The organism is Lactobacillus sp. (assembly GCF_051873315.1).
GTDB lineage: Bacteria > Bacillota > Bacilli > Lactobacillales > Lactobacillaceae > Lactobacillus.
This window is the reverse complement of record NZ_JBJEES010000137.1, coordinates 1-46,145: the sequence shown is the minus strand read 5'-3', so window position 1 is coordinate 46,145 and position 46,145 is coordinate 1. Positions and strand designations below refer to the sequence as shown.

General features: G+C 51.9%; 41 protein-coding genes and 1 riboswitch. Of the genes, 30 read left to right on the top strand and 11 right to left on the bottom strand.

The window, feature by feature from the left end; translation table 11 throughout:
* Both ACI32D_RS08420 and ACI32D_RS08415 read left to right on the top strand, forming a co-directional pair.
* On the top strand, positions 1 to 899 hold an 899-nt coding region (locus ACI32D_RS08420; protein ID WP_439776132.1), incomplete at its 5' end, for a C40 family peptidase.
* 367 nt (positions 900 to 1,266) lie between these two features.
* The gene (locus ACI32D_RS08415; protein WP_439776131.1) at positions 1,267 to 4,092 is read left to right on the top strand and encodes an EAL domain-containing protein; all 2,826 of its coding nucleotides are present in this window, start codon (positions 1,267 to 1,269) and stop codon (positions 4,090 to 4,092) included.
* Positions 4,093 to 4,168: 76 nt separating this feature from the next.
* Here ACI32D_RS08415 and ACI32D_RS08410 read toward each other — a convergent pair whose 3' ends face one another.
* From ACI32D_RS08410 to ACI32D_RS08395, 4 genes are all read right to left on the bottom strand, one after another.
* Positions 4,169 to 4,648: a hypothetical protein gene (locus tag ACI32D_RS08410; protein ID WP_439776130.1), complete on the bottom strand. Its 480-nt coding sequence runs from the start codon at positions 4,646 to 4,648 to the stop codon at positions 4,169 to 4,171.
* Between the two features lie 368 nt (positions 4,649 to 5,016).
* The gene (locus ACI32D_RS08405) at positions 5,017 to 5,778 is read right to left on the bottom strand and encodes an amino acid ABC transporter ATP-binding protein (RefSeq protein ID WP_439776129.1); all 762 of its coding nucleotides are present in this window, start codon (positions 5,776 to 5,778) and stop codon (positions 5,017 to 5,019) included.
* A gap of 3 nt (positions 5,779 to 5,781) precedes the next feature.
* The gene (locus ACI32D_RS08400; RefSeq protein ID WP_439776128.1) at positions 5,782 to 7,365 is read right to left on the bottom strand and encodes an ABC transporter substrate-binding protein/permease; all 1,584 of its coding nucleotides are present in this window, start codon (positions 7,363 to 7,365) and stop codon (positions 5,782 to 5,784) included.
* Positions 7,366 to 7,484: 119 nt separating this feature from the next.
* Positions 7,485 to 7,660, bottom strand: a riboswitch (Lysine riboswitch).
* 99 nt (positions 7,661 to 7,759) lie between these two features.
* A complete protein-coding gene (locus ACI32D_RS08395) occupies positions 7,760 to 8,386 on the bottom strand; it encodes a DNA-3-methyladenine glycosylase (RefSeq protein ID WP_439776127.1) in 627 nt (208 codons plus the stop codon).
* A gap of 82 nt (positions 8,387 to 8,468) precedes the next feature.
* On the opposite strand from ACI32D_RS08395, the gene ACI32D_RS08390 reads away from it, so the two are divergent.
* Positions 8,469 to 8,840, top strand: coding sequence for a DUF488 domain-containing protein (locus tag ACI32D_RS08390; RefSeq protein WP_439776126.1), 372 nt, complete (start codon positions 8,469 to 8,471; stop codon positions 8,838 to 8,840).
* Here the strand turns inward: ACI32D_RS08390 and ACI32D_RS08385 are convergent.
* Positions 8,827 to 9,525 (bottom strand): NAD-dependent protein deacylase, encoded by a 699-nt coding sequence (locus ACI32D_RS08385; RefSeq protein ID WP_439776125.1) that lies wholly within the window; start codon positions 9,523 to 9,525, stop codon positions 8,827 to 8,829. The genes ACI32D_RS08390 and ACI32D_RS08385 overlap by 14 nt on opposite strands.
* Positions 9,526 to 9,641: 116 nt before the next feature.
* Here ACI32D_RS08385 and ACI32D_RS08380 point away from each other — a divergent pair, with 116 nt between their 5' ends.
* Complete coding sequence (locus tag ACI32D_RS08380; protein WP_439776124.1) at positions 9,642 to 10,124, top strand: hypothetical protein; 483 nt, start codon at positions 9,642 to 9,644, stop codon at positions 10,122 to 10,124.
* Between the two features lie 76 nt (positions 10,125 to 10,200).
* Here the strand turns inward: ACI32D_RS08380 and cls are convergent, their stop codons facing one another.
* Both cls and ACI32D_RS08370 read right to left on the bottom strand, forming a co-directional pair.
* Positions 10,201 to 11,664 carry a cardiolipin synthase gene (gene cls / locus ACI32D_RS08375; RefSeq protein WP_439776123.1) on the bottom strand — a complete coding sequence of 488 codons (1,464 nt, stop codon included), beginning with the start codon at positions 11,662 to 11,664 and terminating at the stop codon, positions 10,201 to 10,203.
* A 2-nt stretch (positions 11,665 to 11,666) separates the two neighbouring features.
* Positions 11,667 to 12,611 (bottom strand): alpha/beta hydrolase, encoded by a 945-nt coding sequence (locus ACI32D_RS08370; protein ID WP_439776122.1) that lies wholly within the window; start codon positions 12,609 to 12,611, stop codon positions 11,667 to 11,669.
* 71 nt (positions 12,612 to 12,682) lie between these two features.
* On the opposite strand from ACI32D_RS08370, the gene ACI32D_RS08365 reads away from it, so the two are divergent.
* Positions 12,683 to 13,456, top strand: coding sequence for a ribonuclease H family protein (locus ACI32D_RS08365; RefSeq protein WP_439776121.1), 774 nt, complete (start codon positions 12,683 to 12,685; stop codon positions 13,454 to 13,456).
* Between the two features lie 87 nt (positions 13,457 to 13,543).
* Here the strand turns inward: ACI32D_RS08365 and ACI32D_RS08360 are convergent, their stop codons facing one another.
* Positions 13,544 to 14,500 (bottom strand): DUF1002 domain-containing protein, encoded by a 957-nt coding sequence (locus ACI32D_RS08360; RefSeq protein ID WP_439776120.1) that lies wholly within the window; start codon positions 14,498 to 14,500, stop codon positions 13,544 to 13,546.
* Between the two features lie 205 nt (positions 14,501 to 14,705).
* Here ACI32D_RS08360 and ACI32D_RS08355 point away from each other — a divergent pair, with 205 nt between their 5' ends.
* From ACI32D_RS08355 to ACI32D_RS08335, 5 genes are all read left to right on the top strand, one after another.
* On the top strand, positions 14,706 to 15,506 hold the full coding sequence (locus ACI32D_RS08355) for a glycosyltransferase family 2 protein (protein ID WP_439776162.1): 801 nt from the start codon (positions 14,706 to 14,708) through the stop codon (positions 15,504 to 15,506).
* Positions 15,490 to 16,149, top strand: coding sequence for an alpha/beta fold hydrolase (locus ACI32D_RS08350; RefSeq protein WP_439776119.1), 660 nt, complete (start codon positions 15,490 to 15,492; stop codon positions 16,147 to 16,149). Before ACI32D_RS08355 ends, ACI32D_RS08350 begins: the two co-directional genes overlap by 17 nt.
* Positions 16,150 to 16,242: 93 nt before the next feature.
* Positions 16,243 to 17,244 (top strand): ribose-phosphate diphosphokinase, encoded by a 1,002-nt coding sequence (locus tag ACI32D_RS08345; protein ID WP_439776118.1) that lies wholly within the window; start codon positions 16,243 to 16,245, stop codon positions 17,242 to 17,244.
* Between the two features lie 203 nt (positions 17,245 to 17,447).
* Entirely contained in the window at positions 17,448 to 18,128 is a 681-nt protein-coding gene (locus ACI32D_RS08340) for a TetR/AcrR family transcriptional regulator (RefSeq protein WP_439776117.1), read from the top strand.
* A 10-nt stretch (positions 18,129 to 18,138) separates the two neighbouring features.
* Entirely contained in the window at positions 18,139 to 18,972 is an 834-nt protein-coding gene (locus ACI32D_RS08335) for a hypothetical protein (protein WP_439776116.1), read from the top strand.
* A gap of 51 nt (positions 18,973 to 19,023) precedes the next feature.
* Here ACI32D_RS08335 and ACI32D_RS08330 read toward each other — a convergent pair whose 3' ends face one another.
* Positions 19,024 to 19,674: a Crp/Fnr family transcriptional regulator gene (locus ACI32D_RS08330; RefSeq protein ID WP_439776115.1), complete on the bottom strand. Its 651-nt coding sequence runs from the start codon at positions 19,672 to 19,674 to the stop codon at positions 19,024 to 19,026.
* Between the two features lie 37 nt (positions 19,675 to 19,711).
* Positions 19,712 to 21,046: a CAP domain-containing protein gene (locus tag ACI32D_RS08325; RefSeq protein WP_439776114.1), complete on the bottom strand. Its 1,335-nt coding sequence runs from the start codon at positions 21,044 to 21,046 to the stop codon at positions 19,712 to 19,714.
* Between the two features lie 148 nt (positions 21,047 to 21,194).
* Between ACI32D_RS08325 and ACI32D_RS08320 the strand changes: the two genes are divergently transcribed.
* The 15 genes from ACI32D_RS08320 to ACI32D_RS08250 all read left to right on the top strand — a co-directional run bounded on the left by ACI32D_RS08320 (position 21,195) and on the right by ACI32D_RS08250 (position 39,964).
* Positions 21,195 to 22,283 (top strand): D-alanine--D-alanine ligase family protein, encoded by a 1,089-nt coding sequence (locus tag ACI32D_RS08320; protein ID WP_439776113.1) that lies wholly within the window; start codon positions 21,195 to 21,197, stop codon positions 22,281 to 22,283.
* Between the two features lie 48 nt (positions 22,284 to 22,331).
* Complete coding sequence (locus ACI32D_RS08315) at positions 22,332 to 22,961, top strand: MerR family transcriptional regulator (RefSeq protein ID WP_439776112.1); 630 nt, start codon at positions 22,332 to 22,334, stop codon at positions 22,959 to 22,961.
* Positions 22,962 to 23,081: 120 nt separating this feature from the next.
* Positions 23,082 to 24,188, top strand: a complete 1,107-nt coding sequence (locus tag ACI32D_RS08310; RefSeq protein ID WP_439776111.1) for a YibE/F family protein — start codon at positions 23,082 to 23,084, stop codon at positions 24,186 to 24,188.
* On the top strand, positions 24,188 to 24,982 hold the full coding sequence (locus ACI32D_RS08305) for a YibE/F family protein (protein WP_439776110.1): 795 nt from the start codon (positions 24,188 to 24,190) through the stop codon (positions 24,980 to 24,982). Before ACI32D_RS08310 ends, ACI32D_RS08305 begins: the two co-directional genes overlap by 1 nt.
* Positions 24,948 to 25,814, top strand: a complete 867-nt coding sequence (locus ACI32D_RS08300; RefSeq protein WP_439776109.1) for an alpha/beta hydrolase — start codon at positions 24,948 to 24,950, stop codon at positions 25,812 to 25,814. Before ACI32D_RS08305 ends, ACI32D_RS08300 begins: the two co-directional genes overlap by 35 nt.
* A gap of 151 nt (positions 25,815 to 25,965) precedes the next feature.
* Positions 25,966 to 27,582 carry a glycoside hydrolase family 13 protein gene (locus ACI32D_RS08295; protein WP_439776108.1) on the top strand — a complete coding sequence of 539 codons (1,617 nt, stop codon included), beginning with the start codon at positions 25,966 to 25,968 and terminating at the stop codon, positions 27,580 to 27,582.
* A gap of 151 nt (positions 27,583 to 27,733) precedes the next feature.
* Positions 27,734 to 28,693 carry a LacI family DNA-binding transcriptional regulator gene (locus tag ACI32D_RS08290; RefSeq protein ID WP_439776107.1) on the top strand — a complete coding sequence of 320 codons (960 nt, stop codon included), beginning with the start codon at positions 27,734 to 27,736 and terminating at the stop codon, positions 28,691 to 28,693.
* Positions 28,694 to 28,811: 118 nt separating this feature from the next.
* Positions 28,812 to 30,467 carry an alpha-glucosidase gene (locus ACI32D_RS08285; protein WP_439776106.1) on the top strand — a complete coding sequence of 552 codons (1,656 nt, stop codon included), beginning with the start codon at positions 28,812 to 28,814 and terminating at the stop codon, positions 30,465 to 30,467.
* A gap of 59 nt (positions 30,468 to 30,526) precedes the next feature.
* Positions 30,527 to 32,230, top strand: a complete 1,704-nt coding sequence (locus ACI32D_RS08280; protein WP_439776105.1) for a glycoside hydrolase family 13 protein — start codon at positions 30,527 to 30,529, stop codon at positions 32,228 to 32,230.
* Positions 32,231 to 32,323: 93 nt separating this feature from the next.
* Positions 32,324 to 34,600, top strand: coding sequence for a glycoside hydrolase family 65 protein (locus tag ACI32D_RS08275; RefSeq protein ID WP_439776104.1), 2,277 nt, complete (start codon positions 32,324 to 32,326; stop codon positions 34,598 to 34,600).
* Positions 34,585 to 35,250, top strand: coding sequence for a beta-phosphoglucomutase (pgmB, locus tag ACI32D_RS08270; RefSeq protein ID WP_439776103.1), 666 nt, complete (start codon positions 34,585 to 34,587; stop codon positions 35,248 to 35,250). Before ACI32D_RS08275 ends, pgmB begins: the two co-directional genes overlap by 16 nt.
* Before the next feature lie 10 nt (positions 35,251 to 35,260).
* Positions 35,261 to 36,367: an ABC transporter ATP-binding protein gene (locus ACI32D_RS08265; protein WP_439776102.1), complete on the top strand. Its 1,107-nt coding sequence runs from the start codon at positions 35,261 to 35,263 to the stop codon at positions 36,365 to 36,367.
* Between the two features lie 107 nt (positions 36,368 to 36,474).
* Positions 36,475 to 37,692, top strand: coding sequence for an extracellular solute-binding protein (locus tag ACI32D_RS08260; RefSeq protein ID WP_439776101.1), 1,218 nt, complete (start codon positions 36,475 to 36,477; stop codon positions 37,690 to 37,692).
* Between the two features lie 53 nt (positions 37,693 to 37,745).
* The gene (locus ACI32D_RS08255; protein WP_439776100.1) at positions 37,746 to 39,104 is read left to right on the top strand and encodes a carbohydrate ABC transporter permease; all 1,359 of its coding nucleotides are present in this window, start codon (positions 37,746 to 37,748) and stop codon (positions 39,102 to 39,104) included.
* Between the two features lie 2 nt (positions 39,105 to 39,106).
* Positions 39,107 to 39,964 carry a sugar ABC transporter permease gene (locus ACI32D_RS08250; protein ID WP_439776099.1) on the top strand — a complete coding sequence of 286 codons (858 nt, stop codon included), beginning with the start codon at positions 39,107 to 39,109 and terminating at the stop codon, positions 39,962 to 39,964.
* Between the two features lie 151 nt (positions 39,965 to 40,115).
* Here ACI32D_RS08250 and ACI32D_RS08245 read toward each other — a convergent pair whose 3' ends face one another.
* Positions 40,116 to 43,121 (bottom strand): TIM-barrel domain-containing protein, encoded by a 3,006-nt coding sequence (locus ACI32D_RS08245; protein ID WP_439776098.1) that lies wholly within the window; start codon positions 43,119 to 43,121, stop codon positions 40,116 to 40,118.
* 305 nt (positions 43,122 to 43,426) lie between these two features.
* Between ACI32D_RS08245 and ACI32D_RS08240 the strand changes: the two genes are divergently transcribed.
* The 5 genes from ACI32D_RS08240 to ACI32D_RS08220 all read left to right on the top strand — a co-directional run.
* Positions 43,427 to 43,825, top strand: coding sequence for a choline-binding protein (locus ACI32D_RS08240; protein WP_439776097.1), 399 nt, complete (start codon positions 43,427 to 43,429; stop codon positions 43,823 to 43,825).
* Positions 43,826 to 43,834: 9 nt separating this feature from the next.
* Complete coding sequence (locus ACI32D_RS08235) at positions 43,835 to 44,650, top strand: hypothetical protein (protein WP_439776096.1); 816 nt, start codon at positions 43,835 to 43,837, stop codon at positions 44,648 to 44,650.
* Positions 44,650 to 45,180, top strand: a complete 531-nt coding sequence (locus ACI32D_RS08230) for a hypothetical protein (protein WP_439776095.1) — start codon at positions 44,650 to 44,652, stop codon at positions 45,178 to 45,180. The genes ACI32D_RS08235 and ACI32D_RS08230 overlap by 1 nt, the downstream gene beginning before the upstream one ends.
* Positions 45,181 to 45,213: 33 nt before the next feature.
* Positions 45,214 to 45,819, top strand: a complete 606-nt coding sequence (locus tag ACI32D_RS08225; RefSeq protein ID WP_439776094.1) for an ATP-binding cassette domain-containing protein — start codon at positions 45,214 to 45,216, stop codon at positions 45,817 to 45,819.
* On the top strand, positions 45,809 to 46,145 hold a 337-nt coding region (locus tag ACI32D_RS08220), incomplete at its 3' end, for a hypothetical protein (RefSeq protein ID WP_439776093.1). The genes ACI32D_RS08225 and ACI32D_RS08220, both read left to right, overlap by 11 nt.

The following is a 46,145-nucleotide window of genomic DNA, read 5'->3' as shown; positions in this document are numbered from 1 at the left end:
CTGCAACTACCCACACGGTTGTAAAGGGCGACACTTTGTGGAGCCTGGCTAAGAAGTACGGCGTTTCCGTGAGTGCCTTGATGAAGGCCAACAACTTATCAAGCAGCACCATCTTGATCGGCCAAAGCTTGAATTTGCGGGCCGGCATGACTACTTACGGGGTGGGCGGCGTAACTACTGGCTCAAGCTCAACTGCTGCAAGCACTAATACTGCATCAACCAGCACGACTGCTTCCAGCCAGGCGCCAAAGGCCAAGAAGACTACTACTAAGACGAAGAGCACCACTACTAACACCAGCACTAGTGCCAAGGCTCAAAGCCAGTCAACTGCTTCTAACACCAGTGCGGCCACCACGACCAACACTAATACTGCAGCAAGCACTGCTTCAAGTACCACTTCAAGCACTAACACGGCAGCAACTACCAACACCGCGTCAAGCACTAACACGACGGCTTCAAATACCAATACTGCAGCAAGCAGCAGTCAAGCAGTCAGCCAGGCACCAACTGGTTCAACTTCTAGCTCAACTTCAACCGCATCAGCCAGTGCCAGCGCGATTACTTCATACGCTTTGACTTTCCTGGGCGTGCCTTACGTTTGGGGCGGGACCACGCCAAGTGGCTTTGACTGCTCTGGCTTGGTACAATACGTTTACAGCCACTTCGGCATCAACCTGGGCCGGACTACTTACACCCAGCAATACGCCGGCACCAAGATCAGCGTAGCCAGCGCCCAAGCTGGCGACCTCTACTTCTGGGGTTCATACGGTTCAGCCTACCACGTAGCCATCGCCTTGGGCGGCGGCCAATACGTCATGGCTCCAGCCCCTGGCCAAAACGTGATGGTCGGCAGCGTGTCCTCCTACACGCCAAGCTTTGCCGTTCGCGTTTTAGGCTAAAATACTCATCGATAGCAAACAGTTCTCAAGCAGCGTCAGCCAGCCGGCTGGCGTTGTTTTGTTTTCTGGGCCACAAGCAAGGGTGTACTATTTTATTTATAATTGTCAGCTTTTTAATTTTGCTTTTATTATAATATCTACTGAAACTTTTGAATAAAAGCCGCTATAACGGGATTTAGACAGATAATAAAATAATTGTTCGGAAAACGCTGTTAAAATTACTTTTATAACTAGATAGCGTTGCAGCTATAATTTAATAAGCTATCAGCTCAAAAAACTTTTTTTCAAGCAAATATGGGCTATAATCTAAAGGTAAAAAGGACAAATTAAGGTAGGCAACTTTTAGATTAAAGGGGATCGCGGGAAAATGACAAATACGGCTCTGCTTTACGCGCTGGGGGAATTCTTCTGCATGGCAATCATGCTGATCTTGACCGGCGCTTTAAAGCCAATTACGAACTATGGCAAAAGAGAAAAGTGGCTGGCGGTATCGCTGGTCAGTGAAACCCTTTATTTTTTAGGCGACGCCCTGGACAAGCTGCAAACGGGCGGGGTTCTGCCAGCCAGCCAGGCAGGTCTGCTTTTTACCGGGACGTATAAGCTGTGGATGCTGGACTTCGTCAGTCTGGCAGTCTTTTTCTACATCGATCAATGTGGGGAATTCAGCCTGGCCGACAGCCGGTCCAAGCGGATGCTGGTCTGCTCAGTTGCCCTGCTTAATGGGATCTTTGAACTGTTCGTTCTCTTGATCAACCCTGGCTGGCTCTTAACGGCCCAGCTTCAGCCAACCCTCCTTTACAACCTCCTGCTTTTGCTGGTTCCCCTCCTGTATTCTTTGGCCGCGATTGGTCTGGCCATCAATGGGATCCGGCAGAGCCCTTCCAAAAATATCCGGCAATTTTACCTGACCACGGCCAGCTGGCCGATGCTCCTGGTCATCTTCGGTGGCCTGGACATCTACGTTGATACCTTTCCATTTTACGCCTACGTGGCCACGGCTTGCCTCTTGTTCTTGGCGGTTTACCAGTTTAGAACTCTGGTTGACACCGTGTCTTTGGGCAGCTTGAGCAACATCAAGGGCCGGGAAAAGCTGAGAACCCACCTAAGAAGCATTCAAAGACGGGGAAGCAGCCGTGAATACTACCTGCTTTTAATCGATATGAACGGCCTCAGGTCGATCAATGACATCTATGGCCGGTCAGAAGGCGACCGGGTCTTGTTTGTGGTCAGCCAGGCGGTTGAGCAGCTGGCTGAGAAGATGCACGGCTTCAGCTGCCACTATGGCGGGGATGAATTTTTAGCCGTGGTGAAGCTGGCTGATGACGCCGCGGTCAAAAGCTTTTTTGACGACATGCAGGAAGAGGTCAAGCATCTGTCTGATGTGCATGGCCTGTCTGTTTCGCCCCAGCTGGTGACTTCTGCTGTCCGCTTGGACATGGCTGACGGGGATCTGGCGGCGCAATTGCGGATCGCGGAAGAAAAGGTCTACCACCAAAAGCGGGACCTGGATGGGGAAATCCGGGAAAACAACTTCTTCGTCGACAAGGTGACTGGCCTGCCTAACACCAACTACTTCCACAGTTTTGCCTGCTCCTATCTTAAGTCTTGCCTGGAAAAAGGGGACACACCTGCTGTTGTTTTGATCAACGTCAGCAACATGCAGGCCTACAACAACCGTTATGGCTTTGAGAAGGGCGACCAGCTTCTCTTGCAGATTGCCCAAATTCTGCAGAAGTTTTTTAAGGATGGAGTATTGGTCCGCTTCGCGGAAGACAACTTCCTCTTGGCCACGGACGCGCCCGACCTGGTAAAGAGCCTGGAAGAGGCGGCAGATGAGGTTAACAAGGAGACAGACGCCAGCATCCGGGCCGGGGTCTACCACTATAAAGACGTCAGCGAGGGTTTGATGACGGCGGTCGACAAGGCCAAGCGGGCTTTGCGCTACCTCAACAACAACCGGGCTGTTGTCTGCCAGGTCTACAACAGGGAAGTCCGGGAAGAATTTGAAAGACGGGGCTATGTCCTGGAGAACTTCCAAAAAGCCTTGGACGAGGGCTGGATCCGGCCTTACTTCCAGCTGGAGAGCCGCAGCTTGACCGGGCGGATCTGCGGGGCAGAAGCCCTGGCCCGCTGGGTTGACCCCAAGTACGGGGTTTTGGGACCGAATTTCTTTATTGAGGTTCTGGAAGAGGCCCACCTGGTGCACAAGCTGGACTTATCCATCATCCGCCAAGTCTGCGCTATGCTGGCCAGAAGAAGAGAGGAAAAGAAGCCTTTGGTGCCGATCTCGGTCAACCTCTCCCGGGTGGACTTCCAGGTCTGCGACATTTTTGCCGAGATTGAAAAAATCCGCCAGCAATTTAAGCTGCCATCCAGTCTGCTGAAAATCGAAATCCTGGAATCGACCGTGACCAGCAAACCGCAGGAATTGCGGCAGGCTATCGCTAATTTTCATAAGAGCGGTTATGAGGTCTGGATGGACGACTTCGGCAGCGGCTATTCCAACTTCAATAATTTGGATGAATATGATTTTGACCTTTTGAAGATCGATATGGTCTTTTTGCGGGACTTTAACAGCCGGTCCAAGGTCAAGACCTTGCTGGCCATTGTGGTTGACATGGCTAAAAAGCTGGGGATGCACACCCTTTGTGAAGGGGTGGAAACCCAGGAGCAGTCGGATTTCTTGCGGGAAATTGGCTGCGAGCGCCAGCAGGGCTACTTGTTCTCCAAGCCGATTCCGGAAGAAGAATTTTTGGCAAAGCTGGAGGCCGGCCAACTGGAGGATCCTTGCAGCAACCACTACTATGACCAGATCAGCCAGGTTAATGTGCTGTTTGACCCGATGATTGATCAGACCGGCCAGTCAGCTGTCGGCATCAAGTTGCCGATCTGCATCCTGGAGCGCGGCACTGACCAGAAGGTGCGGGCCAGCTTCATGAATGAGAGCTGCCGGCGGGCCTTGGGCCGCTATGGTGAACCGTCTGAAGGCGCCATTGAGCAACTCAGTCAGGATTATCCATTCAAGCAGACGCTTTTGGAACTGATGGATGAGAGCCTTAAAGAAAAAGAGCAAGTAGGCCGCGTCTATAACTTCAAGGGCAAGCAGTACTTGTTGGAGGTCCGCTACCTGGCCCACGACCAAAAGAGTCAGCGCGACGCCTTCGTCTACACCTTTGAAGGCTTGGCCAAGTAAGATAGAAAGAAGATAAGCAAAAGGCTTCCGCGGTAAGCGGAAGCCTTTTCTTGTATTTGTGATTTAGTTGTTAGTGCTACGATGGGTATGATCCAGAATTATCTCCTCCACGATTAGTAAACTTTTCAGTTAAGGCAAAAGCGAAAATAACTATGATAAAAAGCATGAACAGGTCAACAATAATGGCCCATCCTGGATCACTGTCGTACTCTAGCATCATAGTCCATGATGAGGTTAAACCCAGACAACCCAGTTCATTAATGATCAGCTGCAAAAACCAGATAATCTTCTGCCAACCTTGTTTTATCGTGTCTTGTTTGCACTCAAAGAACCAAGTCCAAAGAACGGCCACTGCAATCATTACCAGCAAAAGCAGGTAGACTAAAAAGAGCGGCCAAGAAATACTTTTGGCGACCCGGTCCATGAAGCCAAAAAAGCCATTGGCTGGTCCAGACAAGCGCCACTTAGCTGAATTATCTACAATCAACCGCAAAGGCCAAGTAGCAAAATACACGTTAACGATTAATTGCAGACCAAATACAATTTTTCTTTTCATCCTTTCCACCTCACAAAGTCCATCTTTCTCGTTAGTGTAATAGCACTACAGTGTTTTTAGTAATGAAGAAACGTGTACAAGAAACATATATCCCTATCATTCTTCAGCACTATCGCAGCAATACACTAGCACAACAAGAAAAGCTCATCATCTCACAAACCTTTCACATAGTTAATTATACTCTTAAAGTACTTTGATTTGGCATTGAAACATAAATTTAGCTATTTTTTCTTTGATTTTTATTTATTTGTTTAAAAAAGTTTTTTTTGAATTTTTTCGATGAACTTCGCAAGAATTTAAATCGCGTTATTTTCCGCAAACAGAAAAGCAGCCGTGAGGCTGCTTTTGTTTTGTGTTCGTTTAATCTATTAAATTTGCGGGCCACGGAAGTTGGCTAAGAACTTCTGGGTCTTTTCGCTTTGCGGATGGTTGAAGATTTCATCCGGGCTGCCTTGTTCAGCCACGTAACCATCGCTCATGAAGAGGACCTGGTCGGAAACTTCCTTGGCGAAGGCCATTTCGTGGGTAACCACGATCATGGTCAAACCGGTCTTGGCCAGCTTCTTCATGGTTTCCAAAACTTCTCCGACCATTTCCGGGTCAAGGGCACTAGTCGGTTCGTCGAAGAGGAGGATTTCCGGGTTCATGGAGATGGCTCTGGCAATCGCTACTCTCTGTTTCTGCCCACCAGACAATTGGCGGGGCTTAGCGTCGACGTAAGGGTCCATCCCAACGGTCTTCAGGTTCTCCAAGGCAATCTTCTTGGCTTCTTCCTTTGACCGCTTCAGAACCAGTTCCTGGCCGATCATGCAGTTTTGCAAGACGTTCTTGTTTTCAAAAAGCTCAAACTGCTGGAAAACCATGCCGACCTTGGACCGGTAGTGGGGGATGTTGAAGTTTTCATCCAGGATGTTTTGGTCATGGAAAAGAATTTTCCCGCCAGTTGGATCTTCCAGCAAGTTGATGCAGCGGAGCATGGTTGACTTACCGCCACCGGAAGGACCGATGACCGTCATAACCTCGCCCTTGTGGACTTCAAAGGAAATATCCTTCAAAACCTGGTGTTCACCGTAAGCCTTTTGCAGGTGCTGAACATTTAAAATAGTTTCATTGTCCTTGTAATCAGCCATCTTTTACTTGTCTCCTTCCTGCTTGCCGACTTGAACTTGGTTGGCCATCATATTGTAGTTTTCAGGACCTTCGATGTGCTTTTCAATCAAGTTGAAGATCCGGGTGATCGTAAAGGTCAAGAAGAGGTAGATGACCGAGATGACCAGGTAGGTTTGGAAGAACTGGAAGCTCTGGCTGGCAATCGTTGAACCAACGAAGAACAGTTCTGATACTGAAATGATGCTCAATACTGAAGTGTCCTTGATGTTGACGATAAATTCGTTGGTGATTGACGGCAGGCAGTTCCGGATGGCCTGCGGCAGGATGATGTTCCACATTCTCTGGTTGTGGGTCATCCCCAAAGCACTGGCGGCTTCAAACTGCCCCTTCGGCGTGGAGATGATCCCCCCGCGGATGACTTCGGCCAGGTAGGCCCCGGTGTTGATGGAGACGATGATCAAAGCGGCAACCGTTCTGTTCAAGTTGATGTGCCAGAACTGGGCAATCCCGTAGTAGATAACCGCGGCTTGAACCATCATTGGCGTACCGCGGAAGATTTCAACGTAGACTGACAAAAGCCACTTGCAGAAGGCTAAAAGGCCCTTCTTGAACTTGTTCTTTGGCTCTGGAATAGTCCGCACGATCCCGACCAATAAACCGATGAAGAAACCGGCAATGGTACCGATCAAGGAGATCAAGAGAGTCATCCCGATCCCTTCCAGGATCATCTGCCCGTAGTTCTTCAGCATGGAGACCAGCCAGTTTTCCTTCTTGGTGTTGGTCTGCGGCTGCTGCTGAACAGCTTCCTTCATCAGCTTGTTTCTTTCTGAAGTGGAAATGCCGGCCAAAACCTTGTTGACCTGGCTGAGCAGCTGGTCGTTGCCCTTCTTGACCCCGATGGAAACTTCAGCGTCAGAAGAGGAAACCTTGAAGCCCTTCATCTTGGACAGGTTGACCCCGGTGATGTTGGAGTCGACCATCTTGAAGGAGGTCAGTTCCGTGTCTTCAGCCACGTAACCGTCGATCGTACCTGCTTCCAGGGATTCCCGCATGGCGGCGAAGTCCTTGGAGGCTGGCTCACGCGTAGCGCCTGGCAGCTGCTTGATCAGGTCATAGTGCAGAGTCCCTTGCTGGGCGGTCAGCTTGGCCCCCTTGAAGTCAGTCAGGTACTTGGCCTTGGCGTACTTGCTCTGCTTGTTGACGATGACCACGAAGTTGGTGGTCCGGTATGGAGTGGTAAAGTTGATGGCCTTCCGTCTTTCAGCCGTCGGGCTCATCCCGGCAATGATCAAGTCGATCTTGCCACTGGTCAGGGCTGGCAAAAGCCCGTCCCACTGGGTCTTTTCCACGATGACCTTCTTGCCCAGCTTCTTGGCAATGATCTTGGCGATCTTGACGTCGTAACCATTGGCGTAGGAGCTGGTCCCGTCGATCTTGACCGCGCCGTTAGCGGACGTGGTCTGGGTCCAGTTGTATGGAGCGTAGTTGGCTTCCATCCCAATCTTCAAGGTGCCGCTGGCTTGCGCCGGCTGGCTCCAACTGACAGCTAAGACAAGCGTCAGGACCGCCGCCATTAAGGCGCTGATCCAGCTGCTGTGCTTTTTCATCTGAATAAACCTCCGATATGCTTTTTGCAAGTTATGAAATACAATAAAAAGCGGCAAAAAAGCCCCATTGCATGTACAATGAGGCTTGCTTTGTTTCTGTAAAATTCAGTATGAATACCAAAAATTATAGCGCTCCCTAGAAAACTAGGACAGTCTGCAGAATTTTCTCCTGCAGCCCAACCAACAGCGCGCACGACCACCCTGCTGATTTCGGCGATATCCCTTAGTGACAAGGCTCAGCACTGTCAGTGAGCTCCCCTTGCTTTTGTGAACGATCGCGACCTCTATTGTATTGGATAATTTTTTAACTACATTTAGGCTAAATTACTTTTAAGAAAAAGTCAAGAAAAAATTAGCTTTTTGAATTTTTGGCGATTGTCAGCGCTTTTCTTATTCACGCCCAGCCGTGATCTTCCGCCCAGTCCCGCTTCTTCATGCCAGAAACGTAGGGGTTGCCGGCCACGTAATAGCGAAGAGGCGCCTGGGCCCATTCCGGGTCAGCCTGGACGATCCCGATTCTAGGAGAAGCAATGATTTCTTTAGCCACTTTTTTCTCAGTCAAATCAATGGTGAAAGGACTGTCCGCCAAAGGGGCCAGGTCCCATTTTCTTGACTTGATACCCATGGCCTGCATTAATTTGGCTGGTCCGTTGGTCAAAAGGACCCCGTTTTTGCCGCCCCGGTTTTTGGTCATTTCGTCGATGCCCCAGACTGGCTCAATGGCCCGGATCAAGACTCCCTGGGGGTTGCCTTCCTCCTGGCAGGCCACGTCGAAAAAGACGTACTGTCGCTGGGAGTAAATATAGATGGTTCCGCCTGCCCGCCACAGGCCCTCGTTAGCCTGGCTTCTTCTTCCCCCAAAGGAGTGGGCGGCCCGGTCCTTTACCCCCAGGTAGGCTTCGGCTTCAACGATATAGCCGCCGATTTTTTCCCCGCCGGCTTGATAGTAAAAAGGGCGGCCGATCAAGTCCTGGCAGATTTCGCTGGTGGGCCGGCCGGTGAAAAAATTCCTGTAGTCCATTGCTTAATCAATCTTTCTAACTAAAATAAGAAATACAGTAAAAGCTGTAATAAAAAACATCTTTAAGAGAAAGCGTGCGCCTATGCCAACGATCAAAACTGTCCGTATCTATGCCAAAGAGCAGCCAGCCGGCTATCGGATCTTAGTCGACCGGCTCTGGCCTCGAGGGGTCAAAAAGGAAGTCGCCAATTTAGACGAGTGGGAGAAAGAGCTGGCTCCCAGCCGGGAACTGCGGAGCTGGTTCAAGCATGACCCGGACCGGTATCCGGACTTCCGTCAATATTACTTGGAAGAATTAGCGGACAATCCGGAATGGCCGGCTTTCGTGGAACATTTGCAAGAGCTCTTGCAAAAAGAAGATGTCCTCTTTTTGTACGGGGCTAAAGATGAAGAGCACAACCAGGCCATTGTCTTAAAAGAAGCAGCTGAAGCTGCTCTGGCTAAACTTCCTTAAAAACTTCCAAGGCGTCGCCGATCAGCTGCTTGATCCCTTGTGCCGGGATCTCAGTCAGGTTGACGGCCCAAATTTTGGCGTCTTTTGGCGCGTAGCCTAAGAGGCCGGCGAAGGGGTAGACGACGAAGCTGGTGCCGACGATCACGACCAGGTCACTTTGCCGCATTTCCAGGATGGACTGGTTGACATTGTCCGGGTTGATGCCTTCCCCGTAAAGGACGATGCCGGGCCGGATGATGCCGCCGCACTCGTGCTTGTAGCCCTTGGCGTATTCCTCATAGCTGACCTTTTGCTTGCACTTGGAGCAGTAGATGTCGTAGAGGTTGCCATGAAATTCGGTCACGTGCTGGTTGCCGGCCTGCCGGTCCAGGGTGTCGATGTTTTGGGTGATGAGGGCCCCTTTTTCATTGCAGATGGCCGCGATCTTTTGGTGGATCAGGTTCGGCTTGGCGTCCGGGAAGTACATGTTTTGCATGACGAAGTCGTAAAAAAGCTGGGGCCGGTCATAGAGGGTCTCCTCGCTCAAGATGACTTCCGGGGGCTCGCTGACCCCGTTGTAGATGCCAGTTTTGGACCGGTAGTCGGGGATGCCGGAGTGGGTTGACACGCCAGCCCCGGTCAAAAAGACGGGGTGCTTGGCCTTTTTCAAGTCTGCTTTAAATTCAGCAAGTTTTGCTTGGTCCATTTTTTTGCCTCTTTCTTAAGAAAAATCGGCTTAATGCCTTTTGATTCTATTATAAGCGCTTGATTTGCTATAATTAAGCTACTAGTTTCAGAAGATATTATATTTGAGGTGAATCCATGGACACGTTATTTTACTTGGTTGCCGACACCCTGCTGGCGGCCTATGCCGGCTACAGCTGGTACTGCCAGGCTTCGGTGATCATGCGGGCCCGCTGGCGGATGACGGCGGTGATCATGCCAATCCTGCTGGTCTGGCTGGGGGCCACCAGCTGGGGCTATTCGGACATGGGCACTCCTGGCTTTATCGTCTTCCTGGCCCTCTTTATTTTGACGGGGATTCTGGAAGCCACGTCTGGTTTGGCCGACAAGCGGGTCGTTTTGAGCGGCTACTTCCGCCGGACCTTGAAATACAGTGAAATCAGCCAGGTGATCCTGACCGCGGCGCCGCCGGAAGTAGGCGACCTGTCGATCGCGGCCCTGGAAACCAGCCGCCACCAGATCTACTACCTCCGCTTCAACAAGCAAGCCAGCGACGTGGTCTCTTTCTTGATGCAGCGCCTGGAACGCGGGGTAAATATTGACGTAAGAAAAATGGGCTAGTCAACTGACTAACCCGTTTTTATATGCTCTAAATTGTTCTTGTTTTATCTTCTCTTGTTTTCTTGTTTCTTATTTTTTACAGAATTGGTGATAAAAGGCGGGAGAAGTTCTGCAAGGCGTGCAGCCAGCGGGACTGCTTCTTGATTATTTCCGGCGTCAGAAGGGTCGACTGCTCCATGTCCTTTTCAAACTGGTCGGACATCTCCTTGTTGAAGGCCCGGTCATAAACGAAGACATTGTCTTCAAAATTGAGGTCATAAGACCGGTAGTCCTGGTTGACGCTGCCGACAGTCGCGTACTTGTCGTCGACGATGATGGTCTTGGCGTGCATGAAGCCGTTGTTGTAGGTATAGACCTTGACCCCGATCTTGACCAATTGGTTGGCGTACCACTGGGTTGCCCGGTAGATGAAGGGGTGGTCCGGCATGCAGGGGATCATGATCCTCAGATCAACCCCTGAGCTGGCCAGGATCTGCCAGGCGGCAATCATGGCTTCGTCTGGAATCAAGTAAGGGGTCTGGATCCAGACCCGCTTTCTGGCCAGCATCATCAAGCGGACCAGGCCGTTTCTCATGTATGGCTCGTCGTTGTCGGGGCCGTCAGAAACGACCTGGACGGCCATGTCGCCTTTAGAGATGTCATTTTCATCCAAATCGGGGAAGAGCTTCTCGTCAAAGCTGATCAGTTCTTCTTCCCGGACGGCGGAAGCGTTCCAGTCCATCACGAATCTTTCCTGCAAAAGCAGGGAGGCTGACCCGACCAGGCGGAGGTGGGTGTCCCGCCAGTAGCCGAATTTTTTCTTCCGGCCCAGGTACTGGTCGCCGACGTTGAAGCCCCCGGTCCAGGAGGTAACCCCGTCGATGACCACGATCTTCCGGTGGAGGTGGTAGTTGATCCGGTTCCGGGAAATCATGTTTCTTGAAGTAATGAAGGGTAAAACGTCCCCGCCGGCTTCAGTCAGCTGGTTGAACCAGCTCTTGGAGGCCCCGAATGACCCCCAGGCGTCGTAGAGAACCCGGACCTGGACCCCCTCTTGGGCTTTCTGGATCAAAAGCTTGAGGAATTCATTGCCGATGGCGTCGTTATAGATGGTGTAGTATTCAACGTTGATGCTGGACTTGGCTTGTCTGATGTCGGCAAAAAGGTCCCGGAACTTGGCATGCCCGTCAGTGTAAAGCTTAAGCTTGTTGTTTTTGGTGATGGGGGACTCTTGGTCCTTGTCCAGGTACTTGATCAAGATGTGGGCGCTGGGAGAGGTGTCATTTTGGTCAATTTTAGCCGGGGCCTCGGTGATCATTTTTTGCACGTTGGAGAGGCCGATGTGCTTTTGCCGGTTGATGGCAAAAAGGTTTTCCTGGGAAATCCCCCGGCCGACGAAGCCATAGATGATGAAGCCAACAACGGGCAGGATGATCAAGACGATCAGCCAGGCCCAAGAGGTAGCGACCGACCGTTTTCTGTGGAAGACGGTCCAGAGGGCCAGGATGGCGTTGGCGAAGAAGATGATGTGCCAAATATCGATCCAAGAGATGGCAGTCACTTTTAAATTCCTTTCTTGATTTTGTCTAAACCTAAAAAACGGTCCAGGATGCCAATGACGAAGGGCTCGTCATGCATCTGCGAGTGCTCGGCATTGTCGCCGCGGACCTCGACTTCCTGGTAGTAGACCGCGTCCGGGGCCAGGATATAGCGGATGCTTTTGGCGGAAACCACGGAGATGAAGCGGTCGGAATTGGTCGTGTCCAAGACGTTGCCGTAGATGTTCAAAACCCGGATGCTGGGGCTGAAGTCCCGCCGGTGGCGGAGCATATAGGAATAGTGCGGGGTCATCACGCTGGGTCGGCCATTTTCAGTCAAGCGGTTGACATTGGGGATGTCGCCTAAATACATGACTCCGTTGAAGGGGCCGGCGATCAAAGCGCAGCTGGCCAGGTGGGGGAAGTTTTTCCGCTTGGCATAGCGCATTTCCGTAGCGACCACGCAAGGCGAGCCCAAAGAATGGGCCACGGCGCTGTAGCGGGTAAAGCCGTATTTTTTGCTCAGAAAAGGCAGGATGAAGCTGAGGTAGTAGTTGATGGCCTGGTAGCCGGCAATCCGGTCCTTGAAGGCCAGCTGGATGATTGGCTGCTTGTCGCCAGTGTAGCAGCCAGTCAGCTTGATCCGGCCGGTCAAGTCAGCTTCTACTTTCAAGAAGCGGGAGTCGCCCTTTTGCTTGAGGGCATCTTCAACCATCACCTTGGTGGTGTAGTCCCCACCGCGGAAGCCGTGGACGTAGATGATCGGAACCTGGTTAGAGCCGCTTGCCCGGTTTTCAGCCAGGTCGCTGACCCGCTTGCCCCGCAGTTTCAGCAAGATCCGGCAAGGCGGAAAGGTCGCCAGGATGCCTAAGAAGAACATCATGGCCAGGGAATGGTCCCGGGGGTCGGGATTTTTGCCGCGCTTTTTTTCAGTTTCTTCAGCATACTTTTTGGAATTAAAAAAGAGCACAGTTGTCCCGCCTTTCTCTGATACAATTGCTTTGTAAACATCATACCATTTTAGCAGAAGAGAGGGAGCAGATGAAATTTTACGTTGTTAAAAAAGGCTACCGGCCAGGAATCTACCACAGTTGGCCGGAGGCAGAGGAACAGGTCAAGGGCTTTTCCGGGGCGGAATACAAGTCCTTCAGCAATATGATGGAGGCCCTGGACTACCTGCAGATGGACCCGGAAGATTCGCTCAAGGCCCTGCAGGGGGCTGAGGACGACCTGCAGGCCGCTATTTCCCGGGTCAGACAGGGCGGAAGGCAAAATAAACAAGTTGAAAATAAAAACAAAAAAGAATTTACGTCAACTTCTAAGTACGCCGCCCATATTTTTACCGACGGGGGCTGCCGGAACAACGGAACCCATAAGGGCGGGCACGTGCAGGCAGATGACAAGGCAGCCTGGGCTTATTTGATCGAATATGGCGGCCAGAAATTGTCCGCCAGCGGCGGCCGCTTTGGGGCCACCAACAACGAAATGGAAATGACTGCTTTTTTGGAAAGCTTGAAGAAGCTGGAAGAACTGGGCTTAAATAACCAGCCCCTCTTGTTCTCTTTAGACTCCCAGTATGTCATCAAGGCCGTCAGTGACACAGAGCAAGGTCCGGCCTGGATCAAGAGCTGGCAGCGACGGGGCTGGAAGAAGGCAGATGGGTCGGCAGTTGCCAACCGCGAGCTCTGGCAGGAAATCGCCAGCGAAATGGCCAAGTTTGCCCAGCCGGAATTCGAATGGGTCAAGGGGCACGCCAACAGTGCCGGCAACAACTTTGTCGACGGCCTGCTCAACAAGTATATGGACCAGATGTAAGGCAGAGACAGAAAAAGCCCGCGCTTGGCGCGGGCTTTTTGCATGAATATTTTAATTTTTAGATATTGTCCAATTTTTATTGCTTCATTACTTGCCAAAACTGGAGAAGAGGCTGGTAAAGAAGTTGACGATGGCGTCCCAGAGCTTCTGCAGGGCGTTGCGGTTTTCGCTGGTATTCAGTTTGGCGAAGATCCCCTTGGCGCTCTTCTGGATAGCGCTCATGGCCTGGCTGGCCTGCTGCTTGAAGGAAGAGGAGTTGAGGGCACCAGAGTCGCGGATTTCAACCAGGATGTTGACGATCTGCTGCTTCTGTTCGTTGGTGATCACGTTGGTCAGATTGTTGTTTTTGATCTGGTTGTTGACGATCGTAACGATCTGGTTCTTCGTGATGCTTGAGCCCTTTTGGGCCATTTCCTTCTTGGCCCCGGCCACGGCATTGTTGAGCTGGGCGTCGGAGTAGCCGTCCTTGCCCTTGTTTTCCTTGGTGATGCCGCTTAAGGTGTTCAATTCGTCCTGGGCCGCGGTGATCTGCTTCTGGTTCAGCTTCTCCCCGCTCTTGGCGTAGGCCTTGTAGATCCCAGCCAGGGCGCCGGAACCGTCGATCGGGGTCGCGGAAGTGACGTAGATGTTGGCGTCAGTGATCCCGGCCGTTACCGCCGCGTTTCTGTACTGGTTGGCGGTAATGGTAGTGATGTTGTTTTGCCCGTTGTAGTTGAGGATGCGGACGTTGATCCCGCTGCCGGAGCTGGTTTTTTCAATGGCAGCGCTGGACCAGACTCCTGAAGAGGAGGTAAAGGAGCTGCCGGACGGGTTCAGGTAGGTAACCAGGTCGCTGCCCGTTACCGTCAAGGTGTTGTAGCTGCTGGAGTCGCTGAGGGCGCCCTTTAAAACGTCCAGGGTGCCTTGCTTTTGGCTTTCAGTTAATGACGTCCCCAGGGTAATGACCGGGGTGGTGTCTTCGGCGGCAGAGACCCTGCCAGCCGCTAGGCCCAGGCCCAGGAAGAGGGCGCAGGCCGTAATGATTTTCTTGATTTTCATGTTCATTTTGCTAAGTCTCCTTGTTTTTTATTTTCATGCTCCGCCTATAATTATACTAGAGTTTGTTTTGGGGATATCTCTCTTAGCAAAAATTTAAGCAGACCCCCGGCCAGCGGCAGATTCGCGGCGAAGATGATATAATGTAAAGGATAGATTTGGAGAGGGGGATGCGGCTTTGCCAGCAAATGCCGACTTGAAGCTGACAGTCATCATGACTGTCTACAACCAAGAGAAATACCTGGCTCGGGCCTTGGACTATTTGCTTGAGCAGAAGAACCAGCAGTTCAAACTGCTGGTCATTGACGATGGCTCGACTGATTCGACGGCGGAAATCGCGGCTAGCTACCAGGACCGCTTCCAGTATTTTGACCTGGTCAGCAAGGCTAATGAAGGGGTAGCTGCCGCCCGGAACCTGGGCCTGGACATGGTCGACACGCCGTATTTTATTTTTCACGATGGAGACGACTGGGTTGAGCCGGACTACACTGACTACTTTATCAAGGCTTTTGACCGCCATCCAGACGATGACATGGTGACCTGCGGCTACTACGTCGATCAAGCAGGGGAGCCGTCCGTGCCGATTACTAAGCCAGTTGAAGGTGAATTGACCCGGCTTGAGGCTGTTTTAAAGGTCTTGGGCAGTGCCCACTCGCCGGTGAAGGGCTATACCTGGAACAAGTGCTACAAGACCCAGCTGGTCCGCCGCCTGCACCTGCGCTTTAACGAAGACTTGGACCTAATGGAAGACCAGGTTTTCAATATTGACTATCTCATGCAGACTGAAGGCTGCTACTACAGCTCCGTGCCGCTTTACCATTACTGGCAAAGGGCCGACAGCGCGGTGCATACAGTCAGCTGGGATCACTTCTGGAGCATCGTGGGGGCCAACATTTCGATCTACAAGAGCATTTTTTCCCACTTGTGGAAGAAGCTCCTCAGCAAGCGGCCGCAGACTTCGGAATACCAAGGCAGTTATGTAAGGGAAAGGATCAAAGATGATCATCAAAGTTAATGGAGTCGATCTTTACTACCAAAAGCTCGGTCAAGGCCACCCCTTGATCCTGCTGCACGGCCACCACTTGGACGGGGGGATGTACAGCAAGGTGATCGCGCCTTTATCACTGTACTACACGGTCTATACCCTGGACATGCGGGGGCACGGCTTAAGCGGCGGCGACGGGGCTGAGCACTACCAGACTGAAGTTGAAGACCTGGCCGTCTTCATCAAAGAGCTCGGTTTGGAGCAGCCATACGTCTTTGGCTACGACTCTGGCGGTTTAGTGACCTTGATGCTGGCCAGCCAGCAGCCCGATATTTTGGGCAAGGCGATCGTGGCCGGGGTCTTCATTGATGGCCGGGGGATTCACAAGTATCACTATCTGACAGAAGGGGTCCGGCGTTTTCTCCGTTTTGACCGCGACAGCCGGGTGGAACTTACTGAATCTTATATGGAGCCGGAAAGCCTGGAGCAGATCAAGATTCCCGTTCTCTGCGTGGTCGGGGAAAACGACTGGGTCAAAGTCGAACATGTCCGCTGGTACAGCAGCTTGATTCCAAACGGCCGCTTGGCTTTGATGCCGCGGCAGACCCATGATTCCTACGTGGTGGACAGCTTGAAGATTTTGGACCTGATCAAAGATTTTTGCAAGGAATAATGAGAAAACGGCCGATCAAAGCCGAACCTTTGCTATAATGTTACTGTAGATACAATAGATTCAATTAATGAGAGTGTTTCTAAGGGGCTCATGATGACATCAATTACAAAAGAAGAAATTCATAAGCTGCTCAACCCGATGAAGCTGATCGGGCTCGGCGGCAATCCGCAATTGAACGAAAAGGTAGCCAGCACGCTGGGCGTTCCTTTGATCGAAACGACGGTGCACCACTTCAGCGACGGTGAAATCCAGGTCAACATCGCGGAAAGCGTCCGGGGCTGCGACGTCTTCGTCATCCAGTCAATTCAAGATCCGGTCAATGAAAACTTCATGGAACTGGAAATCGTCCTGGATGCCCTCCACCGGGCTTCAGCCCACACGGTCAACTGCGTGATCCCGTACCTGGCCTACTCTCGCTCTGACACCAAGACCCGGTCCCGGGAACCAATCACGGCCAAGCTGATTGCCAACCTGCTCCAGCTGACTGGGATCGACCGGGTATTGACCATCGACTTGCACGCTTCCCAAATCCAGGGCTTCTACAACGTGCCGGTTGACCACCTGCACGCGATGCCGCTTTTGGCTCAATACTTCCTGGACAACGGGATCGCGGCCAAGGATGACGACGACGTGGTCGTTGTTTCACCAGACCACAGCGGCACTAAGTTGGCCCGGGTCTTCGGCCAGTACTTCAACGCGCCGATCGCCATCGTCGACCAGCGCGGGGCCCGCTACGATGACAGCGTCCACGACATGATCGGTGACGTCAAGGGCAAGAAGTGCATCATCGTTGACGACTTGATCGACACTGGCACCCGCCTGGCTTCATCAACCCGGTCAGTTTTCGCTGCCGGCGCGACCAAGGTCTACGCGGCTGCCACCCACGCCTTGCTGTCACAAGACGCGATCAAGATCTTGAACGGCTTGCCGCTGGAACAAATCGTGGTTACGGATACCATCAAGCATGAAAAGTATCCTGACCGGATGGTCCGGATCTCAGTTGACCGCCTCCTGGCCAAGGGGATTGACCATATTTACAACGATCGCTCAATTCACGACATTTTTGATGAACAAAACCGCTTCACCAAAGACTAAGGCGCGATCAAACGGGAGACCGCTAGCGGTCTCCTTTTTTGTTTATGTTGATTTTTCTCTTGTTTTTTAGATTATTTTTAGGAATGTGACTGAAGAAAGTGGGAAAAATAACAGATTTGGGTAAAATCAAGCGTTATCGCTGTGATTAGGCAAGGAAATCTTGCTATAATTTTATTAACTTTACAGAGAGGATGAGATGATCGATGGCAAGAAGAAAGAACATGCAGAGACGGCGGGAGATTTTGGACAACACCTTCCGCTTGATCAGAGCCAATGGCTTTGACCATGTTTCCCTGCAGATGATCGCGGAGAACTCGGGTATTTCCAAGTCTCTGCTGCAGTCTTACTACCCCCACAAGGCCCGGTTGATGACAGACATCGTCAGAAACCTGTTCAACACCATGTGGGACCAGGTAGAAGCAAACTATCACGTGCCCAAGAAGAACCCCTTTGCCCGGGTGGACGCTTTGATCTACACGATCGCGACTTTGGGGATGACGGACAAGGGCCTGGACCGCGTAATTACGGAGGCCTTTACTGACCAGACTTCTTTGGACAACTGGAGCCGGATGCTGGATGAGTGGATGAAGTCCCACCATGCTTTTTCTGAATACAGCAACTACCAGGAAATCCGGACCGGGATTGCCTTTATCGTTACGGGGGTCGGCCGTTTGTACCGGGACCGGGAAAAGCACGGTCTTAACGCGACCCAGCTGGCCGACTACTCAACCAGTTCCCTGATGTACAGCTTTTTGCACGCGGATCCGGAAGAAATTACGGCCGTGCTGGAAGAAGGTCATGGAATCATTGACGACAGCAACATCGGTGAGGTCCACAACGAGATCGACACTATGTTTGACGAAGGCAAGGAAATTTACAGTTAGGAGCGAGCGCATGGCAGAAAGTTCCGGAACGCGCAGACGAAGGAACAACTATGAAATCGCGGACAACGCGTTAGAATACAAGCGTCCCTTGGCCTTTATAGCTTTCTTATTGCTCAGCTTATTGCTGGCCACGGGAACTTTTCTGAATCCTGCTTTCATGAAGGAAACCATCAAGACCGACAGCAATACGGTTGTGGTCAGTCAGCAGGTCAACAGTCACTTTAACCGCCTGGCCACGATCGTCAACGGGTCCAGTGATGAAAAGAACCTGATCTCTGACGATCAGGCCAGAGAAGTTGCCGACTTGATCATTGACTACAAGTACGGCTGGCACTTTATCCATACCAGCAATCTTGATCTGGCCAAGGATATCAAGGCCGTGATCTTGAAGAAGGAGCAGACGGACACTGACCAGGTGACCGCCATCCGCAAGAAGCTGAAGAAGCAGAGCAATTCTTCAGTCTATATCGTCAGCAACGCCTTTGACCTGGCCACGGTCATGCTGGAGGCCAACTTGATAACGATCATCCGGATCGTCAACCTGCTGGTGATCCTGCTCTGCCTGGTGGCATTAGTCTCGATTTTGCGGGAGGCTTTCGCCAGCCACACCAAGCGGGCGGTAATTCACGACATGACAGCCGGGCTGATGTGGACCGCCTTTTGGTTTATCCTGGTTTACGGGCTCTTGGCCATGGTGCCGATCTTTATGGATACTTCGGTGATTACCGTAGCCGACCTGGGCTACTGGCTGGAAATCGCCAGCGGGGTCTTCCTGGACTTCGTGATCGCCGGCGTCATTTTATATGTTGTCAGCGCCATTCCATGGCAGGCAACTTCAAATTAACATAGCAAAAAGGCAAAGCCAGCGGCTTTGCCTTTTAGTTTGCTATTTACTCTATTTGAGAATGGTGATCTGCTTGCCTTTGGCGGCGATGTAGCCATCCTTTTTTAATTTGGAGAACTCCCGGCTGAGAGTTTCGGGGGTGATGCCCAGCAGGCTGGCCAGGTCCTTCTTCTTCAAGGGCAGGGTGAAGGTGCTTGATCCCGCTTCATCAGCGTAGTCTTTCAGGCTGGCGTAGAGGCGGGGGCCGGCTTCCAGGCTGTTGCGGCGCATGGCATTCTTCTGGGCACTGACCAGGCGCTTGCCGAACTCGTTTAAGAGGTGCAGGGACAGCTCCGGTGACTTGAGCAGAAGGTCCTGGAAGTCGGAATAGTTGATGGAGCAGGCCGTGCTGTCTTCCAGGGCTTCGATGAAGAGGTCGTCATTTTCCGTGTCAAAGAGGTTTTCTTCCCCGTTGATGTCGCCCTTTTGCATTAAACTGAGGACCTGCTCATGGCCGTCGGGGCTGAGGCTGTAGACCTTGGCCCGGCCTGAGTCCAGGGACATGACCGACAAGCGGCCGTCGCCCGGGGCATGGATCAAGCTACCTTTTTTAAAAAACTGCTGGTGGGTCGAAATGTGAACCAAGTCCTGGCGCAGGTCCAGGGGGAGGTTCTTGAAAATCGGCACGTGGCTGATGCAATTTAACTCGTCGTGTTGCTGCATAGTTGTCTGTTTTGCTTTAATTTATACTCTTACTTGTTTACTTCTTCTTGCTGGATTTTTTAGCAGATTTCTTACTGGTCTTTTTAGCTTTAGACTTGGATTTCTTGCTAGATTTTTTAGATTTAGCCTTAGGCTTAGATTTCTTACCAGACTTTTTCGTGGATTTCTTACTAGACTTCTTGCTGGATTTCTTAGTAGTCTTCTTAGCCTTGCTGGTCTTCTTGACCGCCTTGGCATTGGTGATCTTCTTGTTCTTGACGGTGGAGATCTTCTTGCCGACCTTGTAGAGGTACTTGGCCAGGCCTTTGTTTTGCAGATCCTGCTGGCTGACCTTGTTCTTGCTTTGGGTGCTGGAAGAGGAGACCTTGCCGGAATAAGTTTGGCTGCTGCTCTGCTTGAAGAGCTTGAAGCTGTAAGTAGCCAGGTTGCCGGCTCTGACCGTATATTTGTGGCCGGCCGTCAGCTGCAGCTTGCTTGGGTAGTAGGTGATCACGGTCTGGAAGTTGCCGAAGCCGTATTCGCTGTAGTTGGCTACCTGGCTGGCCGTGACTGTCTTGCCGGTATCGTCGTCAGTGACGGTGATCTTCGGCGTTGAAGTCACGACCTTGTTTGAGAAGTACAAAGACCAGGCGATGTTTTGTCCATTTAAAAGCTCCAGGGGGAAGACCCCGGCGTTTGGATAGGCCACCATTTCCCGGCTGGCAGTTCTTGCGCTGTCGCCTACGTTCAAAACCTGGTTGACCGAGTAGCGGTAGCCATTGGTCCCATAAGCTGCCCCAACTGAGATCTTGCTGAGGCGGGTGGACAAAAGCCAAGCCCGGTGGCCGGTGTCAGAACCTGACAGGTTGTAGCGGTCGGTCAAGAGGTCGGTCACGACATCCCCGGCTGTCTGCGGGCTGGCATTGAAGTTAAGGTTGGCCGAGTTGGAAATATCCTGGGCCAAAAGCCAGTTCTTTTTTGAAATGTAGCTTGGCCGCTTCTCATTTGGCAGCCCGTGCTGGTTGACGAACGGGTTGGCATTGATGGCGGCCATGACGGCGGCTGTCGTCTGGGCATTCTTGTTGCCCTGGCTGGTCGCCTTGACGGCGGTTAAGCCGAAGAGGTCACGGTAGTAGTTGATGTAGGCGACTTGCTCGTTGATGTAGCTGGTCTTTAAGCTGCCCGCCTTGAACTTCTTCTTCAAGGAAGGCTTGCTGGCATAGATATTCTGCTGGGTGTAGACGGCCTTGCTCAAGGCCTGGTATTCTCTTTGAAAACGAAGCACCTCTGCCTGTTCCTGCGGCGTGAATTCCGCTGCCTGGACAGTCGTAGGCCCCACTGCCAAAAAGATTGCCGGCAGCAAAAACAGTACTGGTTTATGACGCATCTTCATCAACCCCTTTCTAGTTTATATTATAGCTGATTTTTTTCTTTTTTCGCCATTAAGCGCTTTCGCTAAAAAAGCTTAAAATTTGCCGGGAAAGTGCGCCAAAAGCCCGAGTTTTCGGTATAATACAGAGTTGATAAAAGGAGACGAAACAATGACGAAAAAAACACAAGTTGGTTTGATTTTTGGTGGGAACTCCTCCGAATACGAAGTTTCAATCACTTCAGCCGGCAACATCTACAAGGCAATCGACAAGGACAAGTTTGACGTGCACCCGATCTGGATCACGAACTCCGGCTATGTGGCCAGTGAAGCTGATTCATACAAGGTCCTGGAAGAGCCAGGCTACATGGTGGAAAAGACCGATAAGACGGCCAACCTTTCCAACTTGATCGAGCTGGCTTCCCGGCCGGAACTGGACGTGCTTTTCCCAATCGTCCACGGCAACCTGGGTGAAGACGGGGTTCTGCAAGGCCTCTTCCGCCTGATCGACAAGCCTTTCGTCGGGGTCGACGTTTTGGCGGCAGCCGTAACCATGGACAAGGAATTCACCAAGATCCTGGCCCAAAGAGCCGGCGTGCCGGTAGCCAAGTGGGTATCCATCAAGCGCTACGAATACGAAGACGCCAAGAACCAAAAGCTCAGCTACGACTGGGTCAGCGGCCAGCTGGGCACCAGCAACCTCTTCGTCAAGCCGTCCAACCAGGGTTCTTCCGTCGGCATCACCCACGTAGTTGACGACAGCAATTACGCTGAAGCTTTGGCTGAAGCCTTCAAGTACGATGACAAGGTTTTGGTTGAAGAAGGGATCGTCGGCACTGAAGTTGAAACTGCCGTTTTGGGCAATGACCACCCGGTAGTTTCCGGGGTCGGCCGGATCATCAACGCCGACAACACTTGGTACAGCTACGAAAACAAGTACAGCGAAGAATCAACCACGACCCTGCAGATCCCAGCCCAGATCCCTGCAGAAACCGCGGAAAAGGTCCGGGAAAACGCCTTGAAGATCTACCAGATCACTGAATGCAGCGGCATGGCCCGGGTTGACTCCATGCTTAGAGAAAGCGACGGGGAAGTCATCTTCAACGAATTGAACGCCCTGCCAGGCTTTACCAACATCAGCATGTACCCGAAGCTGTTTGAAGAAGCTGGGATTTCTTACCCAGACTTGATCACCCGCTTGATCAAGCTGGCTGAAGAGCGCTACGCCCACAAGAAGACCCTCCTGCACAAGCACGACTAATAAAAAAGTACATTGAAAATTTAGTTTTTTGCGAAAGAAAGTCAGAACATGAGTGAGATAAGTGAGCAGATGAAGACCAGTGAAGCCGCCCAGGCCCTTGGGGTCAGCGAAAACACCCTGCGCAAGTATTCGCAGGCGGTGGAAAAGGCCACATCACCCGCTTATTTTCCCCGGGTCAAGAATGCCCGCCGCTACCGGCCAGCAGACTTGGAAAAGCTGAAGCAAATGCAGGACCTGGTCAAGAAGGGCCAGAAGGTCGACCAAGCTGCCCGGGAACTTTTTGCTAGCGAAAAGAAAGAAGAGCCGGTAAAAACCGCCAGGGAAGACCAGCTGGAAGCCGCCCTGGCCGCTAAGGACCAGGAAATTGCCGAGCTGAAAGAGCAGCTGGCCAAACTGACTGAGGCTAAGGCAGAAAAAACTGCTGAAGAGCAGGCAGCCGACGATGTCTTGGACCTGCCCGATTTTGATGACGGCTTTTTGGAAGAAGAGCCGGTCACTCCGGAGCAGAAAAGGGCCCAGGTCGTGGCTGACATGGCCAAGAGCGACCAGGAAGTCCACCGGGAACTGCTCAGCCGGGCCCAGGAGAACGCGGCCAAAGGGGCACCAACTTACCGGACCCTGGCCGACATGCAACTGGCGCCTAAGAAGACTCCCTGGTGGAAGAAAATTTTTAAATAATGGCGCAAATTGCTAAATAAACTTAAAAATTAAAGGGGACCGCGAAAGCGGTCCTTTTTTTGCACTAAAATAAAAAGTGCTGAAAACTAAACAAAAAACAGAAAGGCAAATGCGAAGAGGATGGAAACGAAAAAGCAGCGCTTCTTGGCCGCCCTGGTTCTGCTGGCCGTGGGTCTGGGCCTGGCCGCGCTGACCTATTTTAAGACGACTGGCTACAAGAACCCAGTGGCGGTGATCACGGACACGAAGATCAAGGACCGGTTGCTGAAAAAAGAAACTGATATTTACGGCAATAAGGATGAAGAACGCCGGCAGTACCTCCATGTCCAGGTCTTAACCGGCAAGTACAAGGGGCAGACCTTTGAAACGGTCAATACCTACTATCCTTCCCAGCTGGTCACCCAGAAGTACCGGGCCGGCGAGCGGGTCTTCGTGACTGTAACCGACGGCAGCCTGGCCCTGGTTTCGCCAAAAAGAGACTGGATTCTGGTCATGACCTTGGCCATTACTTTGTCCTTGATGGTGGCCGTGGTCGGCCGGCGGAGCTGGCACTTGATCGTCTCCATGGCCATCAGCTGGATCCTGTTTTACTGCTTGATTCTCTGGGACGTGGCAGTCAACGGGGCGGGGATCATCTGGATGTTCTCTGTGGCTGATATCGTCTTCTCCTTCTTCAGCCTGGCGATCGTGCAGGGGATTAATAAAAAGATGCTGGTCACCTGGCTGGCGACCTTGCTCGGGGTCTTCGCCTCTTTTGCTCTCTGTTACGCCGTTATTAAACTGACCGGGGAGACCTACCTCAACTATGAAATGGGCGACTACGCTACCCAGGACACGCGGGGGATCTTCATGGCCCAGGCCCTGCTGGGGGTACTTGGGGCAGTGATGGATGAGGCGACGGACATTGTTTCCAGCCTCTATGAATTGATCCAGCACAAGCCCGATATCACCGTCAAGGAGCTTTTGGCCAGCGGACGGACGATGGGGCAGGAGATCATGGGGCCTTTGATCAACGTCTTGGTTTTGATCTTCATTTCTGAAGCCCTGCCGGAAAGCATCCTGTACTTCCGGGACAACAATACTATCGCGACGACTTTTAACTTCACCATGTCCTTGGGGGCAACGCAGAGCGCGGTTTCGGCGATCGGGATCGTTTTGACCATCGTTTTTGCCAGCCTCTGCAGCCTCCTCTTTTTAAAAAAGCCGGAGAAAGGAGGTAAGCAATAATGAGCAGCCTTGGTGCGTTAATCATTGTTTTGGCCATCTTGATGACTGTCATCGGCGGGGAGACCGGGATCCGCAGCTTCTTCAGCGTCTTGATCAACAGCCTCTTGCTGGTCCTGGTGGCCATGCTCATCTCCTGGGGCTTGAGCATCCCCGTTATCACCGCGATCTTCGTGCCCCTCAAGCTGGTCACGATCATCTTCCTGGGCACCCATGACTATACCGTGGCCAAAAATTCCTTCTATGCCTCTTTAATTGTCCTAGGCTTGGTCAGCGTTTTGATCTTAGGCATCCAATACCTGGCGCAAGCCGCCGGTCTGGGGCCGGAAGCCGGGGAAATTCTCTTGGGCCACTCCCAGATGCCGGGGATCAGCTACGGGCAGATCGCCGTTACCGTGGCCATTTTCTCAGCCCTTGGGGCGGTGGCGGAAGCTGCCGTATCGATGAGCTCGGGGATTTTGGAACTAAAAAAGGCCAAGCCGGAGATTACGGAAGAACAGCTGATGAAGAGCGGGGCAGCGATTGGCTACGACGTTTTGGGCACGGCCATGAACACCATCATCTACGGGATGTTTGGCAGTTTTTTGTCCCTCTTTTTATGGTATTACCGCCTGCACTATTCCTTTAGTGAGGTGATTAATGATAAACTTTTTGTAAACGAAGCACTAATTATCATGTATTCTCTGCTCGGTGTGCTGCTGACGGTTCCTTTGGCGACTTTTTTGCTGGCCAAGGGAATGAGCCGGCAAAGTGAGGCAAAAAATGGAAACGAAAAAACTAGAGATCAAGAACTTTAACGGCCGGACCTACAAGCTGCAGACCTATACGGTCAAAAGCAGCCACGCTCCCTTAAACAAGCTCCGCCCCCTGGCTATCGTGGTGCCGGGCGGCTCCTTCACCCACCTGTCAGTCAAGGAAGGTGAGCCGGTGGCTCTGGCCTATGTCAGCCGGGGCTTCAATGCCTGCGTGGTCAGCTACAATCTTTTGCAGGATGAAGGCAAGATCTACCCTGACGCCGGCCTGGATGTCCTCAGCACGGTCAGCTACTACCGCGAACGCGCTGCTGAATACCAGATTGACCCAGACAAGATCATGACCATCGGCTTTTCCGCCGGCGGCCATATCGTCAGCGCGGCCAATTACCTGGCTGACGAAGCTGAATACCAGGAAAAGTATGGCTATAAGGGGGACCAGGTCCGGCCAAATGCCACGATTCTGGGCTATCCTCTGACCGACGTCCACAAGGTGGCCTTTGAAATTGGCGGCCGGGCTGACGGGGCCTTGCCGGATGACCCGAAGTTGGTCGACACGGCCTTGGGGGTTACTCCTAAGACGCCGCCGACCTTCATCTTCCAGTCCTGGAATGACCCGATCTGCCTGCCAACCAATGCCATGGCCTACGAGGAAGCCTTGTTCAAAAACAAGGTCAAGTGCGAGGCACACATGTTTGACATCGGCTATCACGGCTACTCCTTGGCCACGCCGGAACTGTCCACGGAAGACATCTTTTGGCAGGGCAATCCCCACACGGCCCGCTGGTTTAAATTGAGCCTGGAGTGGCTGGATCACCTTTTCTCCGGGATCAACTATGACGAAAACAAGGACAAGCTGACCCAGCTTTACCAATAGCACGATAATGTATTTATGAGAGCTGCCCTGGCAGCTCTTTTTCATTTGGTTAGCGGTAACTGCTTGCATCCGCGCCTGTTTTTCCTATACTAAACTTGTAGAAAAATGACAGCGCTTCAGCTGAATTTAGATGAGAGTTTGAGGAAATAAAATGACAGCAGAAAAGCAAGAACCATGGTGGAAGCAGGCCGTGATTTACCAGATTTATCCCAAGTCCTTCCAGGACACTAACGGTGACGGGGTCGGCGACTTGCAGGGGATCATCAAGCGACTGGACTACCTGCAAGGATTGGGCATCGATGCTATCTGGCTTTGCCCGGTCTACAAGTCACCAGGCGTTGATAATGGCTATGACATCGCCGACTACGAAGCGATTGATCCTAAGTACGGGACCATGGCGGACATGGATGAATTGATCAGTGAGGCCAAGAAGCGGGGGATCCGGATCGTGATGGACCTGGTGGTCAACCACACTTCTGACCAGCACCCTTGGTTTATTGAAGCCCGGAAAAATCCATCCTCCCCGGAACACGACTACTATGTCTGGGCGGACAAGGCCAATGAGCTCAAGTCGGCTTTTTCCGGCAGCGCCTGGGAATATGACGGCGAGGTCGGCCAGTACTACCTCCACCTTTTTGCCAAAGAGCAGCCGGATTTGAACTGGAAGAACCCGGCCCTGCGGCAGAAGGTCTACGACTTGATGAACTTCTGGATCGACAAGGGGATCGGGGGCTTCCGGATGGACGTAATCGAACTGATCGGCAAGGTGCCAGAAGAAGAGATCACCGCCAACGGCCCTAAGCTGCACGACTACCTGCAGGAGATGCACCGGGAGACTTTTGGCGACCGGGACTTTTTGACGGTCGGGGAAACCTGGGGAGCAACTTTGGCCAACGCTCCCCTTTACAGCGACCCGGACAGAAAAGAGCTGTCCATGGTCTTCCAGTTTGAATTCACGGAACTGGACAAGCAGGCCGGCAAGGAAAAGTGGGACACCAAGCCCCTTAATTACGGCGATTTGAAGAATGTCCTGGCTAAGTGGCAAAAGCTGGACTTTGACCACAGCTGGAACAGCCTCTTTTGGAACAATCACGACCTGCCGCGGATCGTGTCCCGCTTCGGCAATGACCAGCAGTACCGTGAGCGCAGCGCCAAGATGCTGGCCCTGCTCCTGCACGGCTTGCGGGGGACACCTTACATTTACCAGGGCGAGGAAATCGGGATGACCAACTGCCCGGTTTCTGCCATCGACGAGGTAGAAGACATCGAAGCTCGGCGGATGTATCAAGAGCGCTTGGCAGAGGGCTGGAAGAAGGAGGACCTGATCAAGGCCATCAATGCTCGCGGCCGGGACAATGCCCGGACCCCAATGCAGTGGGATGATTCAAGCTCGGCCGGCTTTACCAGTGGCCGGCCTTGGCTGGCGGTCAACCCCAACTACCAGAAAATAAACGTTCAAAATGCAGTGAATGATCCTGATTCAATTTATTATTTCTATAAGAAGCTGATTGCCCTCCGCCACCAGGAGCGGATCTTGACTGATGGGTCCTTTGAACTTTTGGACACGGCAGATGGCGTCATGGCCTACCACCGGGAAAATGCAAAAGACAAGTGGCTGATAGTCTGCAACTTGACTGGCGAGGAGCAGGAAGTCTCCTTGCCGGATAAGGTCAAGGAAGTCCTCCTGGCCAACGTTCCCGTTCCGGAAGACCTGTCCAAGTCTCTTTTACCTCCTTACGCGGCCTTCCTTTGCCGGGTGGAAAAATAAGTCATTTATCTGATTAGTTGAATAGATAATCTAATTTTTTGAAAGCGAATTTTTAAACTTACAAAAAATATACTATTTTGTGTTAGAATCTAGCGTAGGAAGTGAAGAAGGAAAAAGTTAGACTATGAATCCTTGATGGGAGGAAATTTGCTTGAAGAGAACCGCTACTTTAGAAGATGTGGCTCGCAAGGCCCACGTGTCGAAAATGACCGTTTCGCGGGTGATCAACCACCCCGAACTGGTCGCCCCGGAACTGCAGGTGGTCGTTGAAGATGCCATGCACAAGTTGAACTACCACCCCAACAACGCTGCCCGGGCCCTGGCCAAGAACCAGACCAGCGTGGTGAAGTTCGTGATTTTGGAAGACATCGATGAGACCGATCCCTACTTTACCAATGTCTTGTTTGGCATGGCGACGGAATTGAAGAAGAAGAATTATTCCCTGCAGCTGCTCTTGAAGGGGAGCCAGCTGGACCAGGGGGCAGCCGACGGCTACGTGATCACCGGGGCCAGAACCAGTGACTACAGCATGCTCAATGAGCTCAAACAGCCCTTTGTTTTGTTTGGCGAGAACCGGGGCGGCTACGACTTCGTTGACACCAACAACCTGGCCGGCGAGACCATGGCGACCAAGTATGCCTTGAAGGCCGGCTACCGGAACGTGGTCTTTATCGGCATTGACGTCCGCGAGGCCTTTGAATTTTCCAGAGAAGCCGGCTATGTCAACACCATGCAGCAAAACAAGAAGATTCCCAGTGTCTTCCGGGTGGAAAACAGCTCAGCCGCGGCCCGCGAGTTTATCCAGGAACACTTGGGCGAATTTCCCAAGAACACCTGCTTTGCCTGCGCCAGCGACCGGATTGCCATGGGGGTCATCCAGGCCCTGGTAGAGGCAGAAGCAAAGATTCCGGAAGACTTTGGCGTAATCGGCTATGACGGGGTCCTTTTAGACCGGGTGTCATCGCCGACGATCACGACTGTCAAGCAGAACCTCTGGCTGATTGGCGAGAAGCTGGCGGAACTCATTTTAAGAAAAATTTCCCAAAATGGCGCTCCGCAAGGGGAGGTCTTTATCGAACCAAGCTTGAGCGAGGCCGAATCAACCAAATAGTGACTGAAGCATCCTTAGGGATGCTTTTTTCATTGCCTTTTGTTACCGATAACAGGCAGGCTATGCTTGTAAGCGCTACAACAAATTTGGTTAAATTTTTACTGGAGGAAAAAGAAACATGACTAAGCAGGATGCATGGCAAAAGAATGCCATTATTTACCAGATTTACCCGAAATCATTTCAAGACAGCAACGGCGACGGCATCGGTGACTTAAACGGCGTCCGCCAGCGGATTCCCTACTTAAAGCAGCTGGGCATCACCGCTGTCTGGCTCAACCCGATCTACCAGTCACCGGGCGTCGACAATGGCTATGACGTCAGCGACTACTACAAGATCGACCCGGTCATGGGGACCATGGCAGACTTTGAAGCACTTGTCACCGACCTGCACCAGGCCGGGATCAAGCTGATCATGGACTTTGTTTTGAACCACACCTCTGACCAGCACCCTTGGTTTAAGGCAGCGGTTAGTGATCCGGCCAGCCCTTACCGGGACTACTACATTTTTGCCGGTAAAGACGGGGTCCGGCCAAACAACTGGGGCAGCTTCTTTGGCGGCAGCTGCTGGGCAGCTGACCCGGCCGGAACGGGCCAGTCCTACTTCCACCTTTTTGCCAAGGAAATGCCAGATCTTAACTGGAAGAATCCGGCTGTCCGCGAGGAAATGTTCAAGGCGGCCGAGTTCTGGCTCAAGAAGGGGGTCGACGGCCTGCGCCTGGATGCCTTCATCCATATCGCCAAGGCCGACCTGCGCCAGTCCTACCCAAGTGAGGACGACAAGCCGGTCATCGCGGAAGACTTTTTCGCCAACCGGCCGGAAGTGCAGGAATGGCTGGCTCCTTTCTGTGCTCGCCTGCGGGAAGAATTTCCAGATCTCCTGCTTTTGGGGGAAGCGGCCAGCGCCAGCATCAACCTGGCGGCCGACTACACTGACCCTCAGCGGAATTTGATGGACTCAGTCATTACCTTCCGCTACTTTACGGAAAAAGAAGATTCCGTCAACCCCGACTTCAGCGGCCAATACCAGCCAAAAGAGTTTGACTGGCTGGCCTTCAAGCAAAACCAGACCGTCTGGCAGCAGACTTTGTCGGCCGCGCCGACCTTGTACTGGAGCAATCATGACATGGCCCGCCTGGCGACCCGGATCGCCAAGACTCCGGTCCAGCAGCGGTCTTTGGCCATGGCCATGTACCTGGAGCGGGGGATCCCGGTGATTTACTACGGGGAAGAATTAGGCCTGCACAACCTGGAATTTGACAATGTAGAGCAGTTTGCTGATGAAACAGTGGCTGATTTTGTCAAGGAAGCTGGCGAAGCCGGAGTCGATGAAAAGACGGCCCTGGAAATGGCCAGCCAGACCCACAAATTGCCGGCCCGGGGGCCAATGCCTTGGGACGACAGCCAGTATGGCGGCTTTAGCACTGCCAAGCCTTGGCTGACTGGCAGAAGCCGGGACAAGGTCAGCGTGGCCAGCGAAGATGCTGACCCATCCAGCATGCTCAACTTCTACCGGCAGCTGTTGAAATTGAAGCAGACCCCTTTGTTTACCAAGGGCGGCTACTACCTGCTGGATACCAAAGCAGACCTCTTGGTCTACCAGCGGGATTTAGGGGATGACCGGGCTTTAGTGGTCGTTTCTCTTAGCGCCAAGAAGGAGCACTTGACCCTGCCAGAAGAGATGACTTCCGTCTTGACGGCTGGCAGCATCAACCTGCAAGGCAAGGAACTGACTTTGATGCCTTTTGCCGGGGCAGTTTTGCAAAAGAAAAAATAAGCAATAAAGCAAGAAGCAAATAATAAACGTGATGATGATTTTTTAGCGAGGAAACAAAAATGCAAACAGCAGCAGTTAGACACAGACCTGAAAGCGAAGATTGCTACCTGGTGACGACGGAGACCCTGAAGCTGCGCCTGCACACGGGCCGCGACGTCAAGGCAGTCTACGTTCACTATTGTGACGTTCACGAACCCTTGACCAACTTGAAGAAGCAGGCCATGAACCTGGCCGGACGCGGCCAAGTAAACGACTACTGGGAAACGGAAGTGACTTTGCCTTTGCACCGGGCCCAGTACATCTTTGAAATTCACGGCGAAGACGGCGAGGAATGGGTTTACGGCGACCGGGGCTTTAGAAAGAACGAAAAGGAAACTTACGAGGACCCGAACAACTACTTCAAGCTCCCTTACTTCCATGCAGTCGACATGACCAAGAGCCCGGACTGGGTTAAGGAGACAGTTTGGTACCAGATCTTCCCGGAACGCTTTGCCAACGGGGACAAGAGCAATGACCCAGAAGGCGTCAAGGACTGGAACCCAAGCGACCACCCAGGCCGGGAAGACTACTACGGCGGTGACCTGCAAGGGGTGCTGGACCACTTGGACTACTTGCAGGAATTGGGGATCAACGGCCTGTACTTCTGCCCGATCTTCAAGGCCAGCTCCAACCATAAGTACGACACGATTGACTACCTGGAAATCGACCCGGACTTTGGGGACAAGCAGCTTTTTGCCCGCTTGGTCAACGAAGCCCACGCCCGGGGGATGAAGGTCATGCTGGATGCGGTCTTTAACCACATGGGCGATTCCTCCATGCAGTGGCAGGATGTTGTCAAAAATGGGCCTGATTCCCGCTTTGCCAGCTGGTTCCACATCAACCGCTTCCCGGTTGAACCATATGACCCGGCCGACCCAAGCTACGAGACTTTTGCCTTTGAAAAGCATATGCCGAAATTGAACACCGCCAACCCGGAAGTCGTGGACTACCTTTTGACGATCGCGACCTACTGGGTCAAGGAATTCGACATCGATGCCTGGCGGCTTGACGTGGCTGACGAAGTTGACCACCAATTCTGGAAGAAGTTCAAGGCAGCTGTTACGGCCATCAAGCCTGACTTCTACGTCCTGGGTGAATCCTGGCACTCCAGCCAGTCCTGGCTGAACGGGGATGAATTCTCCGGTACCATGAACTACCCATTCACTGGCCAGATTGCCGACCACTTCCTCAAGGGGACGCAAGATGCCAAGACCATGACTGAACTCTTGACTGACCAGCTCTTCCTCTACAGAGAGCAGAGCAACTCAGCCATGCTGAACGTTTTGGACTCACACGACACTGCCCGGATCAAGACGGTGGCCGGTGAAGATGAAGACAAGGCCCTGCAGGCTTTGGCCTTCACCTTCATTCAAACCGGTTCTCCATGCATCTACTACGGGACGGAAATGGGCATGAGCGGGGACAATGACCCTGACTGCCGCAAGCCAATGGACTGGAGCCAGGCGGGCAGTCCGGTCTGGCAGGCAGTTCAGGCGATCATCGCCTTCCGCCGCCAGCACTGGGAAAGCCTGAGCAAGGGGCAGACCTGGCTGGAAGTTGCCGAAAACGGTTTAATTCACGTCAAGCGGACCGGCAAGGAAACTATCGAAGGCTGGTTCAACACGACCGGCCAAGCTGTCAGCCTAAGCGCGAAAGCCGCTTTGAGCCGGGGCTTGGAAGCTGGCCAGCTGGCTGACAAGGGCTATGTTCTGAGTGTGAAATAGAAGCTGTTAACGGTAACATAAAAATAAAGCTTGTTAGCGTTTGCATGTTAGCTGATAATGATTACAGAATGATTTGAGCGAGGAAGAACAGCGATGAAAAGAATTTTTGAAATTGATCCCTGGAAATTGACCAGTCATACCTTTTCAAAAGAAGACAAGCGCCTTCAGGAAAGCATGACTTCAATCGGCAACGAATACATGGGTCTGCGCGGCAACTTTGAAGAAGGCTACAGCGGTGACAGTTTGAAGGGTACCTACTACGCCGGCGTCTGGTTCCCGGACAAGACCCGGGTCGGCTGGTGGAAGAACGGTTACCCGGACTACTTCGGCAAGACCTTGAACGCCCCAAGCTTCATTGATCTGCCGGTGACCATCAACGGTCACAAGCTGGACCTGGCAACTGATGAAATCAGTGATTTCAGTCTTAGCCTGGACATGCACCAAGGCCTGCTTACCAGAAGTTTTATTTATGAAGGCAAGGACTGCCGGGTTCAATTTACTTTCACCCGCTTCCTTAGCTCCGTCATCAAGGAAGCTGCTTTGATCAAGGTCAAGGCCACTGTCCTCAGCGGTGAAGCTGACCTGCAAATTGCCAGCCGCTTGAACGGGAACGTGGTCAACGAAGACAGCAACTACGAAGAAGGCTTCTGGGATGCCTTAAGCGAAGATGCTGACGGCCGCAGCATCCAGCTGCGGACCAAGCCAAACAATTTCGGCACCCCGCAATTCACGGTTCTCTTGAAGGAAGTTACCCGGGAAGACGGTCAAATCCTTTCCGGCGACGTGACTACCGCCAGCGGCGAAGTCAGCGAGCACTTCGCCAAGACTTTGGCGGCCGGCCAAAGCTGGGAACTGGAAAAGGACGTCATCGTCATCACCAGCCGGGACGTGGCTGATGAAGAACAAGCAGCCAAGGCCGATGAACTGATGGCCAAATTGACCAGCAAGACTTTTGACCAGAACCTGGCCGACCATGAAGCTGTCTGGGAAAAGCGCTGGGCAAGCTGCGACGTGACGATTGAAGGTGATCCGGCTGCTCAGCAGGGGATCCGCTTCAACATCCTCCAGCTCTTCATGACCTACTACGGCCAAGACCCACGCCTTAACATCGGGCCGAAGGGCTTTACCGGTGAAAAGTACGGCGGTGCCACTTACTGGGACACTGAAGCCTTCATCGTGCCGATGTACCTGGCCGTTGCGCCTAAGGAAGTTACCAAGTCCCTCTTGGAATACCGGCATGAACAATTGCCAGGTGCCTTCCACAACGCCCGCCAGCAAGGCCTCAAGGGTGCCCTCTTCCCAATGGTTACCTTCAACGGGATTGAATGCCACAACGAATGGGAAATCACTTTTGAAGAAATCCACCGGAACGCGGACATTCCATTCGCTATTTACCAATACACCCGTTACACGGGTGATGACTCCTACGTCAAGGACGAAGGCATGGACGTCTTGGTTTCAACTGCCCGCTTCTGGGCTGACCGGGTCCACTTCTCCAAGCGCAAGGGCCAATACATGATCCACGGGGTAACCGGCCCGAACGAATACGAAAACAACGTCAACAACAACTGGTTCACCAACACCATGGCCAAGTGGCTTCTGGGCTACACGATCGAGCGCTGGCCATTGGCAACGGAAGCAGCCAAGAAGCGCCTGCAGGTAACTGACGAGGAACTGGCCAAGTGGCAAGACATTGTCGACCGGATGTACCTGCCAGAAGACAAGGAACTGGGCATCTTCGTCCAACATGACACTTACCTGGACAAGGACCTCAGAAGCAAGGACACCATCCCGGCTGACCAACTGCCGCTGAACCAGCACTGGTCCTGGGACAAGATCCTGCGGTCCCCATTCATCAAGCAAGCCGACGTTTTGCAAGGGATCTACTTCTTGAATGACCACTACACCAAGGAAGAGAAGGAAAGAAACTACGACTTCTACGAACCGATGACGGTTCACGAAAGTTCCCTGAGTCCGTCAATTCACGCCATTCTGGCTGCTGAACTGGGCAAGCAGGACAAGGCGGTTGAATTCTATGAACGGACTGCCCGCCTGGACCTGGACAACTACAACAACGACACGGTTGACGGCTTGCACATCACTTCCATGAGCGGGAGCTGGCTGGCCATCGTGCAAGGCTTTGCCGGCATGCGCTACAACGAAGACGGCATCAGCTTTGCCCCATTCCTGCCAAAGAAGTGGTCCAGCTACAGCTTCAAGATCAACTACCGCGGCCGCATCTTGGCTTTGGCAGTTGAAAAGGACAAGGAAGTCAAGCTGACCCTTCTGTCTGGTGAAGACTTGCCAGTCAAGGTTTGGGACCAGGGAGTAACTTTGAAAGAAGGACAAAGCCAATGCTTAAAGGATTAATTTTTGACCTGGACGGGGTCATCACTGACACGGCTGTCTACCACCTCAAGGCTTGGCAAGACCTGGCCCGCGGCATCGGGATTGAACTGCCGGAAGAATTCGGCGACAAGCTGCGCGGCTTGTCCAGAATGGATTCTTTGGAAATCATCCTGGAATACGGGCACAAGGAAAACGACTACAGCCAGGAAGAAAAAGAAGCCCTGGCGGCCAAGAAGAACGAGGCTTACGTGAACGCGGTCAAGGACATGACCCGGGCCGACATCTTGCCAAAGATGGACGACCTGCTCAAGCAGGCCAAGGCTCAAGGCTTAAAGATGGGCCTGGCCTCAGCTTCCAAGAACGCTCCTTTGATTTTGAAGCAGCTGGATTTGGAAGACATGTTTGACGCCCGGGTTGACCCGGCCACCCTCAAGCACGGCAAGCCGGATCCGGAAATCTACATCCGGGCCCAGGAACTGCTTGGTTTGGAGAAGAATGAAGTAATTTCTTTCGAAGACGCGCCAGCAGGCGTAGCGGCCATCAAGGCGGCCGGCCAGTTCGCGGTCGGGATTGGCGATCCGATCGTTTTGAAAGGGGCCGACTACATCGTTGGTTCAACCAGCGCCTTGGATTTGACCGAGATTGAGAAAGTTTTTGAAGCAGGGAATTAGGTAAGGAAAAATGGTAAAAATCAACTTAAATCACATCTACAAGAAGTATCCAAACGCTGACGACTACTCAGTGTCAGACTTCGACCTGCACATTGGCGATCACGAATTTATCGTCTTTGTCGGCCCGTCTGGCTGTGGTAAGTCAACGACCTTACGGATGGTTGCCGGCTTGGAAGACATCACTGAAGGGACTTTGGAAATCGGTGGCAAGGTCATGAACGACGTGGCTCCCCGCGACCGCCACATCGCCATGGTTTTCCAGAACTACGCCCTTTATCCGCACATGACGGTTTACGACAACATGGCCTTCAGCTTGAAGCTGCGCCACTATGACAAGAATGAAATCGACAAGCGGGTCAAGAATGCCGCTGAAGTCCTGGGCCTGGCCCACCTTTTGGAACGGCGCCCAGCCGACCTGTCCGGTGGGCAAAGACAGCGGGTTGCCTTGGGTAGAGCGATCGTGCGTGACGCCCCGATCTTCCTGATGGACGAGCCTCTGTCCAACCTTGACGCCAAGCTCCGTGTCTCCATGCGGGCGGAAATCGCCAAGCTGCACCAGAACTTGAAGACGACCACCATCTACGTTACCCACGACCAGACCGAAGCCATGACCTTGGCTGACCGGATCGTTGTCATGAACGCCGGCCGGATCCAGCAGATCGGCACGCCAAAGGAAGTCTACAACAAGCCAGCCAACCAGTTCGTTGCCGGCTTCATCGGGTCACCGCAGATGAACTTCTTCAACGTGACCTACAAGGACGGCTACATTGACGATGGTCAAGGCATCAAGCTTAAGGTGCCGGAAGGCCGGGCCAAGACGCTGGACGCCAAGGGCTACAACGGCAAGCCGGTCGTAATGGGCCTGCGGCCAGAAGACATCCACATGGAAGAAGCCTTCCTGGAAACCTGGCCGGAAGCGGTCGTTTCCGCCAAGGTTGTCGTTTCCGAATTGCTGGGTGCAACCAGCCAGCTGTACATGAACGTTGACAAGACCGAATTCGTCGGCGTTGTCAACGCCCGTGACTTCCATAAGCCAGGCGACAGCGTCAAGGCGGGCTTCAACTTGAACAACGCCCACTTCTTTGACAAGGAAACGCAAGTAACGATTACCGATTAATTCCATCAAATATCGGACGCTTAAGAATAATTAATTCAGCTAATCAACTTGCAGCTCGAGCTGCAAGATGATGAAAAAATAAACAATTGTTTGTTTAGGAGGAAAAAATGAGTTTCTTTAAGAAGGCTGCTTTGAGCAGCGCGGCAGTATTGGCTGCCTTGAGTTTGTCAGCATGCTCCAAGAGCAGCAACAGCAGTTCATCAACTGCCGACAAGAAGGCATCACTTACCTTGTGGGTAGACACTGAACAAGTATCATACTACAAGGACATTGTTAAGGACTTCCACAAGAAGTATCCAAACATTACTGTTAAGGTTACCCAAAGTCCTAACGGTTCAGCTAACGCCAAGACTGACGTTGGTAAGGACGCTTCCAAAGCAGCCGACGTCTTTGAAGTTCCAAACGACCAATTAGGCCAAATGGCAAACGCAGGTTACATCAACCCGCTGTCACCAAGTGACACTGCCAACATCAAGAAGAACTATGTCACCCAGGCATACAAGGGCGTTACCTGGAAGGGCAAGGTTTACGCTTACCCATACGCTCAACAAGCCGACACGATCTACTACAACAAGTCCAAGCTGTCAGCCAGCGATGTTAAGGACTGGGACACTTTGACTTCCAAGGGCGTTCTGGCAACTGACTTCACCAACGCTTACACCATGTGGCCAATCTTCTTCTCAGCTGGCACTACCCTGTACGGGGAAAACGGTGAAAGCTTGAAGGGGTCAACCTTCAACAGCCAAAACGGTGTCAACGCTTTGACCTGGATTGCCAAGCAAAAGAGCAACAAGGGTGTAATGCAGACTTCAAACGCTTTGAACCAGCTGAAGAAGGGCAATGCTGACGCCATCATGGACGGTCCATGGAACGCTGCCAACATCAAGAAGATCTTGGGCAAGAACTTTGCTGTTGCCAAGTACCCAACTGTAACTGTTGGCGGCAAGAAGAAGCAATTGGAAGCCTTCTTGGGTATCGAAGGGTTCGCGGTTAACTCCCACACTTCAAATGCCAAGGCCGCTTCACAACTGGCTGCTTACATCACCAACAAGAAGTCACAATTGATCGCCCACGAAAAGGCTGGTCAAATCCCAGTTTTGAAGAGCGCTGTTAACTCAAGTGCCGTACAAAACGACCCAGTTGCCAAGTCAGTTATCGAAATGGCGCAACCAGGCAACTCAGTTCTGCAGCCAAAGCTGCCACAAATGGCAACCTTCTGGGACGGTGCAGCTCCTCTGATCAGCGGTACTTACGACGGCAAGATCAAGGCCAGCCAATACAAGGCTCAACTTGCCAAGTTCTCAAAGAAGATTTCTCAAAAGTAATTTAATTAAGCAGCAACAACTTTAATTAAGCTTGAGAAGGAGAGTAATGAAAAATGTTTAAAAGAAAAGGACATGTTCCTCCGGCAGCCAGCTACAAAGAAGTCTGGTCCAAGGGGGACGCGGCTGACAAGCTGTCCTTCTTCTTCATGGGCGCCAGCGCCCTGAAGAATAAGCAGTGGGCCAAGGGCCTCAGCCTGCTGATCAGTGAAATTGTTTTCCTGGTCTGGTTCATCTTTAGCGGGGCCAGTGCCCTCAGCATGCTGAGCAACCTTGGGGAAAACAAGACCAAGAGAGTCGTCTTTGACCAAGCTCAAGGCGTTTACGTGACTAAACAGCCAGATAATTCAGTCCTGATCCTCCTCTTCGGGATTATGGCTCTCTTCTTGGTCATCGGTTTCATCTGCCTCTACATTACCAACTTGCGCTCAACCCGGGCCAACTACATCAAGAAGCGTGATGGCAAGCACATTGCCACCAACAAGGAAGAACTGGCCAGCCTGCTGGACTCCCGCCTGCACGCGACCTTAATGTTCGTACCTTTGCTGGGGATTATCCTCTTCACTGTTTTGCCAACTGTCTTCATGATTTCCATGGCCTTTACCAACTACGACCGCCAACACCCGATCGGCTTCTCCTGGACTGGTTTCCAAGCCTTCGGCAATGTTTTGAGCGGGGACCTGGCCGGGACCTTCTTCCCTGTCCTGGGCTGGACCTTGATCTGGGCCGTAGCTGCCACGGCAACCACTTTCTTAGGTGGGGTGCTCCTGGCCCTCTTGATTGAATCCAAGGGGATCAAGCACCGGAAAGTATGGCGGACGATCTTCATCATTGCTTACGCTGTACCGCAATTCGTTTCCTTGCTGTTGATCGCGCAATTCCTGGACGCGCAGGGGCCTTTGAACACCCTGCTGCAGAACTGGGGCTGGATTTCAGGACCGATTCACTTCATCGACAATGAAGCTGCCCCTTGGGTAGCCCGGCTGACGGTCATCATCGTCAACATGTGGATTGGTATTCCGGTTTCAATGCTGGTTTCCATGGCAATTATCCAAAACCTGCCACAAGACCAGATTGAAGCAGCGAGAATCGACGGGGCTAACTCCTTCCAGATTTTCCACAACATTACCTTCCCGCAGATCCTCTTTGTCATGGGTCCGTCCTTGATTCAGCAGTTCATCGGCAACATCAACAACTTCAACGTTATCTTCCTGTTGACTGGTGGTAAGCCAATGAACAACAACTACAACGGTGCCGGCTCAACCGACCTTCTGGTCAACTGGCTCTACAACTTGACCTTCGGTCAGCAGCAGCGCTACAACGCCTCAGCCGTTCTGGGCATCTTGATCTTCATCTTGAGTGCGACGATTTCCTTGATCGCTTACCGTCACACCACTGCGTTTAAGGAGGGATAAAATTGAAGTCTTACTCTAACCAGAGAAAAGTATCCCTTTTCTTCAGATATTTATTGCTGACGATTTTGGCAATCTTATGGCTGATCCCCATTCTTTGGATCGTTTTGGCCAGCTTCTCATACAATGACACTGGCTTTATCTCAACCTTCTTCCCTGAAAAATGGACTTTGCAGAACTACATCGGGATCTTTACCAACTCCCAGTTCCCGTACCTGCACTGGATTATCAACACTTTGATCGTAGCGATTATTTCCGCTACTCTGTCAACCTTTATCCAAATCTCAGTTGCTTACGTTCTGTCCCGCTTACGCTTTAAATTCCGCAAGCCATTCCTGCAGATTGCCCTGGTTTTGGGCATGTTCCCTGGCTTCATGTCCATGATCGCCCTTTACTACATCTTGAAGGGGCTGAACATGCTGAACCTGGGCGGCTTGATCCTGGTTTACGTCGGTGGTGCCGGCCTTGGCTTCTACGTTGCCAAGGGTTTCTTCGACACTATCCCGCGGTCACTGGATGAAGCAGCTGAACTGGATGGTGCAACCAAATGGCAGGTCTTCACCAAGATCGGCCTGCCGCTCTCCAAGCCAATGATCGTCTACACAGCTTTAACGACTTTCATGGCACCATGGGTAGACTTCATCTTCTCCGGGATCATCCTCTCTACTTCAGGTGACCCAAAGACCTACACGATCGCGTACGGTCTGTACAACATGCTTTCTTCTTCAAAGGGGAGCGCGACGACCTACTTCGCCCAATTCGTGGCTGGCTGTGTCATCATCGCTATCCCAATCACGATCCTCTTCATCATCATGCAGAAGTTTTACGTCAGTGGGATTACTGCAGGTGCTGACAAGGGTTAACACACAAACCCAAACAACATTTCATTCAATCCTTGCCTTCTCAGCGAAAAGAATCTGAGAATATCTCGGATTCGATTAAAGAAAAACAGTGGAAGCTTCATAGAGAAGCTTTCCACTGTTTTTTTGTCTAAAATTGTCTAAAAACTACTGCTTATTTAAGGGGCCGGTAGAAGTCGATGCCGCTGGCGGCAGCGTAATCACCGGTTGTTTCCAGGATGCTGAGGCGGACAGCCTTGGCGCTGACCCCTCTGAGACCGATGACCTTGTTCTTGCAGTCACTGTTGAACTGGTAGTCAGATCCGTAGCTGGTAAAGTTTTCACCGTCGGTGGAGATTTCAACCCGCATCTTCAAAGGCCGGCCATCCCGGCTGCTGGCTCTTGGCAGGTAGATCAGCTTGTTTAATTCCGTTTGGTCCGGGAAGCTGAAGGTCAAAGTCAGTGGCTGGTCCTCACTTGGCTTGCCCACGCTTTGCCAGTCGGTTGCCAGTCGCCGGTCCAGGAGGTTTTTCAGCTGGTGGCCACGTTCACTTTCTTGGCTGGAAGTGACTTTGACATTGGAAATGATAAAGTCCCGCGGGTCCCGCTTGGTCTTGACCTGCAAGAGGTCGGACCATTCGGATACCTTGTAGCCAGCTTCATAGCGGAGGCGCAGCCGGTAGCCAGTGTTGGCGGCCAGGTCGGTGAAGGTGAAGATGTTCCCGCTGATCCCGGTGTAGAGCAGGCCGTTCAATTCGATCTGGACACTAGGCGTCCGCTGGGCCCACTTGACCGTCAAAGAGTGAGCGCTGATTTTATCCCGGTCGACTTCTACCTTGCCCGGCAGGGGCAGGGCGGCATCGGTGATCTGGTGAACCAGTTGCTCATTGGCGAAGCGGAAGTTGTTGATCAGGATTTCCAGCTTTTCCTGCTTGATGTCCCGCTCCTGCAACTTGATGATCAAAGCTGGGCGAGGGGTTGAGCCCAAGTCCTTGAAGCCTTCCGGCCAGCAGAACTTGTTGTCGTAGTAGAAGCCTTCCTTGGCTCTTTGCAGGGTTTCCGGCGTGCCGTATTCGGTCAAGGTGATGACTTCATTGTCGCCGGCCCGGAGCTGGATTTCATCTGGGTGCTGGTCACAATATATATAAAGGAAGGTTTTCTCTTTAATGGCCATATTCGGGTAGTAGCCGGTGGTTGGTTCGATGATCACGCGCAGCTTGCTGTCGGCCACATGGGTGCGGACGACGGTTTGGGCGCTGTTGTGCTTGTAGTCGCTTTGGTCGTTGTCGCTGTAAGTGCTGATGGAGGCGTCGCCTTGCGGGTAGAGAACGAAGCGCCGGTTGCCCAGGTCAAAGATGCTGCCGCCTCTGACGAAGACGGGCAATTGCCAAAGAGGGTACTTGCGCCGGTTGTAGACTCGGCCGCCCATCAAACGGTCGCCGGTAAAGAGGTCGATCCAGACAGTCTGCTTGTCGGGCAGGTAGATCCGGTCGCGGACGCTCATGCCTTGATTGTCAGACTTGCCGTTGACGATTGGCGCGACAAGCAATTGGTCGCCCAGCATGAATTCATCGGCAAAGTCCCGGCCGTAGCCAACCTGTTCATGCGGAAAGGCCATCAAGAGCGGCCGGACCAGGGGCAAGCCGTCTTGGGCCTGGCGGCTGAGGGCATAAAGGTAAGGCTTCAGCTGCTCGCGCAGGCCGAGGTAGGCCTTCATGATCCGGGAGACCTTGTTGTTGAAGGCGAAAGGGGTCTTGCTGAGAGGACTTTGGTCGTCAATGACGAAGAAAAGCGGGGTAAAGGTCTTCCATTCCAGGTCGCGGACGGCGACTTGGGCGTTTTCTTGCCCATGCTTGCCACCAGCAGCGGCCCCGATGAAGGGCAGGCCGGACAAACCAGCACCTAATAAGGTAGAGATTTGCGTTTTGATGCTGGACCAGTCGCCGCTGACATCGCCGAAGGCCAGGACAGCCTGGCCTTGGTAAGGAAGGAGGCTGTCGCGGATTAGGGTGAGGGGCTTGGCTTTCGGATTTTCCTTAGCCAGGTCGGAATTGACGGCGGTCAAGTCGCTGCTTGGGTCGTCGACCGCGGCAAATTCGCTGTGCCGGGCTAAAGGCTGGCCTTTTTCACTCCAGAAGCCTGGATGGCAGTTGCGATTTTGGGCATAGCTGGCAAAGGCGGCAAAGTCATCAGGCTTGGCCGCGGTTTGGTTTTCATAGTTGGGGATGATCCAGGATAATGGGAAGCCCCAGCGCTGGTAGCGGTCCAACATGGCCCGGGCGGAGAACTGGTAGTCCTTTTCCCCGTTCAGGCTAGGCAGGCGGGCGCCGGTTTCAGCCTTTCTTGAGTAGTAGCGGTTGTCTTCAAAGCGGACTGCTTCATGGCCCTTGCCGTCAGCTTCTTGCCAGGAGCCATCAAGGAAGTTGCCGAGGTGGCCGAAGGAGAGGGCGTAGCTGGGCAGCATGAAGGGTTTGCCCGTCAAATAATAGAAGCTGGACAGCAATTCTTGCGGAGAGTTTCCTATTATATAGTAGCTGTCAAAGACCGGGGTCCGGTGGCTTAAGATGGTGAGCTGGGAATTTTGCCGGCCGAAGTCGTAGTGACCGGTCGCGGTCGTGTTGCGCAGTTCGGCAAAGCCGGCGTTGGTCCAGAAGAAAGGCACGGCAGCCAGAACGCCGTCAGCCCCGGTGATACCATCGGTCTTGATGGTGATTTTTTCGCCCTTGTGGCTGAAGTGGCCGTTTTGAACTCCGCCGCCGTAGTAGTATTCGTTTTGCCCTTGTTTCAGAATTTCGATGCTGTGCTTGCCGCTCAGTTCGAGGGCAGAAGCTTGGACCATCCGCGGCCGGTGGACGGACTCGTCAAAGATGCTGAAGGTGCCGGTTTTCTGCTGGAAAATCAACTTGCAGCTGCCAGCGGTGATGATGAACATGTCGCTGGTCGCGTGGGCCGTGGCCCGGGCGAAACATTGCGGGTCGGGCTCGATGCCTTTGACCAGCATGTCGTCAGTTTCGGCAAATTCTTGACTTGGATCCAGCCAGTAGCGGAAGATGCCACTTGCGATCAAGTAGACGCGGGCGATCTCGCCGGTCGCGTAATGAAGCTCATAGTAATTTTCACGCTTATTGACGCCAACCAGTCTTCCTAATTGATGTCTTGAATTTTGCAGGTCTGCAGTCATAATCTTTTTCCTTTATGTCATGAAATATCTAATCTAATTATAGCCAAAAAGCCGATAAATTGGAAAAAATAGCCTATACTAGTTTGGGTTGCCAGGATGGGTTGCCGGATAAGCTGCAGACATATTTTATTCATAAAAAAGGAAGTACCTGTCTAACAATATTTAGCAAAAAGCTGAAAATACTTAGCGCTTGTTAAGCATAATATATAACAAAAAACTCTTTTTCACATTGACGCAAAAAACAAATAATGATATAATCAAAAAGAAAAAATAGGTTATTTTTATAAAACAAGGAGGAAAATGTAATGAAAAAAGCAAAATTATTGACGGCAGGGTTAATTGCAATGTCACTATTATCAGTAACTGGGTTAGTTGGTGCTGCAACATGGACCGCTGGAACAACTGGAGTACCCGGCTGGGGGCAATGGGGTGTAACTCAAAAGTCAAATTTGAAGACAACTAATAGCCAGTACGCGTCATTTAATGGTGATGCTATGCCAAATTCTTTTGGCTATAAAGTTAAATTAGTGAATAATGTTGGTGAAACACGATCAGCGGAAACTAATTTGCAAAAAAATAAAACAACTAGAGGGGGCAATAACACTGGCGTGAAAAATAAGCATTATCGTGCGGCAGTGAGATCTTCTAATTTCGAACCCAACTACAGCAATGTAAGACTGCACTTTAGTGCGGATAAAAAGTAGGTGAAAGGGATGAACTTAGTAAAGAATCGCTATGTTTTCGGTGGATTAGCCTTATTGACACTGGTTGATGCACAGAACCAGCTTGGCGCTATTGAGGCAAATAAGATGCTTAAGCCTAGTGCGAATTTGGCTTGGCAACTGTTTTATAACTCGCAGCTCGCGGGTGGATATGAGTCGATAATTCACTTTGTATTATTTTTGGCCTTATTCCCAGCAATCGTCAGCTGGATGCTGATCTATCAAAAGAACAGCAACTTGGACAGCAGCGCTCTGACCCGTGTAAATAGGCGGAACTATTGGGCTAAACAGGGGCTGCAGCTTTTTGTGCTAGCTGCCGTGTACCGCTTATTGCTGACTGCTATGGAACTTTTGCTTGTATCAGTCAAGTTCGGATATCTGGATTTTTCTCTTACTTTTAAGCAATCAGAAACTTCTTTTACGCTTTTTAGCCAAAATGCCAGCTTACAATTTTTGATTTATACTGTTATTTCAGCACTGGGCTGGGGAATTTGGGCTTTATTGACTTATAGTACTTGTCTCTTTGTCAAACGGACGATTTTGGTGATTCCTGTAGCCTTGCTGGTCAGTTTTGCTGGTTCAGTTCTTCCAATAGTCATTGCTCAAACGAATATTCCGGTTCTCTATGATTTTGCATACGCGCTGCTTTTTGGCAATATACAGGCTCCAGGTGTCATGACTGTTAATGGAAAACTAATGGGAGTTACAATTGTATATCCGCTTGTCAGCCTGATTTTTTATGCTGGCCTTTCTGTTTTGTTTGCGCGTCTTTATATGCATAGAGCAGGGCAAGGACTGCTGGATTAATGAAGCTGATTTTTTGGAATCCGAAAGCCAAGACTGTCTGGGGGATGATGCTCTTTTTAGCGCTTATTGCTCCTGTCATCTCACCGATAAAAAATCTGTTTGGAATTGGTTTGGCGGGCTTTTACACCTACTTAATCCAGCTACCGGCTTGCTTGATCATTTTGGGCTATGACTTGGCTCTTAGAAAGAGCCGGGAGCTAGTCGAATTACGTCAGTCGCTTGCTAAGGTTTATGTAAAAATTCTTCAGTTTAATCTGCTGACTGCTAGTCTCTTTTATGTAAGCCAGCTTGCGATTTGTTATTTGTTTGGAGCCCGCATTGCAGGACCAGCTGAGTTTCGGCTGACGATCATCATTCTGCTGGCTAAGTTTTTGATTCTGCTGCTGACAATGTCCTTGTATGCCTATAGCTTTACGTTGCCAAATGGCTGGCCGCTATTAGCAGCAGCCACATTATTGCCACTTTTATATCACTACTTAATTGAGCTTGGGCCTCTTTATGGTGCGCTTAGAGCTATTGGCAGTTTGTAGGACGATTAAGCTGATAATTTTTGGAGGAAAGAAATGTTAGAAGTTGACCACTTGCAGATGTCTTTTCAAGGGCAGGAAGTAATTAAGGACGCGACCTTTACCCTTGAGCCAGGCGACCTGGCCCACATCACCGGGCCAAACGGTTGCGGGAAATCTACCTTATTCAAAGCAATTACCGGCATCTACCAGGCAACTGGCGGTAAGTGCACTTTGGGCGAAAAAGACGAAATCGGCGCCTTGATTGAAAACCCTGGCTTCTTGGAATTCGCTGACTTGAAGAGCAACTTGAGTTTTCTGGCCAAGCTCAAGCATGAATTTGACTATGACTACACGCAGACTTTTTGCCAAAGACTGGGCTTGGATTTAGCCAGCAAGCAGCGCATGAGCAAGTATTCAATTGGGATGCGGCAGAAGGCCGGGATCATCCAGGCCATCATGGAAAAGCAGAACGTGATTCTGCTGGATGAACCGTCAAGAGGCTTGGACGCGGATTCCCTTGTGGTTTTCGCGGATTTGGTCAATGACCTGGCTAAAGAAGGGCGGAGCGTGGTGATCGCGTCCCACGATCAAGTGCCAGGCATCAACTACAACAAGCATTATGTCTTAGAGCAAGGCGTGCTGACTCAAAATGAAAATTAACAAACGGTTTCTGCAATTAAGCGTGATTGTCAGTTTGCTGGAAGTCTGGCTTATAGAAGTCCAAGGACCGCACAAAGCAGCAGCGGCAGGGCAGATCAGCTACGGGATCTACTTGCTCACTCCGGTCACTATCTTGTTTGGCCTTGGCCTTTTGGCTATGCAGCTGTGGATCTTCGTTTCCTGCCAGCAAGACCTGCAGGAAGTGTGGGTCTTCATGAAGGTGCGGCGACTGTCAGCGAAAGAAGAAAACCGCGCCATCTGGCAATTGCTCAGTCCAGGTTTGGCAACAGCTTATTGGCCCAACCTCCTTATTTTATTCTTGGCCT

Bases quoted from the DNA above. Each gene is read 5' to 3' on its own strand.
- ACI32D_RS08415 (WP_439776131.1), top strand. From the start codon at position 1,267: ATGACAAATACGGCTCTGCTTTACGCGCTGGGGGAATTCTTCTGCATG.
- ACI32D_RS08410 (WP_439776130.1), bottom strand. From the start codon at position 4,648: ATGAAAAGAAAAATTGTATTTGGTCTGCAATTAATCGTTAACGTGTAT.
- ACI32D_RS08405 (WP_439776129.1), bottom strand. From the start codon at position 5,778: ATGGCTGATTACAAGGACAATGAAACTATTTTAAATGTTCAGCACCTG.
- ACI32D_RS08400 (WP_439776128.1), bottom strand. From the start codon at position 7,365: ATGAAAAAGCACAGCAGCTGGATCAGCGCCTTAATGGCGGCGGTCCTG.
- ACI32D_RS08395 (WP_439776127.1), bottom strand. From the start codon at position 8,386: ATGGACTACAGGAATTTTTTCACCGGCCGGCCCACCAGCGAAATCTGC.
- ACI32D_RS08390 (WP_439776126.1), top strand. From the start codon at position 8,469: ATGCCAACGATCAAAACTGTCCGTATCTATGCCAAAGAGCAGCCAGCC.
- ACI32D_RS08385 (WP_439776125.1), bottom strand. From the start codon at position 9,525: ATGGACCAAGCAAAACTTGCTGAATTTAAAGCAGACTTGAAAAAGGCC.
- ACI32D_RS08380 (WP_439776124.1), top strand. From the start codon at position 9,642: ATGGACACGTTATTTTACTTGGTTGCCGACACCCTGCTGGCGGCCTAT.
- ACI32D_RS08365 (WP_439776121.1), top strand. From the start codon at position 12,683: ATGAAATTTTACGTTGTTAAAAAAGGCTACCGGCCAGGAATCTACCAC.
- ACI32D_RS08360 (WP_439776120.1), bottom strand. From the start codon at position 14,500: ATGAACATGAAAATCAAGAAAATCATTACGGCCTGCGCCCTCTTCCTG.
- ACI32D_RS08355 (WP_439776162.1), top strand. From the start codon at position 14,706: ATGACTGTCTACAACCAAGAGAAATACCTGGCTCGGGCCTTGGACTAT.
- ACI32D_RS08350 (WP_439776119.1), top strand. From the start codon at position 15,490: ATGATCATCAAAGTTAATGGAGTCGATCTTTACTACCAAAAGCTCGGT.
- ACI32D_RS08345 (WP_439776118.1), top strand. From the start codon at position 16,243: ATGACATCAATTACAAAAGAAGAAATTCATAAGCTGCTCAACCCGATG.
- ACI32D_RS08340 (WP_439776117.1), top strand. From the start codon at position 17,448: ATGGCAAGAAGAAAGAACATGCAGAGACGGCGGGAGATTTTGGACAAC.
- ACI32D_RS08335 (WP_439776116.1), top strand. From the start codon at position 18,139: ATGGCAGAAAGTTCCGGAACGCGCAGACGAAGGAACAACTATGAAATC.
- ACI32D_RS08330 (WP_439776115.1), bottom strand. From the start codon at position 19,674: ATGCAGCAACACGACGAGTTAAATTGCATCAGCCACGTGCCGATTTTC.
- ACI32D_RS08325 (WP_439776114.1), bottom strand. From the start codon at position 21,046: ATGAAGATGCGTCATAAACCAGTACTGTTTTTGCTGCCGGCAATCTTT.
- ACI32D_RS08320 (WP_439776113.1), top strand. From the start codon at position 21,195: ATGACGAAAAAAACACAAGTTGGTTTGATTTTTGGTGGGAACTCCTCC.
- ACI32D_RS08315 (WP_439776112.1), top strand. From the start codon at position 22,332: ATGAGTGAGATAAGTGAGCAGATGAAGACCAGTGAAGCCGCCCAGGCC.
- ACI32D_RS08310 (WP_439776111.1), top strand. From the start codon at position 23,082: ATGGAAACGAAAAAGCAGCGCTTCTTGGCCGCCCTGGTTCTGCTGGCC.
- ACI32D_RS08305 (WP_439776110.1), top strand. From the start codon at position 24,188: ATGAGCAGCCTTGGTGCGTTAATCATTGTTTTGGCCATCTTGATGACT.
- ACI32D_RS08300 (WP_439776109.1), top strand. From the start codon at position 24,948: ATGGAAACGAAAAAACTAGAGATCAAGAACTTTAACGGCCGGACCTAC.
- ACI32D_RS08295 (WP_439776108.1), top strand. From the start codon at position 25,966: ATGACAGCAGAAAAGCAAGAACCATGGTGGAAGCAGGCCGTGATTTAC.
- ACI32D_RS08285 (WP_439776106.1), top strand. From the start codon at position 28,812: ATGACTAAGCAGGATGCATGGCAAAAGAATGCCATTATTTACCAGATT.
- ACI32D_RS08280 (WP_439776105.1), top strand. From the start codon at position 30,527: ATGCAAACAGCAGCAGTTAGACACAGACCTGAAAGCGAAGATTGCTAC.
- ACI32D_RS08275 (WP_439776104.1), top strand. From the start codon at position 32,324: ATGAAAAGAATTTTTGAAATTGATCCCTGGAAATTGACCAGTCATACC.
- pgmB (WP_439776103.1), top strand. From the start codon at position 34,585: ATGCTTAAAGGATTAATTTTTGACCTGGACGGGGTCATCACTGACACG.
- ACI32D_RS08265 (WP_439776102.1), top strand. From the start codon at position 35,261: ATGGTAAAAATCAACTTAAATCACATCTACAAGAAGTATCCAAACGCT.
- ACI32D_RS08260 (WP_439776101.1), top strand. From the start codon at position 36,475: ATGAGTTTCTTTAAGAAGGCTGCTTTGAGCAGCGCGGCAGTATTGGCT.
- ACI32D_RS08255 (WP_439776100.1), top strand. From the start codon at position 37,746: ATGTTTAAAAGAAAAGGACATGTTCCTCCGGCAGCCAGCTACAAAGAA.
- ACI32D_RS08245 (WP_439776098.1), bottom strand. From the start codon at position 43,121: ATGACTGCAGACCTGCAAAATTCAAGACATCAATTAGGAAGACTGGTT.
- ACI32D_RS08240 (WP_439776097.1), top strand. From the start codon at position 43,427: ATGAAAAAAGCAAAATTATTGACGGCAGGGTTAATTGCAATGTCACTA.
- ACI32D_RS08235 (WP_439776096.1), top strand. From the start codon at position 43,835: ATGAACTTAGTAAAGAATCGCTATGTTTTCGGTGGATTAGCCTTATTG.
- ACI32D_RS08230 (WP_439776095.1), top strand. From the start codon at position 44,650: ATGAAGCTGATTTTTTGGAATCCGAAAGCCAAGACTGTCTGGGGGATG.
- ACI32D_RS08225 (WP_439776094.1), top strand. From the start codon at position 45,214: ATGTTAGAAGTTGACCACTTGCAGATGTCTTTTCAAGGGCAGGAAGTA.